Raw genomic sequence first — 57,671 nt, 5'->3', positions numbered from 1 at the left:
CTACTGTCACTCCCTTAGACCGTCGTCGACGGGAGCCCCGGCAGCGTGCACCGTGCGTACCGTCCGGGCATCCCGGGACACTGCCGTACGTGCGGCCCGGCCGTGCCGTTCCCCTCCCGGGACCCCCCGCTACCGCCGCGTGAGCGGAGACCGCTAAGGAGCCCCAGCGTTGAGCGTGGTCCTGTTCCGTCGTCCGGCCCGCCGCCGCGGACCCGACATGCCGAGCGGCGAGTTGACCCTGCAGGAGCCGCCGACTCTCATGGAGACCGTGCCGGACACGTCCGCAGTGTGGACGTACCTGCCGATGGCCATGATGTCGGTCTCCATGATGCTGATGTTTCTGCGCATGGGAGGGCAGGGATCCGGCATTTTCATGTACATTGCGCTCGGCATGATGGTGCTCGCCGCCGCCGCTATGATGATCGGCCAGGTCATGCGCAAGGCGGGAGACCGCAAGCAGCGGCTGCGCGGCGAACGCCGTGACTACCTGCGTTACCTCGCGCAGAGTCGGCGGACCGTGCAGCGCACCGTCGTCGAGCAGCAACTTGCCCTCGCCTGGCGCCACCCGGAGCCCACCGTGCTGCGCTCCATGGTGCGCACCACCCGTCTGTGGGAACGCCGTACCAAGGACGTCGACTTCGCCGAGCTGCGCATCGCTGTGGGTGACCAGCAGTTCGCCCTGCGGCTCAACCCTGTCTCTACCAAGCCGGTCGAGGACCTCGAACCGCTGTGCGCGCACGCCCTGCGCCGCTTCATCCGCGCCTACAGCACTGTGCCCGGCCAGCCCATCGCGCTCTACCTGCGCTCCTGGTCCCGGGTGCTGCTGCGTGGCGACCAGGACGCCGCCCGGGCCATGCTGCGCGCCGCGCTGAGCCAGCTCGCGGTCTTCCACCCGCCGGAAGAGGTGTGGATCGCGGTCTGCGCCGATGACGAGCACCGGGCCGAGTGGGAGTGGGTCAAGTGGCTCCCGCACAACCAGCACCCCCAGGAGACCGACGGCGCCGGACCGTTGCGTATGGTCGCCTCCGCCTTCACCGACCTGGAGAGCCAGCTCGGCAGCGAGTTCTCCGAGCGGTCCGCCTTCGACCCGGACGCGGTGCCCGGCCGCGACGAGCCGCTCGTCGTGGTCGTCGTGGACGGTGCCGCTGTTCCAGCCGGCCACCGCTTCGACGGCCCCGGCTTCCGCAACGCCGTCATCCTGGACCTTTCCGGCACCCTCACCTGGCGCCCCGGCCGCACCACCCTCCGCCTCGACGTCACCCCCGAGACCGTCGCCCTGGTGCGCACCGACCGCAGCCGCAAGGAGCAGACAACCGTTCTCGGCCGCCCCGACCAAGTCGGCCCGGTTGCCGCCGAGACGCTGGCCCGGCTGATCTCCCCCTACCGGATGAGCCTCACCGCCGACGCGGCCGAGCCGCTCTCCGCCGACATGGAGCTCACCACTCTGCTCGGCATCCCCGACCTGCACAGGCTCGACCCCGACACCTTGTGGCGGCGGCACAACGGTTCCGCACGGCTGCGGGTGCCGGTCGCCGTCGGTGCCGACGGACGCCCGGTCGAGTTGGACATCAAGGAGTCCGCGCAGGGCGGCATGGGGCCGCACGGCATGCTCATCGGAGCCACCGGCTCCGGCAAGTCCGAACTGCTGCGTACCCTCGTGCTTGGCCTCGCACTCACCAACTCCTCCGAGACGCTCAACTTCGTCCTCGTCGACTTCAAGGGTGGCGCCACCTTCCTCGGCCTGGACGAGCTCCCGCACACCAGCGCCGTCATCACCAACCTCGCCGACGAGGCCGCTCTGGTCGAGCGCATGCAGGACGCCCTTCACGGCGAACTGCTGCGCCGACAGGAACTGCTGCGCTCGGCAGGCAACTACACCTCCGCCCTGGAGTACGAGCGGGCCCGCGCCGGCGGTGCCGACCTCACTCCGCTGCCCAGTCTCTTCGTCGTCGTAGACGAATTCAGCGAGCTGCTCGCCGCGCACCGCGAGTTCATGGAGCTGTTTGTGATGATCGGCCGCCTCGGCCGGTCCCTGGGCGTGCACCTGCTGCTCGCCTCGCAGCGCCTGGACGAGGGCCGCATGCACCAGCTGGAGTCGCACCTGTCCTACCGGATCGGGCTGCGTACCTTCTCCGCTATGGAGTCCCGCGGCGTGCTCGGCGTCCCCGACGCCTACGAACTGCCCTCCCAACCGGGCAGCGGCTTTCTGAAGAGCGGCGTCGAGGCGCTGACCCGGTTTCGCGCCGCCTATGTCTCCGGTCCTTATCGCCGCCGCGGCGGTGCTGTCGCTCAGGCCCGTGTAGCCAGCCAGGTCGTGCCCTGGTCCGCCGAGTACGTGGTGCCTCGCGCACCCGCTCCGGCCGCCGTCGAACCGGAGCCGGAGGAGGCGGACGACAACTCCAGCCTGCTGTCGGTTGCTCTGGACCGACTGCGCGACGCCGGACCGCCCGCCCACCGTGTGTGGCTGCCGCCGCTGGACACCGCGTCCCCGCTCGATGTCCTGCTGCAGGGCCTGACCGTCGACCCGGAGCGCGGCCTGACCGCACCGCGTTGGAGCGGCACCGGCAAGCTGCGGATACCCGTCGGCCTCGTCGACAAGCCCTTCGAGCAACGCCGCGACCCGCTCGTCGTGGACCTCGGGGCGGCCGGTGGCCACGTCGCTGTCGCGGGCGGCTCGCAGAGCGGCAAGTCGACCGTGCTGCGCAGCCTCGTCATGGGCCTCGCGCTCACCCACACGCCTCGCGAAGTGCAGTTCTACTGCCTTGACTTCGGTGGAGGTACTCTCTCCCAGCTCACCGGCCTGCCGCATGTCGCCGGTGTTGCCGCCCGCCTGGACACGGAGCGGATCGGCCGCACTGTTGCCGAGGTCACCGCCGTGCTCACCCAGCGAGAGCAGTTCTTCCTGGAGCACGGCATCGATTCGATGGCCACCTATCGGCGCCGCCGCGCCGCTGGAGAGTTCCCCGACGAGCCGCACGGCGACATCTTCCTGGTGATCGACGGCTGGTCCACGGTCCGGCAGAACTTCGACCAGTTCATTCCGACGTTCAACCAGATCGCCACCGGCGGCCTCAACTACGGTATCCACCTGGTCGTCGCGACCTCGCGCTGGCTGGAGCTGACCGCCCCGGTCCGCGATCAGGCCGCCACCCGTCTGGAACTCCGGCTCGGCGACACGATGGACTCCGTGGTCGACATCCGCAAGGCCGCCGGCGTGCCGCGCACACCCGGCCGGGGGCTCACCGTCGAATCCAAGTTGCACTTCCTCTCCGCACTGCCCCGCGGCGACGGCTCCAGCGACCCGGAGACGCTGAGCGAGGGTGTCGGCGACCTGGTCGAGCGGATCGCCGCCGCCTGGAACGGGCCGCGCGCACCGCAGGTGCGGATGCTGCCGCACCGGCTGCCGGTGGCGGAGCTGCCCGCACCCGAGCTTGGCCAGGGACAGAGCCTCAGGCTGCCACTCGGCCGGGACGAGGAGACACTGGACACCGTCTGGCACGACTTCTCCCGGACCCCGCACCTCGTTGCGGTCGGTGACACCGAGAGCGGCAAGACCAACCTGCTGCGGGTGGTGGCCGATGCCATTGTCTCTCGCTACTCGCCGACCGAGGCCCGTATCCTCGTCGTCGACTACCGCCGTGACCTGGTGGAAGCGGTGCCCGAGGAATACCGGCTCGGGCACGCCGTCTCCATCGACGCCCTCAAGCAGCTCGTCGGTGGCTCAGCGAAGGCGCTGCTGACGCGGATGCCCGGCCAGGAGATCACACCTACGCGGATGCGCAGCGCCGACTGGTGGACCGGACCCCGGCTGTTCGTCCTCGTCGACGACTACGACATGGTCGGCGGCGGCACGGTGATGGACCACCCATTCTCACCGCTCTTCGACCACCTGGCCCTCGGCCACGAGCTGGGCCTGCACATCGTCGTGGTGCGCTCGGCCACGGGTGCCGGGCGAGGTCTGAACGACCAGTTGCTCCGGCGTCTGGACGAGGTCAACACCCCGGGCATCCTGATGTCGACGCCGCCGTCCGAGGGGTACGTCTTCGGAAACGTGAAGCCGCGAGTGCTGCCGCCGGGGCGCGCGCTGCACATTGTGCGGCGCAAGCCGGTACTGATCCAGACGGCGTTGGCAGCCGGGACGGAGGAAGCGTAGGTCTCGGCCGTCTCCGCCCAATGTGCCCGCACGGTGGAGCCGGGCATCGACACGACGGCCCCGCCCCCTGCGAGGGGCGGGGCCGGATGTCCTCAGGGCCGCCGGGAAGGGCGCCAGCCTGTGCGACGGCCCCTGGGGATGATCAGAGACAGCCAGACGACTGTGATGGTCACGGCCACGCCGGCCAGCGCCGGCCACATGGCGCGGCGCAGTGGCCCGGCGGCCTTGTCCTGCGGCATCTGTACCGGGCCGGCCGCTTCCGGCCCAGCTGGAGCCTCCGCAGCGGTCGAGGCGGAGGGGAGGACCGTGGTGACGGCGGCGTACGGGTCGACCCGCGGCACGGCGTCCGGGTAGGCCGAGGACCGCAGCAGATCCGCGGTCTGCGCGGCCGTCAGCTCCGGGTGCACGGACCGGACCAGCGCCGCCGCCCCAGCCACGAACCCGGCGGCCAGCGAGGCCCCCGAACCGATGTAGTGGCCCTCCTTCGAGGGACCGATCCCGACCACCCCGTCACCGGGCGCCGCGAGCTGAGCGCTCCCGGTGGTGTACGAGCCGGCCGGCCGCTTGCCTGCGACGTCCACGTCGAGGACGGACAGCACCCCGTCACTGGCGGCCGGGTAGTAGTTCCGGGCGGGGATCTCCTGGCCCACCCCGCCAGTCGGCGAGTCGGGCACGGCGGCGGCGATCAGCAAGACGTCCCTCTTCGCGGCCAGACGCACTGCGGATCTCAGTGCGGCTGAGTCGCCCGGGAACGCCGCCGACACTGTCACCACCTCGGCACCGGCTCCGACGGCGGCCTTGATGCCTGCGGCTACCTTCTCAGCCGTGACGGTGCCGCGCTGATCGGTGCCGCGCGCCGCGACGATCGCCGACTGCCGGGCGACACCCGCGAACTTCACGCCTCTGTTCAACTGGGCGGCGATCAGCCCGGCCACGAAAGTACCGTGCCCGACGCAGTCGCTGCCGGCCTCGCCGACCGCCACCACCCGGCCCTTCAACGCGGGCGCGGAGGCGGAAACGCCGGTGTCGACCACGCCGACCTTGATTCCGGAGCCGGAGGCGAACTGCCAGGCCCGCCCCAGCTGAAGGCTGACCTGCTCCCACGGCACTGCGGTGGCCGGCCGCCCCGAACCTCTGGTGCAGTCGTCGTTGGCCGTCAGCTTCGATTTGAGTACCGGCAGCTCCACTGTCGTGTTGCCGTCCGCCGCCGCGGCGTTCGCGGCACCGGCGCCGCTCAGGGCGGCCGCCAGCAGCACCGCCAGTGCACCGGCGGCGGGCCGACCTACGTTCCTTGCGTACATCGCTGTCATGCCCCCGCCCCACCGGACGCGGACACAGGGTCGGCGAGATCCTCCGGGAGCAGCAGCCGCAGATCGTCGAAACTGGGCGCGGCCACCCGGCTGAGCCGGCCCGCCTGCCGGGTCATCATCCGTTCCAGAACCTGGCGTGCGGTGCGCGCGTTGCCGAACGACCGGTCGCGCGGTAGCCCGTCGAAGTGATGCCGTAGCACCGAGCCGAGCCCGGTGCCGCATTCGTACCCGGCCTGCAGCGCGTGCTGGCGGACGATGGTGATCAGTTCGTCGGACGAGTAGTCGGCGAACTCGATCTTCCGCGAGAACCGTGAGTGGAGGCCGGGGTTGGAGGCCAGGAAGTTCTCCATCTCGCTGGTGTAGCCGGCGACGATCACGACCACCTGGTCGCGGTGGTCCTCCATCAGCTTCAGCAGTGTGTCCACGGCCTCCCGGCCGAAGTCGGCACCGGAGGCATCCCGCGGTGTGAGTGTGTATGCCTCGTCGATGAAGAGCACCCCGCCCAGCGCCCGCTCGAAGACCTCCTTGGTGAGCTGGGCGGTGTGGCCCACGTAGCGCCCTACCATGTCGGCGCGGGACACCTCGACGAGCTGCCCGCGCGGCAGCACGCCGAGCGAGGCAAGAAGTTCGCCGTAGAGCCGGGCCACTGTGGTCTTCCCGGTGCCGGGTGGCCCGGTGAAGACGAGGTGGTGGCTGAGGCGCGGCACCGGCAGCCCGGCGGCCTCCCGCTGCCTGGCCGTCGAGACCAGGTTGACCAGATCGGTGACGTCCCGTTTGACCGCGGAGAGCCCCACCAGGGCGTCCAGGCGGCTGAGCGCGTCGTCTCCGGCGTCGGCACCGTCCGGACGACCGGCCTCGGCGTCGCGGGCGGCCTGCTCGCTGATGTCCTGCGGCAGCAGCAGTGTGAGGTCATCCTCGGTGACCTGGGCCAGGGAGGCCAGCCGAACCGCTTGCCGGTCCACCATCTCCTCGAAGACCTGCCGTGCCGCACGGCCGTTGCCGAATCCGGCACCCTTCGGTATCCGGTCGAAGTGTGTCGCCAGCGCCTGGCGGGTGTCGTCGTTGAGCAGGTACTGGTGGCGCCGGCACATGCTTTCCATGATCTCCACCAGTTCGGGGACCGAGTAGTTCTCGAACTCCACGGTTCGCGAGAACCGCGAGGCCAGACCCGGGTTGGAACCGAGGAAGCTGCGCATCTCGCCGGAGTAGCCGGCGACCACGACCACCACGTCGTCGCGGTGGTCCTCCATCAGCTTCAGCAGGGTGTCCACTGCTTCCCGGCCGAAGTCGGCGCCCGAGCCGCGGGAGTCGGAGGCAAGGGTGTACGCCTCGTCGACGAAGAGCACGCCGCCCAGCGCCCGTTCGAAGGTCTCCGAGGTCTTTATGGCAGTACCGCCGATGACCTGGGCAACCAGATCGGCGCGGGAGACCTCGACCAGGTGCCCGGAGCGCAGCGCTCCGAGTTCGGCCAGGATCGTGCCGTAGAGGCGCGCGACCGTCGTTTTGCCGGTGCCGGGCGGACCCGCGAAGACGAGGTGCCGGCTCATCGGCGGCGCGGACATGCCGAGCTGGGCGCGGCGCCGGGCGAGCTGGGTGAGATTGACCAGCGTGCGGACCTGTTCCTTGACGTTGTCCAGGCCGATCAGGCTCTCCAGCGCGGCCATAGGACCGTCCGGACGTCCCGGACCGTCCGACTCGGGTACGGTGCCCGCCGGGTCGGTGCCCTCGTCCTCGCCGTAGCCCCAGGCATCCCGGGACTCGTTTCCGGTGCTGTTCAGGTTCTCCACCGCGAGCCGGCCTGCCGCCTTGGACTGGACGAGCCCGCCGCCCTTGTTCTCGCGCACAGTGCAGCCGAGCACCGAAACCGGCAAGTCGGTCTCCACCCGGATGCCGTCTCGGCCATTGCCCGCCGCCTCGCAGCCGTTGAGGCTGGCCCGGCCGCCGTCGCGGACCAGGAAGCCGTAGTCGGCGGCGGCGGCGGTCCGCACCCGAGTAGCAGTCAGTTCGCCGCCGTGGTCGACGATGACGCCGCAGCCGCCGGCCGATACCAGTTCTGCGTCGCGCAGCGCCGCCGTGCCATCGGCCCTGATCTCCAGACCGGCGCCGATGGGTCCCGTCACCTTCAGGCCCGCCAGATAGACGTTGCCGCCCGAGGCGACCATCACTCCGGCGCCGCCCGGCGATTCCACCGAGCAGTCCTCCAGCCGGCCGCGCCCGCCGTCGGTCACCGAGACGCCGGTGCCGCCCACACCGGTGATGCGGGCGCGCCGCACAAGCGGGTTTGCGCCGCCCTTGACCACCACACCGGTGCCCTTGACTTCCAGAATCTCCACGCGGTCCAGTTCGGCCGCGGAGTCCTCCTCCAGGAGTATTGCCTCGGCCTCGCTGTCCCGGATGGTCAGCGAGGTCAGAGTGGGCGAGGAGAATCCGCCCACGCGCAGCGCCGGCGCCTGAGCGCCGCTCAGCCAGCAGTCCTCGTACGTACCCCGCGAACGGTCGGTGACGACCAGGCCACTGCCCGTTGTGCGGGAGGTGCGGCAGCGGCGCAGCAGAGGGTCTGCGCCGTGCGAGACGACGATGCCTTGGCCGGTGGTGCCGCTGACTCGCACATCGTCCAGTTCCACTCGGGTGGTGCTGGTGAGGTGCGCGCCGATCGCGGTGTCGTGGATCAGAGTCCGCAGTACCCGGACCGCGCTGCGTTCCTCCAGCGCCAGCGCCGGCTTGTCGGTCGAGGAGAGGTCGCAGTCCTCGACGGTGACCTGGGCATCGCCGTTGGCGAGCAGACCGTTGCCGCGCGCGTCGCGCACGGTGCAGCCCCGTATCGTCGCTCTGCCGCGCTCGCCGATCACCACGCCGCTGGTGCCCAGGTGCTCGAAGGTGCACGACTCCAGCGAGCTCTCGGTGGCCGAGGTGACGACGACGCCCGCGCCGGTCCGGCTGGAGATCCGGCACTCGCGTATGGCCAGCGAGCCGGAGTTGCGGGCGAGGACGGTGGCCCAGGACGCGCCGGAGATGTCACAGCCCTGCATGGCGACCTGCCCGTGCGAGGCGTCCACGACGGGGACGTCCTCGTCCTCGCCCCGCACCACCAGATCCGTCAGCATCACGGCGTCGGCACGCAGCGAGATCGCGGTGCCGGTGCGTGGTGCCAGGCGGACGCTGCCGCGTGACTGCTCAGCGACTATGGTCACGCGAGTGGTGACGACGAGATTCTCCTCGTACGTCCCGGGGCGCAGGCTGAGCACCGCCCCTCCGCGTGCCCTGGCCAGGGCCTCTGCGATCGTCCGGGCGTCCCCGGTGCCCTCCGGACAGATCGTCAGTACCTGGCGCACTCCGCTGACCTCCTTGTATCGGCACCCGTGGGTGGTGGTTGGCCCCATCATGCCTTCCTGCCACCTGCGATCACACCCCGGTCCGACCGCCGAAACGGCTGGAGGAGGCGAGACCTGTGGTGCGGCAGGGAGTGCCGTACTCCGAAGGACGGGGCGTTCTCCAACGTCCATGCTCGGCAAGGGGTTTCCCGAGGCCCATTATTAACTTCAGGGATATGACGTGTCCCCTGCATGTGTGCGTGAATGAATACGTTCACAGAGACACATGACAAACCATGGGACGGATGGGGCAGATGACAGACCGGACCGAAACGGCCGTGACATCGACTGCGGGGGAGGCACCGGCGACTGCGAACCCTGCTGAATCCGGGCTGCCCCCGCAGCCGGCTCCGGCGAGGCCGGGGAACCGGTCGGCCGAGGCGGAGACCGGCGCCGGACCGGAGGGCGTATCCGGGACTGTCCTCACCCTTGCACGCGCGCAGGAGACGGGATCCGTCGGCACCCGGTCGGCTCCGGCACCGCGAGAGGGGGATGGACACTCGGTACCCGCAGCGGAAGAGGCGGCATCCGCTTCCGCTCCCGAGGCGGCTGCGGTGACAGGGGAAGCCGAAACACTGGCGGCCTCGGCTCACGGGGACCCAGGACCCGGCGCGGCTGTCCCGGCGCCGGTAGGGCGCCCGAGCCGCCCTCTGCTGGCGGGCGCCGCTCTGCTGGGTGCCACGCTGGTCGCCGTGCCGGTTCTCCTGGTGAGCCGACACGGCGAGCCAGAGCGGCACAACACCATCGTCACGGATCAGGCGGGGACGCTGCTCGGTGGCAGCGAGCCGTTGGAGGAGGGGGCTTCGGCGTATGCGTCGTCGAGCGCGTCGCCCTCGAAGCCGACGAAGCCGAAAGAGAAGCCGATACCGAGGGCGGCTGTGCAACAGCAGGCTCCGGTGGCGCCCCCGGCGACGTCCTCGCCGTCTCCGACGAAGAAGCCGGCGCCGAAGCCGTTGAAAGAGACGGAGAAAAGTCCGTCCCTGCCGGCGGACATCACGGTCACGGCCACCAGAGTGCTGCGGCCCGGCCAGGCCATTGAGGCCAACCGGACGAGGCTGCGGATGCAGCACGACGGCAACCTGGTTGTCTACGACGAGCACGGGAAGCCCCGATGGGCGACGATGACCTTCGGTCAGAACTACCAGGCTGTCTTCCAGGCAGACGGCAACCTGGTCGTCTACAACGGCGACGGCCGCGCGGTCTGGGCCAGCAAGACCCAGGGCCACAACGGCGCGATCCTGCGGCTTCAGAAGGATGGCAATGTGGTGATCTACTCAAGCGGGGCAGCGATCTGGGCGTCGAAGACGCAGCACTGAACGCGCGGTACGCATCAGACACACGCACGAGTCCGAGCGGAGCAGGCGGTGCCCTGGCACAAGGCTGAGGGCATCTGCTGGAAGGACCACATCCAGAAGCGGATCATGGAGCCAGCAGGTCACACAGTCTTTGGCGGGTATGCCGTCGCAGTCGCGGGTTGTGGGCGTTGAGTACGCCGGGCAACGGGCCCATGAGGCTTCGCGGGATCGCGCAGAGCATTGTCCGCGGGCGCGGTCAGCGCTTTGGGTATCAACAAGCCGGCCCGGCGGCCTCTGGCGGGCCGGGGCCTGCGTCCAGCATCCCCCGGTACGGCCCACGAACGGGCGGACGCTGTTACGCGCTGGTTGCCGCTCACCGCTGCGGATGCCGGGAGCGTGAGTGTGGGGGAATATCGGAGGGTGGAAGGAGCCGGCGAGGACACGACGTGGCCGATGTTCGATCTGGAGGACATCGACGGGTCGGTGGTCGGGGCGGGCATCGTCACCGATGGTGACTTTGTCCTCGTGGAGTGCAATCAGTACTTCCGCGAGGCCTTCGACGGTTGGTCGGTCGGCATGAGGCCGGGGGATGCGTTGCCCGGGAAGGTGCGTCGGCCGTTGCTGGGTCTGTTGTCCGACGCCGCTCGGCGTGGTGGTCCGCGTCAGGCTGTTCTGCCGCTCGACGGGCCGTCGCGTAAGGGAGGGGCCGGGTGGTACGGCACCGTGAGCTGCGCCAGGACCGTGCCGCGGCACGGTTCGGCCATGGCCGTGCTGGTCACGGCTTTCCATGGCCTGCCCGGCAGTTCTGACGGGTGCGGCGCGGACGAGGGCTGGCAGGCTGGTTCTCGCGCGCGGGACCGGGCGCTGGAGCGTTACGAGGCCCTGCTCTCGGGAATTCCCCAGGTGGTGTGGTCGATGTCCGCCGACGGCCGGGTGGACGTCTTGGTGGGACGCAGGGGCGATCTGGGCGACTTCCAGCAGCACGACGCGATGGCCGGGGGGGCCTTGACCCCGAATTCTGGACACGGGTTATGCGGCTTGTGCCAGCGTAGTTGGTGTGTGGCGGAGGGCGTTTTCGAAGGTGATCGGTGGTCGTTGTCCGAGGCGGGAGTGTCGGCGTCGGGTGTTGTAGCGGTGGAGCCATCGGAAGGCGTCGAGTCGGGCCTCGCGCTCGGTCGGCCAGCTCTTTCGTCCTTGCAGGGTCTCGCGTTTGAAGGTCGCGTTGAAGGACTCGGCGAGTGCGTTGTCCGCGCTGGACCCGACCGCGCTCATACTTCGCCGCACCCCTGCTGACCTGCAGGCTTCGGCGAAACTCCTGCTCGTGTACTGGGCTCCGTGGTCGGTGTGCATGATCGATCCGGCAAGGCTGCCGCGGGTGCGGATCGCCGCGGCCAGGGCGTCGGTGACGAGATCCGCGCGCATGTGGTCGGCGATCGCCCAGCCGACGAGACGGCGCGATGCGAGGTCGATGACGGTCGCCAGGTAGCAGAACTTCCCGCCGGCGACGGGCAGGTAGGTGATGTCACCGACGTACTTCGTGTTCGGCTTGTCCGCGGTGAAGTCGCGGCCGATCAGGTCCGGGGCCTTGGCCGCGGCCGGGTCAGAGACGGTGGTGCGGTGCCGGCGCCGCAACCGGATCCCTTGGATCCCGGACGCCCGCATGATCCTGGCGACGCGCTTGTGGTTGACCGCGACACCGTTCTCCTCGCGGAGCTCGGCGGTGATCCTCGGGGCTCCGTAGGTGCCGTCCGATTCCTGGTGCACCGCCCGTATCCGGGCTGCCAGGCGGGCGTCGGCCACCTGCCGGGCGGCCCGGTCAGCGGCTGTCCGTTGCCAGTAGTAGAAGCTCGAGCGGCTGACGCCGAGGATCCTGCAGAGCCGCTTCACGCCGTGACGGCGCTGGAGGTCGGCGACACACTGGAAGCGGTTCACCAGCGCGTCTCCCCGGCGAAATACTTCGCCGCCTTCCGCAGGATCTCCCGTTCCTCCTCCAACTCGCGGACCTTCTTTCGCAAGGCGGCGTTCTCCGCCTCCAGCGGTACCGGCGGCTGGGCCGGTTCTTGCGTCCGTCGTCCTCGGGGACGGCTCACCCCGGCTGCCCTCACCCAGTTCCGCAGGGTCTCCGGGTTGATCCCCAGATCGGCCGCGACCGACCTGATCGTCGCTTCCGGCCGCGACTCGTACAGCGCGACCGCGTCCGCCTTGAACTCCGGCGGGTAGTTCTTCATGACCACGAGATGTCCGTTCTCAGATCCTCAGGATCCAGTGTCTCGTGTGTCCAGGATCAGGGGTCAAGGCCCGGGCGTGGATGGAAGCGGTGCACCCCAAGGACCGGGCGCGGTTCGCAGAGCAGTGGCGGGCCACGGCTGAGGGACAGGCGATCCTCAACGCGGTGGTCAGAGTGAGGCAGGGGCGGCAGCCGAACGAGTACTCGCACGTCAACATTGTCGCCGTCCCGGTCATGCGTGACGGCCGGGTATCCGAGTGGATCGGGACCGCGGCGGACGCCGAAACGCAGTGGAGTGCGCGTATGCGCGAGCGTCTGCTGGCCCGCATGGTCGCGGTGCCGGCCGCACGGGATCTGCAGAGTGTCCTTGCGACAGCCGCCTCCGTAGTGGTGCCTGACGTGGTTGACGTCTTCGCCGTCTTCCAACTGTGGCAGGCAGGACATGTCGGCTTCGATCCCCGCAGTGGCGCGCCGATCTCGGTCGCGAGGGCGGGCATGTCGATCGCGGACGGCCTCCCGCTCCCTCCCGCTCTCGACGCCGGATTTCGTCTTGGACCGTTGGCCCTCAAGACGATCACCGACCAGCGGGTGCAGCGCATGGAGTTCGACTCAGGTCACCCGCCGGAGGACGAACTCTCGGACGAGGCATATGCGTGGATGCGCCGGGCCGGGGCTGCCGGGATAACCATGATGCCTGTGCGGACGGTGAGAGCGGTTTCCTGCCGGGCCGGCGGGCGCTGGCGAAGTGGACGCCGGGCCATACGTCGGGGCACCTGTGCTTCGTGCTGCCGGACGATGAGGTGGTGTTCACCGGCGACCATCTGCTGCCGCGGATCTCGCCGAACATTGGCAGCTATTCGCTGCGGCCCGACGACATCCTGGGCACGTACCTGGACTCGCTCCATGGCCTTGCCGACGCGCTGGGCGAGTCGTCCCATGCCGAGGTGCTGCCGGGACACGAGTAGCGGTTCCGGGGAGTGCGGGAGCGTGCTGAGCAGATCGTTATGCGCCACCGCGAGCGGCTCGCCGAGGTGCGGGCGTTCGTGACGGCTGCACCTCGGCTCCACCGTATGGGAGATCGCTGCCGGGATCTCCTGGTCGAGATCCTGGGCGGGCACCACAGGTGGGCGCGGACGGCCGGCGTTGTCGGAGACTCTGGCGCATCTCAGGTCCCTGGAAGGCCGCAGCGTGCTGACCGTAGCGCGCGGCACCCCCCTGCGCTGGTCCGCAGCCGCCTCAGACACCGGTGCTCTGGGTCACGGGATGCAGGGGCGGCCGGTCGCCGTTGAGGAGGGAGGGGCGTGGCTGTCGATGCGGGACCGCGCTTCACCCGCCCCGGCACAGGGGTCGTCGGTTGCAAGGAGACCTGCGTGGCCGGCGCTCGTCGTGGTCACATCGGGGTGTCGGCCGCGCCGCGACCGGCGGCCCGCCCGAAGATCACGCTCTTGCCGAGTGACGACCCGCTCATATAGGCGTTGCCGTGGAAGCCGCCGACGATCTCGCCCGCCGCGTACAGGCCGGGCACCGTTCCGCCGAGCACGTGGGCCACGCGCATCTCCACGTCCACCCGCAGTCCGCCGTAGGTGCTGGTCAGCCCGGCGGTGGTGGGGTACGCGTAATAGGGGGCCTGGTTGATCAGGGGCAGCTCGCCGTAGCCGCTGGAGAGATGGGTGCGCCCGAAGTCCGTGTCGCCGGTGGACCGGACGGCGTCGTTGTAACCGTCGACGGTCGCGGCCAGGGCGACGGGGTCCAGGCCTGCCGCGACGGCCAGTTTCCTGATCGAGTCGGCTTGCAGGAGGTACCCCTGCTCCAGCGCCCCCCGGTAGTTGTTGACCAGCTTGCCGGGAATCGTCTGCTCCATGACCTGTTCGTCGAAGATCTGGACGCCGAGACCGCCGGGCTGCTGAAGACAGACCCCGCCGATGAGCTTGTAGGAGATCGATTCGTCGACGAACCGCTCAGCCCTGCTGTTGACCACGATGCCGCCCCGGTACAGCGCGTTCAGGAGGGTCGGATTCGGAGGCATACCCGGTACGTCGGCTGTGACGCCGAAGGTGGCTTTGATGGTGCCTACGTCGGCCAGGTCCGCACCGACGGACATGGCCAGGTACATCCCGTCGCCGGTGTTGTGCTCACCGCCCATGCGCCGGGCGTTGCTCAGCTGCGGGGCGAATGTGGAGATGGCCCGTCTGCTCCGGGCGAAGCCACCAGTGGCGAGGACGACCGCCCGGGCGGGGCGCTCGGTCGCGGTGCCGTCGCTGTCACGCGTGACCACGCCGACGATCCGGCCGTTTTCCTGTGTAAGCGCCTCGGTCGTGGTGGCGAGCAGTTCGGTGACGGAATGGTGGGCCGTTGCCGCGGCCCTGATGAGCGCGTGGGAGCGGCCGATGTCGACACCGTGCGAGCGCGGTACGGACTGGTTACCGCTCAGGCTCACTCCGTCGAAATCGACTCCGCAGCGTTTGAGCCAGTGATAGGCCGCAAGCTGGCGCCGGACATACAGGTCGACGAGCTGAGGGTCCGACTGCTCGCCCCCGCCCCTCAACAGATCCCGGCGCAGCAGGTCATCGCTGTCCTCGATGCCGTTTGCGGCCTGGAGGTCGGTGCCGGCGAAGGCGAACGAGCCGCCGCTGCGCAGGGTGCTGCCACCCGGTTCGGCGGCTTTATCGATGAGGAGTACGCGCGCTCCCCGCTCCGCCGCTTCGATCGCGGCGCTGTAGCCGGCCAGTCCTCCGCCGAGGACGACCACTGGTGCATCGCTACTCTTTGCCATTCTCGTCCTTGAAGAATCTCGGTCGGCCATGACGGCGTTTCCGGCGCGTCCCCGGCCGGTGGGCCCGCGTCCGGAGAAGCGTCCCGGCTGATCGGGAGTCCGGACGACCTGGTTGACAACCTCGCTCGCAGCCTTGAGGATAATGGTCAAATCATTTGGCGTCAACGATGAAACAGTCCGGGGAACGGGATGTCTCGGGACGTCGAAGTGAATTGAGGAGCCGACATGACAGAGACCTCGACCCAAATCCAGGATGAGGACACCGTGCGCGGGGAGTTGGTCGCGGCCCTGCGGGAGGCGGGGATCGCGATCCACCAGCCCACGGACCCCCCGCTTTTTACCCGCACTCCCGAACCGGCCATGGTGCCGATGCACTGGCGCTGGGACGACCTGGAGGAGTTCTTGAAGAGGCTGGGTGAGGTCGTCGCCCTGAGTCCGGGTAGCGCTCGACGCACCCTCCGGCTGGCCAACCCTGGGCTCCAGTACGGCACCACACCCACCTTCTGGGCCTCGATCCAGTACATCCTCCCCGGTGAGGTGGCCACCGCGCACCGGCATACCGCGTCCGCGTTCCGGTTCGTCATGCAGGGGACCGGGTGCAGCACCACGGTTGAGGGCGAGAACTACGAGATGAACGAGGGCGACCTCGTGCTCACGCCGAACTGGTCCTGGCATGACCATGTGCACGAGGGTCCCGAGCCGATGATCTGGCTCGACGTGCTCGACGTGTCGCTGATGCGTTCGCTGGAGAACGTGTTCTTCGACCCGTACGAGACCGACACCCAGCCCGTCGGCCCCGAGCCCGAGAAGTCCTGGAGGGAGTACGGGTCAGGCCTGCTGCGTCCGGTCGGACCGGCACCGCGCAGGACGACGAACCCGCTCCTGGTCTACGCGAACGAGCAGACCCTGGGGGCACTGGAGCGGGCCAAGGGACTCGTCGCCGACCCGGCCGACGACGTCATCCTCGAATACCAGGACCCCACCTCGGGCGGTCCGGTGCTGCCTGCGATGTCGATGAAGGCCCAGATCCTGCGTGCGGGCTTCGATGGTGTGGCGCACCGGCACAGCGGCAGCAAGGTCTACTGGGTGGTCGAGGGCGCCGGCACGATGTACGTGGACGGTCGGCGGTTCGACTGGGGCAAGGGTGACTTCCTGGCCGTGCCACCGTGGGCCACGGTCCGCCACAGTAATCCCCACGGCTCGGACGCGCGGCTGTTCCGGGTCGACGACAGCGCCGTGCTGCGCGCGCTGAACGTCTACCACGAAGAGGTAGTCGGCGACGGCGCGACAGCGAAGGCAGAACGATGAGACTCGCCGTCTTCGACGACCACCGGCTCGGCGTCGTCGAGGGGGACGAGATCCGGGACATCACCGGGCTCGTTCCGGCAGCGTTCGACCAGTGGCCACAGCAGCGGATGAACTGGCTGATCCGGAACTGGGCCGAGATCGGCCCGCGCCTCGGCGACGTGGACGGGCCGCGCGTACCCCTGGCCTCGGTCACCCTGCGCGCCGCCAACCCGGCGCCCCCGCAGCTCTTCGCGATCCCGGCCAACTACCGGGCGCACATCGGCGAGATCGGCGACCGCTCGGTGACTACCGGCGGCCGTACGGCTCGGGAGGCCGGCTTCTTCCTGAAGGCGGCGGGATCGCTGAGCGGAGCCGGTGAACCGATCACCCTGCCCGCAGGATCGACACGCCGGTTCGACCACGAGTGCGAGCTTGGGGTGGTCATAGGCCGAGGGGGTCGCAACATTCCGCGCGAGCGGGCCTTCGAGCATGTATTCGGCTATGCCTGCCTGATCGACATGACGATGCGGATCGAACGGGGGAAGTTCGAGGAGGACCGGTCACTGCGCAAGTCGTTCCGCACCTTCACCCCGTTCGGCCCGTTCGTGGTGACCGCCGATGAGATTCCCGATCTGGACACGCTGGCCTCGCGGCTGCTCGTCAACGGCGAGAAGCGGCAGGGCGCGAGCCTGAAGGACATGATCGTGTCCGTGGGTGAGGCGATCGAGCTGATCAGCTCGGTGGTGGACATCCAGCCCGGAGACGTCATCGCCAGCGGCACGCCGAAGGGTGTCGCTCCGGTTGTGCCCGGAGACGAGGTGACCATCGAGATCGACAGCATCGGAGAGATGACGCTGCTGGTCGCCGAGGCCGACCCCGCCCCGCGGCCGTTCTGAGCGGGGGTGGACCGATGACCTCGATCAAGGCCGTGTTCGTCCGGGGCGGGACGAGCAAGGGGCTGGTCTTCCACGAGAGGGACCTACCGCTGGAACAGGCGGAGTGGGACCCGGTCTTCCTACGGGCGATGGGCAGCCCCGACCCCTATGGCCGGCAGCTCGACGGCATGGGCGGCGGCGTCTCCTCGTTGTCGAAGGTCTGCGTCGTGCGCCCGTCGCCGCGCCGGGACGCCGACGTCGACTACACCTTCGCGCAGATCCAGATCGGCCATGCCGCCGTCAACTACTCGGGCAACTGCGGGAACATGGCTTCGGCCGTCGGCCCGTTCGCTGTTGACGAAGGTCTGGTTGAGGCCCCTTCGGACGGCACTGCGGTGGTCCGGATGCACAACCTGAACACGGGCAAGACGATCCGTTCCGCATTCGCCGTCCGGGCCGGGCGAAGTGTGCGGGAGGGGAGCTACCGGCTCCAGGGGGTGGCCGGCACCGGCAGCCCGGTCCGTCTGGACTTCCTGGATCCGGGTGGCACTGTCAACGGACGACTGCTGCCCGTGGGTGAGGCGATGACCCGCATCACGGTTGGCGGTGTTTCCATGCATGTGAGCATGGTTGACAGCGCCAATCCGGTGGTGTTCGTCCGCGCCGCGGAACTGGGCCTGCGGGCCGTGGAAACGCCCGACGAGCTGGATGCCGGTGCCGAGGTACTGCTGCGTCTGGAGGAGGTGAGGCGCACCGCGTCGGTGCTGATGGGCATCGCGGCCGACGCCGTGGCCGCCGCGAAGAACCCGACGACACCCTTCGTCGCTGTGGTGGGCCCCCCGGCAGCGTTCCGGACGCTGGGAGGGGACAGGACAGAGGAAGAGGATGTCGATCTGTCCGTACGGTTTCTGTCCAACGGGCAGCCGCACCGCGCGCTCCCGCTCACCGGAGCCCTGTGCACGGCCGTCGCGGCCCAAGTCCCCGGGTCGGTCGTCCACGAGAGTGCGCGCCACGCGGGGGGCGACGAGATTCGCCTGGGATCACCCTCCGGCCCGATCGAGGTCGCGGCCTCGGTATCCGGGTCGCTCAACACCGCCGAGGGAATGAGGGCCGACTACGCGACGGCTTTCAGGACGACGCGGCGGCTGTTTTCCGGGTACGTGGAACTCTGACGGCTCGTCCGGGAGCCGAGCCGGCGGAGTGCACGTCTCGACGGACGAGTCGAGACCCGTCGTGGACGACGGACCCGGCGGTGGCATCGTTCCCGGGCAGCCGCGCAAGGAGCTGTAGGCCCAAAGGCGTCGCCCCTCTTCCGCAAACTTAAAACGATGGAAGCATTCGAGTTCAGGAGAGCGTAATCATGGGCAGTTCCAGCAGAGACGCGATGCGGCGACTGATCGCATCGCCCACGGTGACGGCGGTGCCGGGCGCGGCCAACGCCCTGACAGCGCGGCTCGCGGTGGAGGTCGGGTTCGAGGCGGTCTACGTGACGGGCGCGGGTGTCGCGAACACGTTCCTGGGCGCGCCCGACATCGGCTTGGTGACGCTGACCGAGCTGACCGCGCACGTAGGAGCGATCCGGGAGGCCGTCGATGTCCCGCTGATCGTCGACGCCGACACCGGCTTCGGCAACGCGGTGGGCGTCCGCCGGACGGTGCGGGAGCTGGAGCGGGCCGGTGCCGACGCGATCCAGCTGGAGGACCAGCGCTCGCCCAAGCGATGCGGCCACTTCGCCGGGAAGGAGCTCGTAGGGGCCGACGAGATGGTCCAGAAGGTGCGGGCCGCTGTCGAGGCCAGGGAGGACGAGCGGCTCGCGATCATCGCCCGTACCGATGCGCGGGCGAACGAAGGGTTCGCCGCCGCGCTGGACCGTGCGACCGCGTACCGAGAGGCCGGGGCGGACGTCATCTTCGTCGAGGCGCCGCAGACGGTCGAGGAGCTCCGGGCCATCCCCGAGAAGCTGGGCGGGGCCCAGGTGGTGAACCTGGTCGAGGGTGGCCGGACGCCGCTGTTGCCCCTCGACGAGTTGAATGGCTTCACCATCGCCCTGTTCGCCAACGCGGCACTCCAGGGTGCGATCAAGGGCACACTGGCCGCGTTGGAGGAGTTGCACCGCACTGGTTCGCTCGTGGCGGCCTCCCGGCACCTCACCGGCTGGGCGGAGCGTCAGCGCCTGGTGGGCAAGTCCTTCTTCGACTCCCTTGAAGAGCGCTACGCGGTCCGCCCCCCGCACGTCTCATGACAGCGCTGGTATCTGGCCGGGCGGGTCCGGCCAGATACCAGCGGCTCACCTCGCCCCTACCCCGCCCTGCGCCCTGCGGCTCTGCTCTGCGGCGAGCAGCGTGTGCTCCAGCTGTGTCAGGTGCTGGGTGATCTCTTCGACGGCGTGCTCGGCGTCCCGCTCCCGGATGTAGTTCAGAATGTTCCGCCGGATGCGGCCGATGTCCGGATTCGGCGGAGCGGCGGCCCGGTTGAGGCGGGCGTGGACGATCTGCGCGAGCGAATCGGTGAGCGCGACCAGCACCTCGTTATGGGTCGCCGCCGCGAGCAGACGGTAGAACTCGGTGAGGTGTGAGGTTCGCTCGGCGCCGGGTTCGGCGACAAGGTTCTCGACCACCACGATGTCGTCCTCCAGCCGCTGCAGATCATCCTTCGTCGCCCGCTCGCAAGCCAGCCGCAGGACATCCGAACTCAGCAGGATGCGCGCCTCCAGGAGGCTCTCGGAGGAGAAGGCGCCAAGCGACGCGAGGTCGCTGAGCGCGCGCGTGACGGTTCGCGGGTCACCCTCACGGACAAAGATGCCGCCGAGCACGCCCAAGCGGACCTCGACGAGTCCGTTTGATTCGAGGCCCCGGATGGCCTCTCGCACGCCGTGTCGGCTCACCTTGAAGGCCTCGGCCATCTCCCTCTCCGTCGGAAGCTGGTCGCCCGGCTTGAAGCGGCCCGAATGGATCGCGTCGCGGACCTGCTCGACGATGTACTCGTATCCGCGCTTGGCGCGTACTGGTGTGAAGGCCGCGCTCTGGGCCTTCGTGCGCCGGTTACCGGTTCCGGCGGTCGGCTGCGTCGCGGCGGGGAGAGATTCATCCATGCGAACCACACTAGCCCGTTCGTGAAATGTATTGACCATTTAGACGAACCCCCTCAGCAAGTGCGGTTGGCCATCTTCGGCAACCTCCCGCGCGAGACTCCGCACCGCCACCTGCCGGTCATGCACCGCTCACCGCCTCACGCCCCGTGTCCGCCACCTCGCCGGGCGTCGCCGTCGCCGGCCCCGTGCGTTCGGCGGGAATCGCGGCCCCCTTCTGCGGGCGGAACCCAAAAGCTTTCCCCGAAGCATTGACTGGCAAATGATTTGACCTTTACTGTGCGGTCAACGCGGTGTTGCCAATGTGTATCGCGCCAGGCCGCTCCTGTGGCCGATGTGTGAATGGAACCGAACGAAAGGGCTGTACGCATGGTCGAGCGAGTGCCGGTGCTGATAGTCGGAGCCGGGCCGGTCGGGCTGGCCCTTGCCGGAGACCTCGGCTGGCGGGGGGTGCGCTCCGTCCTTGTCGAGCGTCGGGACGGGTCGGTCTTCCAGCCGAAGATGGACATGGTCGGCATCCGCAGCATGGAGTTCTGCCGCCGCTGGGGCATCGTCGACGAGGTCGAATCGGCCGGCTACAACCGCGGCTACGTCCAGGACAACGCCTGGGTGGCCGACCTGAACAGCTTCGAGTTCGGCCGGGAGGAGTTCCCGGCTCCCCGCGATGAAAAGTGCCCGCCGCAGAGCCCGCAACACCGTGAGCGGTGCCCGCAGAACTTCTTCGACCCGGTGCTGACCGGTTTCGCCGGACGCTCCGGACTCTCGGACATCCGCTACCGCACCGAACTCATCTCCTTCACCGACCACGGCGACGGCGTCACCGCGACTCTGCGTTCGGTCGAGGACGGTCGCACCTACGAGGTCGAAGCCGACTACCTGGTCGGCGCGGACGGAGGGGCCAGCACGGTGCGCACCGCCCTCGGCATCGAGATGGCCGGAGAGGGCACACTCACCTACACCACCAACGCCATTTTCCGCTGCGACAACCTGGAGCGGTTGCACGACAAGAAGCCCGCCTACCGCTACATCTTCATCGGGCCCGAAGGAACCTGGGCCACGCTCGTCGCCATCAACGGCCGCGACCAGTGGCGTTTCTCGCTCATCGGTGACGGTGAGCACCGTGAGGCGACCGAGGAGGAGCTGCGGCAGGCGATCGTCCGCGCGGTCGGACACGACTTCGACTTCGAGATCCTCTCCATCCTTCCGTGGGTGAGACAGCAGCTGGTCGCGGAGTCCTACCGGCGAGGGCGGGTCTTCATCGCCGGTGACGCCGCCCACCTGACCTCGCCGACCGGCGGGTTCGGAATGAACACCGGGCTGCTCGACATCGTCAACCTGTCCTGGAAGCTGGTCGCCTGCCTGCAGGGGTGGGGTGGCGATGTACTGCTGGACAGTTACGAGATCGAGCAGCGACCGGTCGCCGAGCGAAACGTGGGCGAGGCGAGCGACAACCTGCGCCGGATGCTGAACCCGCGGCTCTCCCGGCCGGACCCCGTGATCTTCGACCCTTCCGACATGAGCAAGGCGGCGGTCGACGCGCGGAACCAGTTCGGGGACGAGTACACGGCGATGATGAGCCGTGAATGGCACTCCATCGGCATCCATCTGGGCTACCTCTACGAGGGATCGCCCGTGGTGGTACCCGATGGCACGCCCGCCCCGGAACTTGAGGTCTCCCGCTACGTCCAGACCGCCCGGCCCGGCTCCAGGGCCCCGCACATCTGGCTCGACAAGGCACAGACCCAATCGGTCCTCGACGAGTTCGGCCTCGGCTTCGTACTGCTGCGGTTCGACGACCGCGCCGTGACCGGTCCGCTGGAGAGCGCGGCAGTCGCCATGTCCGTACCGCTTCGACGGGTAGACATCAACAACCCCGAAGCCGCCGAACTCTACGAACGCGCACTGGTCCTGGTCCGCCCGGACGGCCAGGTCGCCTGGCGCGGCGACGCAATCGAGGGCGCGGTAGACACCCTTACCCAGGTGGCCGGGCGAACTGCCCCGGCCTCGGCGACCTCGCCGGTCTGCGCATGAGCTTCAAAGGCCCGAGCGGCACCGCCCGGCTTTCCGGTGAGTGCCCCACCACCCGTCACAGAGATCACTGGAGATACAGATGACGATTCTGAGCTCGCCGACAGGGGGTCTGGACCCCGGCAGACGGCGGATGATCCGCCGAGCGACCACGGCCGGCGGCCTGGGCACGCTCATCGAGTACTTCGACTTCGGGATCTACGCCTTCGTGGCGGTCTACATCGCCCCGCAGTTCTTCCCAGGCGACGACCCTCTAGTGGGCCTGCTGCTCACCTTCGGAGTCTTCGCCTCGTCGTATCTGGTCCGACCGCTCGGCGGCTGGTTCTTCGGACGGCTCGGCGACCGTGCGGGCCGACGGCGTGCTCTGGTCCTCACCGTCGTCACCATGGGCGCGGCCAGTGCGCTGATCGGCTTCCTCCCGAGTTACGCGACCCTGGGCGCCACCGCGAGCGTGCTCCTTCTGCTGGCTCGCATGGTCCAGGGGTTCTGCGCGGGCGGGGAATCCGCCGGTGCCGCCGCCTACATCGCCGAGACCGCACCCGACGGCCGCCGCGGCTTTTACGCCTCGGCCATGGCCATGGGCTCGGTCGGCGGCTTCTCCGCCGCCGCAGCCGTGTGCGGGCTGGCTTCCTCGCTCGTGTCACCCGACCAGATGGCCTCCTGGGGATGGCGCATTCCCTTCCTGGCTGTCGTGCCGCTGACGCTGCTCTGCCTCGCCTACCGGCTCAAGATCGAGGAGACACCCGAGTTCAAGGCGATTCCGAAGTCCGAGATCGTGCGCAGCCCAATGCGGGAAGTGATCACCAGACACCCCGTCAAGGTGGTGCAGGTCTTCCTGCTCACCGTCGCCATGACCGGCACCGGTAACGTCGCGGTCTCCTACTTCGGCACTTACCTGATCAAGAACCGCGGGCTGGGATCCGAGCCCGTCTACTGGATGATCGCCATCGCGATCGCCTTGGCCGTGCTCACGTACCCCATGGTCGGGCTGCTCAGTGACAAGCTGGGACGCAAGCGCGTCATCATCACCGGATACGCCGGTTTCGTGGTCCTGGCCTACCCGGTCCTCCTCATCCTCGACAAGGCGACGAACATCGTGGCACTGGGTGCGGCTTTCACGGTCTTCATGCTCGTCCACGCCTGGACGATCGTTCCGGGATACGTGTTCTACGCTGAGATGATGCCGCGCAACGTTCGGTACACGGGTACTGCGCTCGGGTCCAACCTGGCCTTCATCGTGACCGGCTTCGCCCCTCTCGTGATTACTCGGCTGATCGACTCCACCCACACGATCACGTCCCTGACCTGGTGGTTCCTGGGGATCATGGTGGTCGGTCTCGCCACGATCACGTTCGTCAGGGAGACCGCTCTCAAACCCCTCCAGGCAGAGAGCGACCGGGAGGGGTCCCAGCTCCGCCCCGCCGGCGACTCTCTGCCCGGGTGACCAAGGAGGACGATCATGGAGACATCCAGGCTCACCGTCATCACCGGCGCCGCGCAGGGGCTCGGTGCCGCCATCGCGAAAGGACTCGCGGCCCCGGACAGAACGCTCGTCCTGCTCGACCGCTCCCCTGCGGTCAAGGATGTCGCGGACGCCCTTGGCGCGGAGTGCCGTCAGGCCGTGGGACACGAGGTCGACCTCGGCGACGGAGTGGCCGTCACCGCGTTGACCGGGTTCCTGACCGAGGAGTACGGACGCTGCGACATCCTCGTCAACAACGCGGCACTCAGCCCGAAGGCACCGGACGGCACCCGGCTCGACCTGGCGGACATCCCCGTGGAGCAGTGGGAGCAGGTGCTCGCGGTCAACCTCACTGCGGCGTTCCGGCTCTGCGCGTGGGCACTTCCGCTGATGAAGAACCAGGGCTGGGGGCGCATCGTCAACATGTCGTCACGGGCCGGCCGGATGTATGTTCCGCAGGCCGGAGCCCACTACGCCGCCACCAAGGCCGCGCTGATCGGCTTCACCCGGACCGTCGCGGGTGAAGGCGGACCGTACGGGGTCACCGCCAACTGTGTCGCCCCCGGCAGGATCGAGACACCGCTGACCAACGGCAACCCGTCCGGCGCGGCGATGGGGGCTGCCTTCGTGAGCCAGACCCCAGCGGCCCGGATGGGACGCCCGGACGAGGTGTCGGCCGCAGTCGAGTACCTGGTTTCGGAGCGTGCCGGATTCGTCACCGGGGCGGTGATCGACGTCAACGGTGGTGTCCTCGGCTGACGCCGGGACGAGTAAGAGCTCGATCTTCGAGAAGACCGCTGCGGGAAAGCCGCCGGCAGCAGCGTTGCACCATGCTGATGGCGCCGGCCGAGGGAGAGAACCATGGGATTTACCGACAGCAGAGAGTTCAGGACCGATGTCGTCGTGGTGGGCAGTGGGGCATCCGGGAGCGGTGCGGCCCTGGCCGCGCTGGCGGAGGACGCCACGGTGACACTTCTGGAGAAGCGGCCGGTCGGCGGAGGTTCGGCGGCTTTGTCCGCGGGTGGCTTCTGGACATTCGAGGACCGAACGAAGTTCGACGAGCTGGCCCGGCTCGGCAATCGGGAGATGCAGTACAAGCTGCATGCTCACCACCATGTCGCGGCTGACTTCATCCGCTCGCTGGGCGTGACCATCGCGGACCGGCCGATCCGGTCCGGCAACAGGTTCGGGGTCGGGTACAAACTGGACATCACCGGGCTGCTGGCATACGCGCAGAAGGCCGTCGTCGAGGCCGGCGGGCAGGTTTTGCTGGAGACCGCCGCGGTCGGCCTCGTCCAGGAGCGCGACCGTGTCGCAGGCGTCCTCGCCAGGTCGGCGGACGGGACACTGACCACGATCCGGGCGAAGTCGGTCGTCCTCGCCTCCGGCGGGTTCCAGGGAAACCGGGAGATGCTGGCCCGCTATATGGGGCAGAACGCCGACCATCTGCTGGTCCGCTCGAACCCGGGCAGTGTGGGCGACGGCTTTCGCCTGGCGCAGTCCGCGGGCGGGGCGGGAACAAAGGGAATGTCCACCTTTTACGGCCATCTCATCGCCCACCCGGTCACATCGTTCGAGCCGGAGGAGTTCCGTCCTCTCACCCAGTACCACTCGGCGGCGTCGGTCCTGGTCGGGATGGACGGCGGGCGGCTCGCCGACGAGCGGGTCGGTGACTCGGTCCTGTCCCAGGTCGTGCTGCGCGCACCTGGTGCCCGCGGTGTGCTGATCTTCGATGACCACGTCCGCCGCAACGAGGGCACCGACGAGCCGTTCCCGGGTGTCGGCAGGGTGGACCGCTTCGAGCGCGCGCGGAGCGCCGGCGCACGGACGGCCACGGCGGACACGCTCGACGCGATCATCGACCAGGTGGCGGAGTGGGGTGTGGCCCGCGACGCGTTGCGGCTGACGATGCAGACGTACGCCGAAGCGGTGAGTTCCTCGTCGGCGCAGGCCCTCGGGGTGCCCGTCGCACCGGACGCGCGGGCACCGCAGACAGCGCCCTTCTACGCGGTGGAGGTCCAGCCGGCCATCACCTTCACCTTCGGCGGCGTGCGCGTTTCGCTCGACGGCGAGGTTCTCGACCCCGACGGGCGGCCGGTTCCCGGTCTCTTCGCCGGGGGAGCGGACGTGGGCGGTATTTCGCACTGGGCCTACGCCGGGGGTCTGGCCCCGTGTTTCATCACCGGCATGTGGGCGGGGAAGGCCGCGGCACATGCGCACGCCATCGCAGAGAGGGCATGAGCGGCAAGGCGGGCTGAGACCGCTTCGGCGGCCCGGCCCCGATCCTGTCCCCAAAGGCCCCCGAACAGAGGAGGAACCATGGAGTACCTGAAAAACATTGAGGTTGTCTTCGCCAGGACCAACGAGGACGGTGTCGAGGAGTTCGCGGACCCCGGCAGCCCGGCCGAGCGCTTCGACCCGGGTGCCCTGGAATCGCTGTGGCTGTGGGCCGCCCCGACCGACTCCTCGCTGCCTGCCAACCTCGGTCGGGCGCCGGATGTCATGCGTTTCCCCGGGCCGGGCGGCAGTCAGTTCGGAATCGTGTGCCTGCCGCCGCACTCGGCCGGCAAGCGTCGGTTCGACAGGTCGCACACCGAAGACCCCAACATGCGCGCCGGAAACCACACCGAACCGTCGATGCATGCGACGGACACCCTCGACTACGACGTGATCCTCTCCGGCAAGGTGGACCTGGAACTGGGCAGCGGGGAGGTCCGCACGCTCGGACCGGGCACCTGTGTGATCTTGGGGGGTGTCGCGCATGCCTGGAAGAACCACTACGACGAACCCTGCATTCTGGCGGCGGCCATGATCGGCACCGGGCGCACCGAGTGAGGAAGGCTCGACCTGAGGGATAGGGACTCGGCGGCAGATCGAGCCATCCACCACATCGAGGTGACGGCGGACCGCATGGTCCCGAGTGAACGGAGAAATTCATGCCGGACCAGAAAGTCGCATTGATCACCGGGGCCGCGAGCGGAATCGGACTGGCCGTCGCAACCCTCCTCGCAGAGGAGTCCACCGTCGTGCTGCTCGACCGGAGCGAGGCCGTTTGGGCGGTGGCGGAGCGGATCGAGGCCGAGGGCCACCGGGTACTCCCGCTCGTGGCGGACCTGGGGAACCACCAGCAGATCGACACCGCGGTCGGGCGCATGCATGAACTGGTGGGACCCTGCGACATCTTGGTGAACAACGCCGGGATCCACCCCAAACGGAACGGGATCGTCCCGGGTTTCGAGGATCTGTCCTTGGAGGAGTGGGACAGGGTGATGCGCATCAACCTGTCCGCACCTTTCCTGCTCTGCCAAAGAGCTGTCGCGCCGATGAGAGAGAAGGGCTGGGGCCGGATCATCAACGTGGCCTCGCGCGCCGGCCGTACCTACTCGGACCGGGCAGGCACGCACTACTCGGCTTCGAAGGCCGGGCTCATCGGTATGACCCGCAAGATCGCGGGCGACTACGCCCGGTACGGGATCACCGCCAACTGCGTGGCGCCTGGGCAGATCGAGACGCCGCTCGCCCGCACGTCCGACCCTCAAGTTCTCCAGAACGCCGCCATGACGACGCCGGCCCGTCGGCTGGGTACAGCGGCCGAGGTCGCCTCGGCGATCCGCTACCTGGCCTCGGACCAGGCGGGTTTCGTGAACGGCGCGGTGGTCGACGTGAACGGCGGCGGATTCATCGGGAGTTGAGTCAAACGGCCGTTCGGCTCACCACCGGCCGTACCCTCGCGACTCCGCGGACGCGCGACTTGGCCCGTCCGGTCATCGATCTCGAACGGCACTGCCCAGTAGGCGGCCGTGCCGTTCGAAGAGTTCCGTTGCAAGGAGGAAACGATCAACAGTGCTGTGCAGAGGCCGCCCGTCCTCTGGTGAGACAGTGCACCTGCGCGCCAGGCCGCGCACCGGTCTGACGCGGTCACGGAATCAGCCGCCTGCCCGCCCTCCACCGACCATTTCCTGGAGTCGTCATGCGTATCGGATTCACCCTGCCCCAGATGGGCCCGGTGGCCCGCCAGGCCCACGAGGCCGGTCGCTTCGCGAAGGAGGCCGAGGCGCTGGGCGCGGACAGCCTCTGGGTCGGCGACCGGCTCCTGGCCCCGGTCGAGCCCACCGTCGGATACGGAGGCGGTGACAGCGTCCCGGACACCTTCCGGACCGTCCTCGACCCGTTCGCCCTGATGGCCGTGGCCGCCACCACCACGGAACGGGCCGAAATCGGGGCCAACATCCTCCAGGCCCCCTGGTACGCGCCCGCCCTGCTCGCCCGCTCGCTGACGACCATCGACCTCATCAGCGGGGGGCGTCTGCTGCCCGGCTTCGGCACCGGCTGGTCCCCCGAGGAGTACCAGGCGGCGGGCGTGCCGATGAAGGAGCGCGGCGCCCGGCTGGACGAGGCCCTGGACGCGCTGGAGGCCTGGTGGACCACCGATCCGGTCGAGTTCGAGGGCGCGTACACGCGGATCCCGGCCACCTATGTGGGCCTCAAGCCCGTCCGGCGTCCGCGTCCCCCCATCTATCTGGCGGGCTTCGCTCCGGCCGCGATGCGCCGTGTCGCCCGCAGGGCCGACGGCTGGCTCCCTGTCGTCCAGCCGGGCTCCGGTCCCTTCACCCCGGATGCCGTCAACGTTCCCATGGCGGAGGTCCGGCGGCTGGCGGCCGAGGCAGGCCGGGACCCGTCCGGACTCGGCATGGTCCTGCGGGTGTACCCGACCACGGAGGCGACCCTCGACGAGGTCGTGGGAGCGATCACGGGCGCCGGACGGGAGACCGATGTCGATCACTGCTTCGTGGAACTGATGAATATCGCACACGACGTCGACCACGCTCTTGAACTGGTCCGGACCGTGTTGGACAGGGCCAGGTGACCTCTCGCTCGACCGAAGCCGCCACCCCCGGGGGCCGACCGGTTCAGGAGGTGGGGGGCAGGCGGCGGGAGAGGCGCACCATGGCCCGGTAGAGCGCTGTGGGGGCGGGAGCGGGAGGCAGTGGCCCGGCTTCCGCCCCGGGGACCGCGAAAGCACGGAGCAACTGGCCGACGAGACGGCGCCAGGCGTCGGGGGCGGCGTCGCCGCCGGCGGCCACAACGCCAGCGTTGGCCATCAAAAGGATGACGAGGTCCTCGGGGGTGAAGTCCATCCGAAGACGTCCCGTGGCCTGGGCCCGCTCGATCAGCAGAAGGAAGCCGTTGTACGCCTCGGCGCGGCGGGCTTCCAGCGCTTTGGCGGCAGGGAAGGTCATGGTCAGGACATCGGCGAAGCCTCGGTCGGCGGCCTGCATGGCGCAGACGGCTTCGATGTACCGGGCGAAGCCGCGCCAGGGTTCGGGGTCGGCCAAGGCGTCGGTGACGGCGATGGCGTAGGCGTCCATACGGTCGGCGAAGACCGCGCTGATGAGTTCTTCGCGGGTCGCGAAGCGGCGGGACAGGGTGGCTTTGCCGACGCCGGCTTCGCGGGCCACGGCAGCCATGGACACGCCGAGACCTTCGGCGGCGTAGAGGCGGCGGGCGGCGGCCAGGATGCTCTCGCGGTTGCGTTCGGCGTCGGCACGCAGGCCCGTCCCGGGCGGGTGGCCCGGGGCGTCGGCGGAAACTGCGGAGGCGGTCATGGTCCCCACCCTACCGAAATGGAACAGCCTGCCCACTTGTGTTGCTACGCTGGACATCATGGAAACGGGAAGGCCGTTCCACTTCTGCGAGGATGATGATCATGCGTGCTGTGACTGTCGATTCCGTTCCGTCCGCTCCCGCCGTGAGGGAGGTCGACATCCCGCGCCCGGAGGCCGGTGAGCTGCTGGTGAAGGTGGCGGCCTCCTCGGTGAACGGCTTCGACGCCGCCACTGCCGCCGGATATATGCGGGGGATGATGGAGCACCGCTTCCCGCTCGTGGTCGGCAAGGACTTCGCCGGCACCGTCGAGGCCCTCGGCGAGGGCGTGGAAGGCTTCGCGGTCGGTGACACGGTCTTCGGCGTCGTGATGAAACCCTTCCTGGGCACGGGTTCTCTGGCCCAGTACGTCACGGTGACCGCCGGATACGGCGTCGCACCGATCCCGGAGGGGCTGAGCGTTCAGGACGCCGGAGCACTGGGGCTGGCCGGTACGGCGGCAGTGGACAGCGTGAACGCGGTGAACCCGGGCAAGGACGAGACGCTGCTGATCTCCGGCGCCACTGGAGGGGTGGGCGCGCTGGCCGTGCAGATCGCCGCCGCCCGCGGCGCCAAGGTGATCGCCACCGCCCGTCCCGGCGCGGAAGCCGACTTCGTCACCGGCCTCACCGGTGCCGACGTGCACCTGGTCGACTTCACCGGCGACCTGGAAGCCCAGGTCCGCGCGATCGTCCCGCACGGAGTGGACGCGGTGGTGCACTTGGCCGGCGACGGCGCCCAGCTCGCGGGCCTGCTGCGGCCGGGCGGACGCATCGCCTCCACCCTCGGCTTCGGCCCCGACGCCGTCGAGGGACAAAATGCCACCGCGCGCTCGGTGATGGCTGACGCCACTGTGCAGACCCTCACCGCCCTGGCGGCCGACGCCACCTCCGGCGCACTGCGTGTACCGGTGACCGCCACCTACCCGCTGGAGCAGGCCCCAGACGCGTTCGCCGCGTTCGGTGCGGGCGCGCTCGGCAAGCTCGCCATCACTTGCTCCTGAACGGAACCGTCCTACCCGCACCCCGCACGGAAGAGGTCTGATCGTGCCCACTCTCGCCATCGTCGGCGCCGGTCCCGGTATGGGCCTGGCCATCGCCCGTACCTTCGGCAGCCGCGGCTTCGACGTCGCCTTGATCGCCCGTACCAAGAGGAAGCTCGATGCGCTGACCGACCAGCTGCGACAGGAGGGCGTCGTGGCCGCCGCCTTCCCCGCCGACGTGCTGGACCGGCCGTCCCTCACCGCTGCTCTGGAAGCGGCCCAGGCCCGCTTCGGCACGCTCGACGTGCTGGAGTACTCTCCGGCACCGCACTCGCCGGTACCCGGCTTCACCACGGTCCCCCCGAGCGAAGTCACGGTCGAGAACGTCCAGCCACAGATCGAATACACCTTCTACGGGGCCGTCGCCGCAGCACGCGCGGTGCTGCCCGCCATGCGAGAGGCCGGGGCGGGGACGCTGATCTTCACCACCGGTGGCGGTTCCGTCCACCCCATCCCCATGCTCGGCAACGTCAACGCCGCCGCCGGCGCGCTGCGTAACTGGACCCTCAACCTCCACAACGAGCTGACGGGCAGCGGTGTGTACGCCGTACACGTCGCGATCAACACGTGGATCGGCGAAGGCGGACCCGAAGGCATTCCCGCCGCCACTCCGGAACAGATCGCGCCGCTGTACTGGGACCTGTATGAACGCCGCGACCGGAGCGAGCTTGTCTTCAACGGCTGACCCCACAGCACCTTGTGGGCCCGGCGCGTTCGGTCCGCGCACCCCTCCTGACCGGTTACGACCTGAAGAATTCCCGCTTCCGCTTTCGAAGTCACAGCTCACCGGAGCAAGAGCCTCGTTTGCTACCTGTCCTGCAGCCCTCGACCTGTCCCTGTGCCGGGCTTTCGATCCTCGTCATCGCCCGCGCGGGCGATGACGGTGCGGGCTCTCGCCGTGTTGGCGCGTGCTTCTCGCGCTGGTGTGCCCGCGCTGTCACGTTCCCCTCACCCAGCTCGCGGCCGTCTCGGGCATACCGCTGGCACCACCCATGACTACATCGCCTCATCCCCGGCTTGCTCACCGACCCGGGCCTGCCCGAGTGGTTGACACCGCCGGTGAGGTTCTGCGGGTCTCGCCTCGCTGCCGGCCCACCCACAGCGCGGAACGGTTCTGCGGGCGCCGGTGCGTCCCGATTTTCGCCGACCGCGTCTGCGCGGGCGCCGGCCCGGAGACCAGACCGGGCTCAAACAGCGGCCGGGAATGCGTACTCACCTACCACGCGCCCCACCGTCAACCGGAGCCCGGCCTTGCCGGGAGCGTCGGTCGAAAGGCGCACCGTCGAGTTCCCGCCATAGTTTCCGTGGATCCGCATTGGCCTCCAACCATTGGACCATCTGCGCTCCTCCTGGGGTGGCAACGCTGGATATGCGCATGAAATCGAGTCTCCGCTATCGCCGGTATGTCTTCTGGCTCCACGCGAGTTGCGCAATTCGCAGCGAAAGGGGAAATCGAGGAGCGGGCCGGGGCCCGCTCCTCGTCGGGGTCAGACCCTGACCGTCGGGTGGTGGATGTCGAACCACGCGCCCAGGTCGAGTGTGCGCTCCAGCAGCATCCGCTGCCGCTGGTCCAGGTCGGCGGCGGGCCGGGTGGTGGCCTCGGTGAGGCGCTCGCGGTTGACCAGGTCCGTCGCGGCGTGGCCGGCGCGGAGCAGTTCGGCGCCCTGGGACTGGATGGCCTCGACATAGGCGGGGTCGAATGTGCCCGGGTATCCGCTCTTCTTGCGGTTGGCGACCGACTCGGGCAGGACATCCCGGGTCGCGGCACGCAGCAGGCTCTTCTCACGGCCGTCGAAGGTCTTCAGGGACCAGGGGGCGTTGAAGACGTACTGAACGAGGCGGTGGTCGCAGAACGGGACGCGGACCTCCAGGCCGACGGCCATGCTCATCCGGTCCTTGCGGTCCAGGAGGGTCTGCACCATGCGGGTCAGATGGAGGTGGCTGACCACCCGCATGCGCTGGTCCAGGCCCGTCTCCCCGTCCAGGGCGGGGGTCTGCGCGACGGCCGTCCGGTAGCTGTCGGAGATGAAGTCCCCGAGGGCCAGCGCGGGCTTGAGGTCCTCACTGATCTGGCCGCCCGATTCGATGAGCGAGTGCCGCCCGCCAGCCAGGGGAAGGTCTCGGCGTACCGCCGCTCGTCGTGGAACCACGGATAGCCGCCGAACACCTCGTCGGCCGACTCGCCGGACAGCGCCACGGTGGAGTGGCGGCGGACCGCGGCGAACAGCAGATAGAGGGAGTTGTCGCGGTCGCCGATGCCGGCCGGCAGATCACGGGCGCCCACGGCCGCGCGGCGGACCTCGGGGGCGGACAGCGCGGCCCCGTCCAGGATGATGTCCTGGTGGTCGCAGCCCACGTGTTCGGCGACGGCGTGGACGTAGGGCGTGTCCTGGGTGGGCGAGACGTCGATGGCCTGGAAGTGCTTGTCCTGGTCGGGGAAGTCGACGGCGAAGCTGCGCACCGTCTCGCCCTGGGGCGCCAGGTGGATCTGTGCCAGGGAGGTGAGCGCGGAGGAGTCCAGGCCGCCGGAGAGCAGCGTGCAGCGGGGCACGTCGGCGACGAGCTGGCGGCGCACGATGTCATCCAGTAACGCGCGGACGTGCGCGACCGTCTCGTCCTTGCTGTCGGTGTGCGGCTCGGAACGCAGCCGCCAGTAGATGTGGTGGCGCATCCCGCCCCGGTCCAGGACGATGATCTCCCCGGGCCGCACCTCGCGCATGCCCTCCCAGACCGCGGCGCCGGGCGTCTTGGCGCCGGCGAAGAGCTCGCGCAGGCCGTCGAGTCCGACGACGGGGGCGACGGTGGGATTGGCCAGGATCGCCTTGGGCTCGGAGCCGAAGACGACGCCGTCCTCGGTCTCGTAGTAGTAGAACGGCTTGATGCCCATCCGGTCGCGGATCATCACCAGGCGCTCGGTGCGGGTGTCCCAGATGGCGAAGGCGTACATCCCGTTGAGGTGCTCCACGAGCTTCTCGCCCCACACGAGGTAGCCGCGCAGCACCACCTCGGTGTCGGAGTCGGTGTCGAACCGCTGCCCGGCACGGCGCAGTTCCGAGCGCAGCTCGGTGAAGTTGTACGCCTCGCCGGAGTAGACCATGCAGACCGCCCCGTCGGGAGTCTCCACGGTCATCGGCTGCGCGCCGCCCGGCAGGTCGATCACGGCGAGCCGCCGGTGCCCCAGGGCGACGTGCGGCGCCACCCACGCGCCCGCGGCGTCGGGGCCGCGGCACGCCATGGTCCGTGTCATGGCGTCGATGTCTTCTTGATGTTCCGTCAGGTCACGCCGGTAGGAGACCCAGCCGGTGATTCCACACATGAGAACCCCAGTCCACTCGAAGAGAGTTGCCTCGGGTGACTGTTGCCCTATACACGCAGTTAGTCCACATGGAATCGGGGATCACCCGTGTGGCATTTCTGACAGGTAAATTTATGTTAATTGCAGGTTTCGTGCGGTCTGGAAAGCTTTGCGCCAATAGCGCAATCCTGTCGAATCGATTCCGGCCTGGCACTGCCAGGTACGCGTATTTGGTCATGTGCCAGGAGGCGCAGCGGCGAACGCTCGGACCCCGAAGGTGGTCGGGGCGCAGCTTCCGGCCGGCGTTGCCGCTGCCGAGTGTGTTGATGCCCCAGCGTTTTGGTCACCGCGGGGCACACATCGGCCAAAGCCCACCGAGGGGCCTGCCGAGAACAACGATCACCCACGCATCCGACCGGTCGTGTCGCAGGCGCTCGCCACAGGAAAGGCTCGGTTGTTCTACGATCCCGTGTCCGGCAGCCGGCCATCGGCTCGCCGCGACAGTGGCGGCTCGGGGCTCAGCATGTCGAGGAGCAGCGCGCCCAGTACGTCGTCTCGTACGTCGGGCAGATGATCGAAGGCACCGGACGTGCGTGCCAGGACGACGCCGATGAAGGCGCTGGCGATGATCTCGGCACGCAGTTCCGGCTGGTCCACGCCTTCTGCCGACAGTCGACGGCGCAGCGGCTCGATCACGCGGCGGTGAAGCTCCTCGCGGGTGGCCGTCTGACCCGCAGGATCGTCGTGCGGGCGGACGGCGACCTGGTAGATGGGATTGGGGCCCCGCCGCCGGGTCAGGTCGAGGATCACCGCCAGCCTGCCGGGGTCGAGCAGGTCGACGATCTCGTTAGGGCCGTCACCCATACGCAGCGTGGCGACATAGAGCTGGGCCTTGCCGCCGAAGTAGCGGGCGATCATGGTCGGGTCCACACCGGCACGGCTGCCGATGGCCCGCGCGGTGGTGCGGTCGTACCCGTGCTCGGCGAACAGCTCACTCGCGGCCTTCAGTAGCCGGTCACGGCTGCCTGCGGCGTCACGCCGCGGCCGGCCGGCCGCGGTTGGCTGAGCACCGGCCGGTGTCGTCGCACTCATTCCGCGACCGTTTCGTCGCGTTGCCCCGACAACGGGCCCGGTGCCGCAGGACGGTGTGCACTCTCCGTCACTGGATGTATGCGTCCCTGGGGCAGGTTCCCCGACAGGATCCGCCCGCCTCGGCGACGCAACGGCACGATCAGGGCCACTGCGGCGGTCACGAGCCAGACCACGCAACTGAGCAGTCCCACTGCGGTATAGCCGTTGGAGGAGGGGTAGGCCGCGCCCGCACCGGTGTGCCCCTCCAGCACGGCCGCGCTCATCGCGCTGCCGACCGCGTAGCCGATGTAGCGCAGTACCTGGTTGAAGCTCATCGCGCTGCCGGTCTCGTGCGAGGGCACCGCACGGACGAGGAAGCCGGGAATCACCGCGAAGATGACGCCGACACCGAGGCCCGCGACGAACATGACAGCCATGATCTGGGCCATGTTCCCGCGCCACGAGGTGAACATCGCCATTGAGGCGAGCAGGATCAGACAGCTCATCGGGAGCACCGCCCGCGGTGAGGTCCAGCGCACCAGAGTCGGGGTGAGCCGGTTCGCCAGGAAGCTGCCGATGGAGAACGGGGTAAGGGCCAGACCGGCCACGACCACTGTCTGGCCCAGCCCGTAGCCTGTCGCGGCGGGCGTCTGTACCAACCTGGTCACGGTGGACAACAGCATGTACATGCCGACACCGGCCAGGACCGCCGCCACGCTCGCGGTCATCACCGACCTGTCACGCACCAGCCTCAGCGCAACCAGTGGGTGAGGCGTGCGCAGTTCCCAGAACACCCAGACGGCGAGCAGCAGGACGGAGGCGCCGATCATGCCGTCCACGCGCCACGAGCCCCATCCCCACGCCTCGCCCTCGCTGATCGCCACCAGCAGTCCCGCAGTGCCCAGGGCCAACAGCACCGCTCCGAGGATGTCCAGGGGGACACGGGCCCGGTGCCGTGCCGCGGGCACGGCCCACGCGGCGGCGGCCAGTCCCAGCGCACTGACCACGACACCCAGCCAGTAGGCCCCACGCACGCCTCCCCACTGGGCCACCAGGCCGGTGAGAGGGTAGCCCAGTCCCACACCCGTCACCGCGGTGATGGAGAGCATGGCGATCACCGGTGCGGAGCGGGCGGCGGGCAGCGCGTCCCGGGCCACGGCGATGGTCAGCGGAGTCAGGCCGAGCCCAATGCCCTGCAACGCACGGCCCACCAGCAGCGTCGCGAAGCCCAGCGGAAGTGCGGCCAGCACGCAGCCGATCACGACCAGCGCCAGAGTGCCGACGACCACCCGCCTGCGGTGCGGCCCGTCGCCGAGCCGCCCCATCACAGGGGTGGCCACCGCCGCTACCAACTGCGTGATCGTCAGCGACCACTGCGCATCGGCGACCGACACATGGCTCATAGCCGCGATGGAGGGGATCAGTGGGGCCCCGAGGCTGCCGATCACGGCCGTGACCAGGCAGACGAACGCCAAGCAGGGCACCAGGGCCCGCGACCGTACCGACTCCATCTCGCTCCTCACACGTCCCGCCCCGAAGGCCGTCCGCTGTGTCCACATCCGATGTCTACATGTGATGTCTACGCCTGATGATAGACCTGGTCGATCCGGGAACGGCAGGCCGGGTACCGCACGCTGTGGGGACACCACCGGCCGGGCGGACGCTGCCGCGCAGGGGCGGGCCCCAGCGCGGCAGCCGCCCCGGCACCGTCGTACCCGGTGCATGTCGGTGTGACCGCGGCATGCTCGGCCTGCCTCCGCACAACCGAACCGACGGTCCTTGAAGCACGATGCCGCCGGGCGGGAGGACACCTGGCCTCCCGCCCGGCGGCAGTTGCGTCGCGGCAGACACGTCACCGGGCCTCGCGCCCGACGCATGAAGGGCGGCTGATCGGGGTCAGCGGGTGACCATGAGCTTGCGGACGCCGTAGTTGGTTCCGGTGAAGTCCATGGGGACCTCCTCCAGCGGGGTGGCGAGCCGCAGATTCGGGAAGCGTTGGAAAAGCTTCGGCAGGACCGTCCTGAGCTCGGCGCGTGCGACGTTCTGCCCCAGGCAGGCATGGACTCCGTAGCCGAATCCCATGTGCCGGACCATCTTGCGGTCGAGGTCCAGGCTGTCCGGGTCCTGGAAGACACGGGGATCCCTGTTTGCCGCGTTCATCGCGACAACCACCAGCTCGCCCTTCTTGATCTGCGCGCCACTGATCTCCAGGTCCTCCTTGGCCACACGTCCGAGCCCGAACTGGACGATCGTCAGGTAGCGCATCAGCTCCTCGACTGCACCGCCGATCTTCTCCGGGCGTTCTGTCAGTTCCCTGCGCTGCTCGTCATGGGTGAGCAGGGTGAGCGCGGAAAGTCCCATCATGGCGGAGGTGGTGTCGTGACCGGCGAAGAGGAGCAGCACCCCGAGTCCGATGAGCTGCCGTTCCGTGAGGATCGACGCCTCGCCGTCGGTCCTGGCGATGAGTTCGGCGAGAATGCCGTCGGTGGCTCCGGTGCGTCGCTTCTCCGCGACGAGGCGGGTGATGTAGTCGATCAGCCAGTGAGCCCCCTTGTCCCGCTCCTCGCGCGCCTTGGCCATGTCCATCATGTCCACGGTGGCCTCGTGGAAGCTGTCGCGGTCCGCGTACGGGACTCCGAGCAGCTCGCAGATGACCAGGCAGGGGATGGGCAGAGCCAGGGCCTGGACGAAGTCGAAGGTCTCGGGCCCGGCGGCGATGGCGTCCAGGTGCTCATCGACGATCTTGTCGATGTAGGGCTGGAGTTTGTTCTGCACCGCCTTCGGGGTGAACCGGGCGGTGAGCAGCCGGCGGTAGGCCCCGTGGTCGGGCTCGTCCATCATGACGAACCCGGGGTCGAACGGCGAGTCGTCGCCAGCCTCCGCGGCCTCCCCCTCGGGGGTGTCGTGGCGCGGACGCTTCGCGCTCAGCCGCGGGTCGTTGAAGACCTGGCTGCCCTCTTCGAAGCGGGTGGCCAGCCAGCCGGTGGTGCCATTGGGGAACCGCACCCTGATCAGGGGCTGTTCCGCTTGCAGCCGACGGTAATCGGCGGGCGGGTCGAGAGGTTTGAGGGGGTCGCGGGTGACCGGCTGGCTGATCAAAGTCTCGGTCATTTCTGCTCCTCAGCGGTGGCGGAACGGGCGGTGTGCGCCTCGATGGCGGCGGTGATGCCGGTGTGGGTGGCGGTGGCCTTGCACCAGCCGGTGTAGACGGCCAGATGCAGTACGGCCTCCTGCAACTGTTCGGGCGTCAGCTCACCGTTGACGAGACCGCCGTTGGCAATGATCTGGATCAGCTCCGGGCGGCCGACCGTGGCGGCGACCCCGAGGGTGAGAAGTCTGCGGTCCCGTACGGACAGGGCCTCGCGGCCCCAGACCTGGGCGAAGAGGTAGTCGACGGTCTGATCCGTGAAGAGGGCGTCGCTCCCCTCCGCGGCCGCGCCGAAGCCCGGACCGTAGACACGGTCCATCATTTCCAGGCCGAACGCGTGCGGGTCGTCCGCCGCCGCCCTCTTCCTCTCCTCCGTGTCCTTCCCGGTGGAGACCTCCTCTATCTGGAGGGTCTGCGAAGCCTTCGCGCGCACCACATCCACGAGTGGGGCGTCGACGTCGAGTGCGGCGGCCAGTTGCTGAGCGGCGTCCAGGTCCTTGGTCATCAGCGGCTGGATCAGGCGGCCCACGGCCTCGGGCAGTTCGCCGTCGGGTCCGTGCATGCGCAGAAGTTGCAGCAGCATACGGCCCTCGGGGTCTGCGGACTCGATCACCTCGGCGAGTCGTGCCGGGTCGACATCCGCGGCACGGACCAGCGCCGCAGCCTCCGCGACAGTCCGCCAGCCGCCGTAGGTGACGACGTTCCTGGCGATCTTCGTGGCCATACCGGCGCCGACCGGCCCGCAGTGCACCACCTTCCTGGACCAGTCCTCCAGCACGGGCAGTGCTCCGGCGACGGCGTCCCGGTCGCCGCCGAGAATGGCCACCATGCCGTTCTCCGCCGCCTTGTCGCCCGGCGTCACACCGCAGTCCAGGAAGGGCACGCCCCGCCCGGCGCACAGGCCGCTCAGTTCCCGTACGACGGGCAGGGCCACCGTGGACAGCAGGACGACCGTCAGGCCGGGGTGTGCGGCGGACAGCAGCCCGTTCGCCCCGGCGATCACCTCGCGTGCCTGTTCGGCGTTGAGGACCGCGACCATCACGACATCGCTCGCCGCGGCCACCTCGGCCGGTGAACCCAGCGGAGCGGGCACGCCCGGCAACTTCTCCGAGGCGTCGGACCGGATGTCGTGAACTGCTGGAACCCGGCCGCTGCGGACCAGACTGACGGCCACACCACCACCGATCATGCCCAGGCCGACCACGCCGGCCCGAAGAGCTTGGTTCTCCTTCATGCGACGCTCCCCAAGGTGAGGGCGGCCCCTTCGGCCACCTGTGGGCGGTATCCCCGCAGGGAACGCACCATGTTGACGCCGACCGCTGCGCACACGCGGCCTGCCCTGCCATAGAGCGCGATCAGCCTGCGCTCGTCCGTACTGCCCTCGACGACATGTACCTCATCCGCCTCCCGGGTACGGCCGTAGACCTGGATCTTCAGGTCGTACTGGTCGCTCCATACATAGGGGACGGATTCGAATGTGGTGGCCCGATCCGGGCCGAGAAGGATGCTGCGAGCCACGGCCAACCCCTGCTCGCCCGCGTTCGTGCGGTGCTCGATCCGTGCGGGCTGCCCGGTCAGAGGGTGGGGCCAGGCCGCGACATCGCCTGCCGCCCAGACCCCCGGGGCGGCCTGGAGCATGGCGTCGCACACCACACCGTCGGTGACAGTGAGTCCGCTGCCGACGAGCCACTCGGTGTTCGGCCGAGCGCCGATGCCCACGAGAACGGACTGCGCGTCGATGACACTGCCGTCGACGAGTTGTACGCCGGTGGCCCGGCCGGACTCCGTGCGCAGTCGCTCCACCCGTGAACCGGTTATGACGTTCACACCGTTCTCGGCGTGCACCGCGCGAAGCATGGCGCCCAGTTCGTCACCGAGAGCGTCCCCCATGGGCTGCGCGGTGTCGGTGACCAGGGTGACCTCACAGCCCAGCCGACGGGCGACCGCGGCGGCCTCGGCGCCTACGAAACCACCCCCCACGACCACCAGGTGCGGTAGGGCGGCCAGGTCCGCCCGCAGGGCGACTGCGTCCTCCAGCGTGCGCAGCACGTGCACGTTCGCCAGCCCCTCGGCGCCGGGCAGACGCCTGGCGCGGGTGCCGGTGGCCACCACGAGAGCGTCGTAGCGCACAGGAGAACCGTCGTCGAGGGTGACCTCGTGGGCATGCGTGTCGAGGCTGACAGCACGTGAGCCGAGACGCAGGTCGAGGCCGAGTTCCGCGACGGCCTCGGGTGTGCGCAGCGACAGCCGGTCGGTCTCCCACTCTCCGGACAGCAGCTGTTTCGACAACGGCGGCCGGTCGTAGGGCAGATGCGTCTCCTCACCCACCAGAACGAGCCGATCGGCGTATCCCTGGCGTCGCAGGCTCTCCGCGGCGGTCAGTCCGGCGGCGGAGGCGCCCACGACGACGACGGTGCGCGGCAAGATGTTGCTCATTCGTTCACCTGGATCACGGCGGCAGGACAGACCGCCGCTGCCTGCCGGACATTGTCCGCCTGGTCGGCGGGCGGGTCGGCGTCCAGAAGGACCACGATGCCGTCGTCGTCCCTCTGGTCGAAGACATCGGGTGCGGCGAGGACACATTGGCCGGCACCGCAGCATTTGTCGAAGTCGATGGAAATCTGCATGGAAATCTTCCTCCGTCGAGCCCTTCGGGGCGACGTGGCCAAGCACCCGGATGTAGTTGCCCTAGGCACCTAACTAAGTTCAGTCGCGACTGTACTCCCGAATGAAAGGAGGAACAAGCAATAAGCGCTAAAGGGAAGTTGGAGTGGATTATCTGTGCGCGAACGGTGAATCAGGTGTGGCTCGTGCCGCTGCGGGGCCGAGGGGTGAATCTGTGTTATGCGTCCGGACCGGAGGGGTCGGCAGGGGCGAGTATCTCGCGGATATGGCGGGACGCCGCCGTTTCGGCCGCACCCTCGTGACCTGGGCGTGAGCCGGGTGCGCTGGTGACGAGTGAGTCGATGAGCCCGTCGGCCAGGAGCAGTACGAGCGCCTCGGACGACTCGCCCCGGTAGAAACTGTGATGAAGCGAGACCGTGCCGTGCAGTCCGGCCCACAGAGTCTGGGCGGCTTGCTCGACGGGCTGGGTGACGATGTATCCGGAATTCTGGCACTGGCGGATCCCGGCCCGGAGACTGGCCGAAACGTGCCGAGCTGGATGATGGCTGATTTTCGATGGTGCGACCGTCGGCTGTCGCACCTCGAACATGAGTTGATAATGGCCCGCATTGTTGAGCGCGAACAAGCAATAGGCCCGCGCCTGCGCCTGTAGGCGGGCGCGCGGCTCCGGCGCATCGTCGGTAGCGGCCGTCATCTGCGCGACGAGTTCCTCGTATCTGTCGGCGAGGGCCGCCCACACCAGTTCGCTCTTGTCCGCGAAGTGGAGGTAGATACTCGGAGCGGAGATCCCCACCTCCTTGGCGACCGCACGCATGGTCAACTTGTCCGGGCTGCCCCACTCGACAAGCAGGCGCTGGACTGCGGTCACGATCTCCCGGCGCCGCTGAAGGCCATGGGCCTGCTCCCGGTCATCACCCTCCGACGGTGTCGCCATCAGTACCCTCTCGTCGGGCTACAGGTCTACCAGCCGCTCCCGGTAGAGGCGCGCCAAGGCCGGGCGCCGTGCCTCGGGGCAGAAGCGCGGCCTGGTCCGGCCACGCAGTAATGGTGATTTTCAGCCGCAGTTTATCCGGGAGTCATGGCTGCTGTCGCGGATCATCCGACCTGCCGCAGCGGGCTCGGCCATGGCCGAAATCCCTCCCCGCGTAGCCGTGCGAACGCTCCGCGAATAGCACGGTCCGACGTCAGGACAACGCAGCGAGCGGAGCGACCGAGCGTGGGACTGCGGGTTCGTTCTGGTCAGGACTCCGGGGGGCTGAGCCCGCCGTTCCGGAAGCGGGGCCCAAGAGTGGCTGGTCCGAGGCATGAAGCCCGAGCGATGGTCGGGCGGTGAACTGCGTACAGAGCCACAGGAGGTGGACCTGCGCGTGAACACGGGCCGACCCATCGCCCGGCGGGGTCATGGCCGCGACCCCTATGGGAGGGGGCCTTCGCCCGCGGCGCCCCCGGTCGGCGTGGCCGCAGCCGCGTGGGCGGGCGGCAGGGCATCCAGCAGCCGGCGCACCGATGCGACGGGTTCGTGCTGCTGGTGCCCCGGTACCACGGACCTCGTCATCGGGGCGGACCGAGAGCCGGTGGTCCGCGCCGTGTGGGCGAGACCGCGCAGTACCCGCGCCCGCGTCGCCGAAGGGACGCCACGGCCGCGCTCAGCGGAGACCGACAGCTCCCGCAGCCGCGTGGCGAGCACCCGGTGCTGGTTGATCTCGGATCGTACGCGCGCTCGCGAAGGCCGGGTCCAGGACGGGCGCATCGCCAGGGCGGCGGCCAGCCGCCGAGTGCTGTCGTCCACTGCGCGGGCTTTCGCGTGCAGTTCCGTGGAACCGCTGCCCCGCGATTTGTTCGTCGTGGCGAGTTCGTCGAGGAGCTCACCGATGGCGTGGAACGCCCCGGCGCGCTCCAGCGCGACAGTGTTATGTGCTCGGACGGGGAGTATCAGTGCGGTCACAGCGATGGTGATCACCGTCCCGAGCAGGGTCTCCGTGAGACGCACAGGGACGAGGGAAGGTTCGTACTGGTGCATCAGGTCATAGAGCTGGAACAGGCTGACGGTGATGAAGAAGGCGAGATAGGCGTACGAAAGGGACGTCAGGTAGTGCCCCAGCAGACAGCTCACCAACACGACGCAGATCACCGGCGCGGGGCCGCCGTGCAGGAGAGCGGCCAGGGGTATGGCGGCCAGGCAGCCGAGCAGTGTGCCGACCGCCCGCTGGACGCCCTTGACCAGGATCTGCGACCGGGTGGTCGGCCCCAGCAGAATGATGAACACGGTGATGATCGACCAGAAGTACTGCTCCGGCGATACCAGGTATCCCAGAACGATCGCCAGCCCCACAGCCAGCGCGGCCTGTATCGCATAGCGCGTCGGCAGGCCTAGCGTCCTCGCCCCCTCGGCTTGTGGGCCGTCAGGCATGGCCACCGCCATCGTGCCTGCCACGCCGGGCAGGGCGCCCGCGGCGCCTACGACGACGACCGGCGCAAAATCCCCGGCATCCGGGCACTCGCCGTCCTGAGCCGTCCCCATGACGTGCCAGTTCCGGCCGGAGTCGGCGAAGGCGACGACCGCTCCGGCCAGGCGCCGTACATCCTCGGCAGCCTCCTCCGTCGGCCGGTCGAAGGCCCCGGCCTCTTGCGCACTGGGGACATCCGGCTCGCCGCCGCTCGCGACCGGCGGCGCCTGCACGTCTGGCGGCCGAGCCATCGCCAGGAGCGCTTCCTCGCGGGCGGCGGCATGGTCACCGCGGGTGAGCGGACGCAGCATTCCGACAGCCCGCGCACGAGCCCATTCCCTCCCGGAACCACCTGATGGCAGGGAAGCGTCCGCTTCCTCGGACAGGGCTAGCACCGAGCCCACCATCACGTCGATCGAGTGCTGGCTCTCCAGGAGCTCGCGCCGGATGGACGCGGCATGCGCCGCGCCCGAGGCCGCGGTCGGGTGGGCGAGCCAGCCCTCGACGGTCAGGGCTGTGCCGCTCAGGCGCGCGTAGTGTCGCCGAAGCCCGGCACGCCGACGCTCGCCGGGAGCCTCCAACACGCCGACCGCGCAGCGCAGAGCCGCTTCGGCCTGTGCGTGCCAGCCACGCACGGCGTGCCCGAGTGAGGCTCGTGGCCGGTGTCGGAATACCGTCAGAGAGAGCAGGCCTGTGCACGCCCCCGCGATGAGCTCGGCCCAGAGCAGGTATGGCAGATCCGCCGGGACCGGACGAAAGACCGTGGCCATGTAGTAGCCGGCCCAGCCCAGAAGTCCCAGAATCGCGTAGGGAGCACCAAATCTTCTGATGACCACGGCCACGAAGGTCACCAGGACACACACCACCATCTGTCCTGCGAATCCGCTGCACTCGCGGACGAGCACGGCCGTGACCAGTCCGGTGGCCGCAGCGACCGGCTGCCACAGCGCGAAGCGCACCCGCTCCCGCACCGTGGGCTGGAGAACGGCTGCGGAGCCCTGCATGGCGGCCACCCCGCCAATCAGCATGGCAGTCATCGCGCCACGCCCTGCGAAGAACAGCGGTGCCAAGAAGTACTCGGCGACCAGCGCACCCCCGAGGCTCACGGTGGCCGCCCACGCGGCGCGCCACCGGGCGAGTCCCGGATCAATCCCTGCGGACTTCGCCGCAATCCGGACCCACCATTCGGCTACCACCTGTTCGCTCCCTCGTGCCGGCTCGGCGCTTCGCCTCAGTGTCCCTCACACCTTCCACAGTAGATGCATGCAGAATACATGCATGAGGTGATGTGATGTTCAAGCGAGAGCCGTCCGCCGAGATCGAGTACCAGTCCACCGCCCCGGTCCGGAACTGGAGCTGTCGCCGCGGCGGGGCGAGTTCCACATTGAGGCTTCCCCTTGATCGTGGCCACCCGGAGTCTGGGACCTTGAGGTTCCAGAGGAAGTAGCACTAGGTGGGAAGCAAGTACACGAAGCCGGTACACCGAGGAATTCAAGCGGTACGCGATCGCGCTCGTCGACTCCTCTGGCAAGACGGTCACCGCGGTCGCCCGGGAACTCGGCATCAGCTCGGAGTCCTTGCGCGGCTGGTACCGCCAGGGCGAGGACGCCCCAGGCGAGCTGACCAGCACCGAGCGTGACGAACTGCGCCGGCTGCGCAAGGAGAGCCGCGAGCAGCAGCAGACGATCGAGATCCTGAAAAAAGCGACGGCCTTCCTCGTGAAGGACAACGACCGGTGAGCGAGTTGCACCGGTTGATCCACGCGGAGAAGGCGAACTATCCGGTCATGATGCTGTGCCGGGTGCTGCACGTGGCCCGCTCCTCCTACTACGCCTGGCGTGAGGGCGAGGCTGCCCGCCAGGCCCGCCGGGCAGCCGACGACGCGCTCGCGCACAAGATCACCCTGCTGCACGTCGCTTCCCGCAAGACCTATGGCCTCCCGCGTATCCACGCCGAACTGCGCCGCCTGGGGCGGCGAGTGAACCGCAAGCGCGTCGCCCGCGTCATGGGTGAGCGTGACATCCGCGGCGTCACCCGCCGCAACCAGCGCACACTGACCCGGCCGGACGCGAAGGCGAAGCCGGCCCCGGACCTGATCGGCTGCCACTTCCATGCCGAGCGTCCTGGGACCAAGCTGGTCGGCGACATCACCTACCTGCCCACCGCCGAGGGCTGGCACTACCTCGCCTGCTGGCTGGACCTGGCCACCCCCGACGGACCGCACCCCCCGCTGAGCTACTCAGTGGCCGACCTTGGCCTCCGCGTCATCCGCCATCGACCTCGACCAGCGGCAGCCCCGCCTGGACTGCTCGGCCCACAGCGTGGCGCGAGAGGCGGGCGCGGCGAAACTCGGCCGTCATCGTCAAGCCGATTCGATCCGTGGGTGTGGTGGTGCCTGGAGCCGGATTCGAACAGGCACACCCCCGGGGGCAGCGAGCTTTAGGGTGCCCCTTCTGTGGCGCTCGCGGAACTGGGTACATGTCACCGGGGGCGTTGGTGAGGGGCTTGAGCGGGGTATGGGTGAGGACCAGCATGTGGTGGAAGCAGGCGGAGCGAAGGGGGCGGCGCCCATGGCCTGGTCCACGCCGTGTGGTCTCTGCGCGGCCGCGGTGGCGGGCAGGCTCTGGTGGTGGCCTCCGAGGACCTCTCCACCCGCTGCCGCGCATGCAGTGGGCGGATAGCTGGCCCAACCAGGCGGCGCCCCGAGAAGCGGACCAGGGAACTCGTCGTCACTGTCACGTGGCATGGCCACGGTGTCCTTCGGCAGGGCGTCATGCAGCGACGGCGCCGGTGCGGTTCGCGAACCCTCGGAGGCCGGGGAGGGGGCTGCCGAAAGCTGTTGGAGGGTGGGGAACGGTGGTTTCGGCGTCAGGCCAGTTCTATAGGGGCGTCCGAGAGGGCGCGGACCTGCTCCGGGTGCACTCCGGGGGCGCACTCGACGAGGCGGAGGCCGCGGGGGGTGACATCGATGACCGCGAGGTCGGTGATGATGCGGTCCACGACGCGTTCTCCGGTGAGGGGGAGGGTGTTCTCGCGGAGAATCTTCGGGCTGCCGTCCTTGGCGACGTGTTCCATGAGGACGATGACGCGGCGCGCGCCGTGAACGAGGTCCATGGCACCGCCCATGCCTTTGACGAGTCTGCCGGGGACGACCCAGTTGCTCAGGTCGCCGCGCGCGCTCACCTGCATGGCGCCGAGGACCGCCGCATCGATTCTGCCCGACCGGATCATGCCGAAGCTGGTGGCGGAGTCGAAGAAGCTCGCGCCCGCCGTCGTGGTGACTGTCTCCTTTCCGGCGTTGATGAGGTCGGGGTCTTCCTCTCCTTCGACCGGGTACGGGCCGAGGCCGAGAATGCCGTTCTCGGACTGGAGCACGAGGTGAACACTTTCGGGGACGTGCTGGGGGACGAGAGTCGGCAGTCCGATGCCCAGGTTCACATAGTCGCCGTCCCGGAGCTCGGCGGCTGCCCGGCTTGCCATCTCCTCACGGGTGCGCGCCATCAGAGGGCTCCTTCGCCGTGCGTGGTAGTGGCGTGGCGCGGCTGCGTCGTTCGCCGCTCCACGCCCTTGTCGACGGCCTGTTCGGCGGTGAGGGGGAGAACCCGGTCGACGTATATCCCCGGCAGGTGGACCTCGTCGGGGTCGATCTCGCCCGGTTCCACGAGGTGTTCGACCTCGGCAGCGGTCCACCGGGCGGCCATGGCACAGAGCGGGTTGAAGTTGCGGGCGGCCTTGCGGAAGACGAGGTTGCCGTGCCGGTCGCCCTTCCAGGCCCGTACGAGCGCGACATCGGGGCGCAGGGCCTCCTCGCGGACGAAGAGGTGCTCCTCGCCGTCCCAGACGAAGGTCTCGGTGGTTTTGGGGGCGGAGGCGACGGCGACGGCCCCGTCGGAGGTGTATCTGACGGGCAGTCCGCCGAGGGCCACCTGGGTGCCGACACCGGTGCGGGTGTAGAAGGCGGGGATGCCGGCCCCGCCTGCGCGCAGGCGCTCGGCGAGGGTGCCCTGTGGCGTGAGTTCGATCTCGACCTCGCCTGTGAGGTACTGGCGCGTCAGCTCCTTGTTCTCCCCGACGTAGGAGGCGATGAGGCGGCGGATGCGGTGGTTTTCCAGAAGCAGGGAGTTGCCGACGCCGGGAATGCCGCAGTTGTTGGAGACGACGGTGAGGTCCCCGCAACCGTGCCGGGCGAGGGCGCGCAGGAGCTGGGCGGGGATGCCGCAGACCCCGAAGCCGCCCGAGGCGAGCATCATGCCGTCCGAGGCCCGTGCGACGGCCTCGTCGGCGCTGGTGATGACCTTGTCCATGATGTCTCCCTCACCTCAGCCGGGCGCGCCGGTCGAGTACGTCCTCCGGCGTCGCCGTCGGGGGAATGGCCGTCAGCAGGACATCGGCCGCGGGCGGCTCGGTGTCCTTCGTCCAGTACGCCGTGGGTACGACGGCGATCTCCGGTTCGCCGGCGGGGACGTCCACCGCGTCTCCGTCGCGCAGGGCGATGGCCCACTCGAAGTGGCTGACCACGTTGGTGAGGGACGTGTAGGCGCCGAGGGTCTCCGTGACCGTGGTGGCGGGGTCGTCGCCGGCGGCCGTGGCGTCGAGCAGGACCAGCGCGACGGGAAGGGAGCCCAGCTTGCCGAGCCACTCGGCTATGTACATGGAGGCGCTGTCGGCGTGGTCCTCGTCCACGTCCGTGAGCGGGGTGCCGGCCAGCGCGTGTGCCCGGCCGAGCCAGCGTGCGGGGGACGGTACGGCGAGGACGGCCGGACGCCGGGTGGCGTCGGAGAGGGTGCGGACCGCGGTGCGGACGAGGTCCGCACCGGACTTGTCGCCGAGCAGGGAACGCAGGGCGTAGCCGGTGCGCGACCGTTCCCTCATCGCGGCGACGGCGGCGGGTTCGGTGGCGAGGCGGGCGCGGAGCAGGGCCTCGACATCCACCCATACGGCGTCGGGGTCGAGGAGGGAGTGGACCTGGCCGGCATGACCGGTGAGCGCGGCCAGGTCGCCCCAGGGGATCGGTGCCCCCTGGCGGAGCACGGCTGTGGCGTAGGCGTCGGGATCGACGAGCAGCGGCCGGGCGGCGCCGCTCGGTGGGGCCGAGGCGAGGGACCGGAGAGAGGAAGGCATACGTGCTCCTGGACAGTTCGGTGGAGGGTTACGGGGCGGGGCCGGCGGCCCCGCCCCGTGTGCCGCGCGGCTCAGGCGAGGCGCTTCACGTTCTCCCCGTGCCGGGCTTCCAGCTCGTGGACCCGTGCCTCAAGCGCGGCGATCTTGACCTCGCGGCGGTCGGGGACCATGACGATCGGGAGTTCCTTCAGCGGGCCCGCCACCCGCTGGGGGCCGTCGTTGGTGAAAACGGTGGCGGTGATGTCGTCGGTGTCCGAGCCCCACGAGCCGTAGTAGAGGAGGTCCTCGGGTGGCTCGGGCCTGACGAACTCGGCGCAGAATTCGGCGTAGGGCCTGCCCCGTTCGATCCGTGCCGCGCGTGCGGCGTCGCGCGCGGCACGTGTTCCCTCTGCATCGAGACGGAAGGTCCGCGGGTCATAACGCACTCCGAAGATTTCTTCGGCCGCCTTCTGGCCGATGCGGCCCAGCTCGACGTCCTTGACGACCGACTCGGGAAGCCGTTCCAGCGGGTCGCCGTATCCGCCGCCGGCCCCCTGGCTGATCATGTACAGCTCGCCGTCCTTGGCGATGTCGAACTGGAGACCCATGTGGTGGGTGGAGTAGCGGCCGTCCTCGAAGGGCCGCTCGTTCATGACCTTCTCCATGGAGAGATCGAACTTCGACGGGTCACGCCTGATGTGCTCGTAGACGTTGGTGCCCTTGACCATGGCCAGTGGATGTGTACCGCAGCCGTAGCCGCCGTACATGCCGTAGACGGAGGAGAACTTGGCCCCGGAGGTCACCGTCATGAAGCCCCACTGCGGAGTGCCCTCGGCGGCCACGATCATCTCGTAGCCCATGCCGCCGGTGAACTTGCCGTAACCCATGTTGTCGCGTACCAGGCGCTTGGACACGAGTTGCATGAAGGGGACCTCCTCCTCCATGACTTCCTGCTCGGCGGTGTCGGCCATCGCGCAGAACAGCGGGGAGATCGCGTCCTCGCCGTCCCGGAAGGGCTTGGCGCCGCCCGGCATGCCGTTGAGGTCGGCGCAGAGGTTGCCGACCATGTCGCCGTGCTGGGTGACCCCGCCCCACAGGAAGGTGTTGATCTGGTTGAACCAGTTCGCCACGGTGTTGCTGTACTTCTTCGGTGTGGAGAAGGCCATGCGGCTGTAGAGCGCCTGCATCGCGGAGAAGCCGCGGAACGACGCCTGGAGGGACTGCCCCATGGGGGCGTCGTATGAGGCGTCGGCCCAGGTTCCCTCGTCCGAGATGATCTCGATGCAGCTCATCGCCGAGGTACAGCGCGGGAGATCGGGCCACCAGAAGGCGAGGATCGCCTGCATCATCATCGACTTCACCGAGCAGAGCGGGCTGTTCATGGCGCGGTTGAGGATCTCCGGGCCGGTACCACGCAGATCGACGGTCATCTTCTCGCCCTTGACCGTGATCTCGCAGGCAAACTTGATGAGGATGTTCTCCTTCAGGGTCGAGTCCATGAACTGGTCGAACCGGTACGTGCCGTCGGGGAGTTCCCCGATGCGACGACGCACCTCGGTGTCCACGTCCTCGACCGTGGTGCGCAGCGCCGCGACGAACGAGTCCACGCCCACCTCGTCGATGAGCCTGTCGACGCGGTCCATGATCTTGCGGACGGCGGTGATCTTCACCTTGAGGTCGGCGAGCTGGAGTTTCGGGTCGCGCACCGAGTGCTGGAGGAAGGTGAGCAGGTCCCGGCGGAGCCGGCCGCGCTCCACGATCTTGAACGGGCTCATGCGCAGCCCGTCGTCGAAGGCCGTCTCCGAGCCGGACGGCATACCGCCCGGCTCGCAGGCGCCGTTCTCGCCCTCGTGGATGGTGGCCGCGACCCAGGCGATGATTTCTCCGTTGCGGATGACCGGCATGATCATCGACTGGTCGGTGTTGTGGATGTTGCCGAACCGGGCGTCGTTGTGGATGAACCCGTCGCCCTCGTGGATGCCCACCGTCGGCTCGTCCTTCCAGTACTTCATGATGTACCGGATCGGGTGGTGCAGGATCGCGCTGAACGCGATGACCCCGTGGCAGGACAGGTAGGAGACATCGCCCGCCGCGGTGTAGATCGCGGTTGTCAGGTCGCCCCATTTCGCGCCCGGCGCGGCGCCCTGTGCCTCACACATCTCATAGCCCTCGTCGAGGGCTCCGGCGATGCGCTTGCGGATGCGTTCGACCTGGAGCCGGTCGACGCCCGCAGAGATCGCCCGCTCCTCGTGCGCAGAGCGGGGCGTGATGCTGTGGTCACGCATGATCTCCGGGTCGGGGCCCAGAAAGAGCGTCGTTTCGTCCATGAAGGCGTCGACCCACTCCTGCTCCTGGGGGGTCAGGGGCGCTGTCGGCCTGTCGTCAATGCTGGTCATCTCAGGGGGCTCCTTCAGTCTCACGTGTCCGGTCGGCGGTCTTGGGGGTCAGTCCTGGAGGAACCACACCGCGCCCTGGCGTGTGGGTTCGAGCCGCCAGCCGGGTTCGACGAGGTACGTCGTGTTCTCGGTGGTGACGATCGCCGGGCCGGGTACGACGTGCTCGTGGGTGAGCGCGCTCTGGTCGTAGACCGGGGTGTCGGTCAGCCCGCCGTGGCCGATGAACGCGGCCCGGCGCGTCCCGGCCGCGGCCGGGACGGTGCGCTTCCCACCGGTCTCCAGGGAGTCGAAGCCCACGACATCGCCGTCCACGTAGGAGGCGACCCGGATGGTGTTGCACCGGATTCCGGCCTCCGGGGCGGCACTCGACGCGCCGAAGCGGTGACTGTAGACGTCACCGAAGGTCTTGATCATGGCGAGCGCGTCGCCCACCCCGGTCATGCGGCTGATCTCCTCCATCGCCACCGCCTGGGTGAGGAGCTGGTTGCCGTAACGCATGTCCACCTCAAGGCGGTGCTTCACGTCCTCGGCGGCGAAGCCCTGTCGGACGAGGTCCTCCCTTCCCCGCGCCTCCAGCTCCTCGACCACGGAGTTGAACTCCGCGTAGTCGTCGTAGAGACGGCGCGTCGTCGGGTTGTACAGGGTGACGTGCACGCCGCGTTCGTGGAAGTGGAGCTGCTTCATGTTCCCCGCCCCGCACGCCGAGAACACCGAGGAGAACGGCGGAGCCAGCACCCGCTTGATGCCCGCGTGCCGGGCGACTCCGCATGCGTGGAGCGGACCGTTGCCGCCGTACGCCAGCATCGTGAAGTCCTCCGGCAGATAGCCGCGGACCCGCAGTTCCTTGCCGATGCCGATCGCCATCTGTTCGTCCACGCCGTCCTTGATGGCCCGAGCCACGTCGGAGACCTCCATGTCGAGGACATCGCAGAGCGTCTCCTCGACAGCGAACCGCGAGCGCTTCGGGTTCAGCTTGATGTACCCGTTGGCGTAGTTGTCCGGGTCGAGATAGCCCAGGAGCAGGTCGGCGTCCGTGACGGTCGGCCGCAGCCCGCCCCGGTCGTAACAGGCCGGTCCCGGGTTGGACCCCGCCGACTCCGGGCCGATCTTGATGGAGTCGTGGATGCGGTCGTAGCTGGCGATCGACCCCCCGCCGGCGCCGAGGGTGTCCAGGTGGACCATGGGCACCGAGACGAGCCAGCGGTCGATGGTGGGAAGGAAGTCGTAGTGCTTGACGCCGCCCTCCGGCACCAGGCCGATATCGAAGGACGTGCCGCCCATGTCGGTGGAGATGACGTGCCCGAGCCCGGTCTCTCCAGACAGGTGCTCGGCCGCACCGACCCCGGCGATCGGGCCCGAGTGGATGGTCTGAAGGGAATCGGTCGAGTTCATCTGCGCCATGCCGCCGGAGTTGTGGATGACCAGCATCGGCCTGTCGTAGCCGGAGTCGCGCAGGTTGTTGGACAGCTGCGAGAGCGCGTGGAACATGATCTCGTGCAGAAAGGCGTCGATGATCGTCGAAGTCGCCCGGACGTACTCGCCCTTGCGGCCCGATACCTGGTGGCCCAGGAGGACGGGGATGGCCCCCAGCTCGTGGGCGGGGAACTCCTCCAGCAGGATTTCCTGGATCGCCAGCTCGTGGACCGGGTTCTCGGTCGCGTTGACCAGGGAGATGACGAGCGCCTCCGCACCGGCGTCGACGAGTTCCCGCACGACGGTGCGCACGTCCTCCGCGTCGAGAGGGGCGACGATCCGGCCCGCCGAGTTGATGCGCTCCCTGACCGAGCGGATCATGTGTCGCGGCACGATCGGCTCCGGGCGTTCGGCCGCAGGCAGGTTCTGCTGCATCGAGTAGTCGAGGCCTTCGCCGTATCCCCGTCCCCGGGACAGCGGGATGGTGTCCTCGAAGCCGTGGGTGACGATCGCGGCGACCTTGGGGCCCTTGCGTTCGATGAGTGCGTTGGTGCCGAGGGTCGTGGCGTACCGGACCGAGTCGACCTCCTTGAGGACGGTGCTCCGGTCGAGGCCGGCCCGCTCGCAGGCCAAATCGAGGGCCTCGTTGAAGCCGAGGGCGAGATTGTGATGTGTGGTGAGGGCCTTCGCCTCGATGTACGTCTCGTCCCAGACGAAGAAGCAGTCGGTGAACGTGCCTCCGATGTCGACTGAAATGCGTTTCAAGATTGCTCCCGGGGATTCTCGTGGCGCGCGCGGGGTCGGACGGGTCGCGGTGCTGTACCGACGGGCATCAGCGGATGTGGCCGATGGCCCGGAGCGCCGCAGTGTGCTTCTGGGCGTCCTCGCCGGGGCCGTAGTTGTGGACCTCCTCCGCGTCCACACCCAGTTGCTCCCACTGCGCCCGCAGCGCGGCGACATCGATGAGCATGTCGACCGTCGGGGGGTGGCCGGGCGGGAGGTACTCGGCCTCGATCTGGGTCCCACAGCCGGGGCAGTAGTACTCCAGAATCCGGCAGTAGGCGGGATCGGGGGAGAAGGTGAACTCGTACTGCTCGGGGTCGATGACCGGCTGGTGGATCTCGCGGGGGTCCCGGTTGTGGACGAGGGTGCCCTCCTTGTAGTTGCCGTGTGCGCTGCCCATGTCCTGGGCGCAGACCCGGCAGACCCACCGCTCCGTGTCGAGGTCGATGACGAGGTACTCGGTCATGGGGACTCGCATGGGAGCCCTCCTTCGCTGAGGCGGGGGCGGATTCAGAGGGAGTCGCGGAGCAGCAGGTCGCCGGCCGAGGTCACCTGGAACGTCCAGCCGGCCAGGACCCGCGCGGTGAAGAAGGGGCCCTCGACGATGGCCGGCCCCTCGGCTGTGTCCCCGGGTTCGAGTTCGGCCAGAACGTGTACGGGCACCTCGTCGACCCGGTCGGCCGCCGACCGTACCGGACGGGTGCCCGATGCCCTGGCCGGCCGTGCTGCGGGTTCCTCCCGCGGAGGCAGCTCGGGGTGCGGCAGCGCTGCGGTGACCGTGAGGCGCAGCGATACGCGGCGGCCGGGGTGGTCGGCCCGCTCACCGCGCTCGTAGGGCGCGCGTGACACGGGTGTGCCGTCCTCGGCGTCGACGCTGAGCTCCCAGGACGACCGGCAGCCGGCGAGGGTGTAGCCCTCCTGGAACATGTCTCGTTCGGCCCGTACGAGGAGTTCCTCGTAGGTGGTGAGCGTCGCGCTTGTCGTCGGTTCCGGGACACCGACCTCGTAGGTCTTGGACACGTCGGAGAAGGAGATACCGAAGGCGGAGAACACCGCCGCCGTGCGCGGGACGAGTACCTGCCGGATGCCGGCGGGGCGGGCCGCACCTGTCGCGCTCATCGGACCGGCCCCGCCGAACGCGGCCAGCGTCGTGTCGTCCCGCACCAGGTGAGCGAAGGACGCGGAGAGTGCCTCGAAGTAGGCCTGTTCCATACGGATGAGAGCCTCTTCGAGACCGATCCCGAGCGGTTCGGCGATCGTCTCGGTGACGACCGCGCGCGCACGTTCCGCGTCGAGCCGGAAGGTTCCGTCGAGGTAGGTGTCCGGGTCCAGGACACCGAGCAACAGGTTGACGTCGGTGATGGTCGCGCGGCGGCCGCCGAAGCCGAAGCACGCAGGTCCCGGGGCCGCCCCGACGGAGGCCGGACCGACGGTGATCCGCCCGTCCTCGACGGCGATGACGGAGGAGCCGCCGACACCCCTGGAGTGGATGCCGCTCATCGGGTACGAGATCGGTACGCCCTCGATAGAGCCCCGCTCGGCGGCGGTGATCCGCTCACCGTCGACGACTCCCACGTCGGTCGTGGTCCCACCGATGTCGATCATGAGGGTGTGGCCGAGTCCGTAGGCGCGTGCCAGGGCCGCCGTACCCTCCAGCCCGCCGCGCGGGCCGGAGGAGTAGCTCTTGAGCGCGACGGACTTGGCGACGCGGGAGGAGGCACCGTCGTTTCGGTAGACGAGCAGCGGATTGAGGACCTTGTAGGACTTCAGGCGGCGCTCCGCCCCGTAGAGGAACCGCTCCATCGTCGGGTGCAGGAAGGAGTTGATGACGCACGACCAGGCCCTTCGGGCATTGTCGCGGTCACCGGCGAGGTCCCAGCTGTAGATGACCGGAATGGAGCCGAGCAGATGGCGGGGGAACTTGCGGAGCAGGATCTTGCGCAGCGTTCGCTCCTGGTCCGGGTCACCGCCCGCGACGACCACCCGGGCGGCCCCGAGCGTCGCCAGCCGGTTGATCTGCTGGACGACCTCGAACTCGACCGCCGTATCGGTGGTGTTCATGTCGACGGTCAGGACGCGGTCGCCGACGAGATCCGCGAAGAGGACCTCCCGCGCGGGCGTGCTTCGCATCGCCCCCGCCAGTTCCGGCAGCGGCGTCAGGATGCCGATCATGGGACCGCGCCTCTCGACGAGCGCGTTCGTCCCCTGGGTGGTGGAGTACCGGATGTGCTGGGTGTCATGCAGCAGCCGCTCGGTGTCGGGCGTGCCGTACAAGGCCGCTGACGCCTTCTCCACACCGGCGAAGAGACATTCGGAGAGGTCGTGGGGCGTGGTGAGGGTCTTGGTGAAGGTGAAGCCGGCGCCGTCCCATACGCAGATGTCGGTGAGGGTTCCACCGTTGTCGATGTTGATGAGCGTGTCCATACCACTCCTTGGGGTGCAACGGGTCCGCGGGGACGCGGCCGTTTCCCGGAGTTGAACACCAGATGTCCGAACGGCCCGTCGTCCTCGACGGTGAGTCCACCGTGGCGGTGTCTCACGGACCGGGGGCGTCCCAAGTTGGGACACGCACGCCCGTTGGTTCGGGCCCTGGCCCCGGGCATCATGAGCGAAACCGGCGCGTGAGGGCTCACCCGTCAGGGGCCGCGACGAGGAGGCTGTATGCAGTACAGGGACAGCAGGCAGTTGCGCATGGCCGCCGCCCGGGCCGATTTCCTGGAGTTCGGGCAGCGGGGGGCCGCGGGTGTTCCGGATGTCCTCGCCGCGTCGTGGCTGCGCAGTCAGCGGGCGGGAGTCGACATCACCCACCCGCCCACGGACTTCAGTGACGACATCGACACCCGCTCGCGGCTGGTCCGTTGCGCCGAGCCGGTTCTCGAACAACTCGGCAATGACACCGTGGACCTGCCGCTCGTCATCGCGCTCACTGACAGCCAGGCTCGCCTGGTACAGCGCCAGGACGCCTCATCCGCCGTCGGACGGCTGCTGGACCGGGTCGACTTCGCCCCGGGCTACAACTACGCAGAGGGAAAGAAGGGGACCAACGGTGTCGGGACGGTGCTGGAGGCGGGGCGGGCTGTGTCCGTCGTCGGGCCGGAACACTTCACCGAGGAACTGCAGGCGTTCGCGTGTACCGGCGCGCCGGTCATTGATCCTCTGACTGGGCGCATCGAGGGCATTCTCGACATCTCCACCCTGGTGGACGCGTGGAACCCGCTCGTGAACACGCTGGTCAAGTCCGCGGCCAAGGACATCGGGCGCAATCTCCTCCTTGATCGCAACCAGGCCCAACAGGCGCTGTTCGACACGTATATGAGGACCGACGCGCGCTCGGCCCGGCGTGCTGTCTTCGCCATCGCGGAAACGGTGTTCATGGCCAACGCCGCCGCGCAGGCCATGTTCGACCCGATCGAGCAACTGGCCGTCCGGGAGCACGCGGTCTTCCTCATGACCCGCCGCGACCGGGTGGACGAGATCATGACGCTCCAGTCGGGCCGCAGCGTCCGCATCCGGGGTACACGCATCGTCTCCGGCCCCGGCACGGCGGGCCTCGTCGTCATCGCCGAGGTGCCGGCGGAACAGGCCAGCAACGACCCGGCACCCGTACGCACGACGGGGTTCGACGAGCGTCTGCTGCCTCCGGCCGGCACGGTGAGCGCCGCGAGCGAGAGGCTCATCAGCGACCTGTGCCGCCCCCACGTGCCGCTCTCCTCCGGTGCGTCCCCGGCCTGGGTGCGTGCTGTCGGGGAGCTGCGCGAGGCCCTCGCGGCGCACGCGCCGACCATTGTCCTCGGCGAGACGGGTGTCGGGAAGTTCACGCTGGTGGCCGAACTGTTCCACGCCGATCACCCCGGCGGCCGCGATGTCTCCGTCGACGCCGCCCAATTGCACGCCAGCGTGGAGGGCGACTTCGACGTACTGCTGAGCAGGGCCCGGGAGCGGACACTGTGCATCGTCCGCAACATCGACCAGGCGAGTACGGAGGGCGTCGAGCGGATCGACGCGTTGTTCGCCTCACTCGGCGACACGACCGCACCCGTCACCTTCGCCGCCACGGTCTCGGACTCCAGTCTCGACTCCGACCTGCCCTTTCACTCGCTCCTTGGCCACTTCGAGGTGGCCGTGACCGTGCCCCCGCTCCGTTGTCGCACCGAGGACCTCTCCTTCGTCGTCAGCCGCGTCCTGGAGGAGATCGCCCCGGGCCGACGGGTACGGCTGTCGCCCGGGGCCCTGCGTACCGTCGCGCAGTACACCTGGCCACGCAACATCTCGCAGCTCCGCGAGGCACTGGCCCACGCGCTGCGCGCCCGACCGGTGGGGGAGATCCAGAGCCAGGACCTGCCGAACTACTGCCTCACCCGTTCCCGCAAGTCCCTCACCCGCATCGAGGTCGCCGAGCGCGACGCCATCATCGCGGCGCTCCAGGACAAGGACGGCAACAGGGTCGCCGCGGCCGCCCACCTCGGCATGTCCCGCTCAAGTCTGTACCGTAAAATCCGGACATACGGGATCACTGTCTAAGAGATCGGGATGTGGTGTTTCACCGGCCTTGTCGTCGCTAGATGCCGAGACATTGGTATCGCCGCTCGGCAGGAGACCGCGGCCCGCTGGGTCGTGGCGTGAGCTGCTCCCGCTGGCGCGACGAGGGCAAGAACCAGGACATTCACGATCTGCTGCGCTGGCAGCTGAGGGAGAAATCAGAAGTGATTGGCTGACCCGAGCCCGGCGCTCCTGGGCGCGCGGAGCATCCATGTGGCCGTCGGCGTACTGGCCACGACTATGAACCGGGATGCCGCGAAGAGGATGCGGGGCAGGAATGGGCCACTGGCCGTGGACGTG

39 protein-coding genes and 2 pseudogenes are annotated in these 57,671 nt (G+C 69.0%); 19 read left to right on the top strand and 22 right to left on the bottom strand.

Features of this window, described 5'->3' with window-relative positions:
* The first annotated feature begins 217 nt into the window (after positions 1-217).
* A complete protein-coding gene (gene eccCa / locus RLT58_RS05655) occupies positions 218-4,153 on the top strand; it encodes a type VII secretion protein EccCa (protein WP_311314423.1) in 3,936 nt (1,311 codons plus the stop codon).
* Positions 4,154-4,245: 92 nt separating this feature from the next.
* Here the strand turns inward: eccCa and RLT58_RS05650 are convergent, their stop codons facing one another.
* Both RLT58_RS05650 and RLT58_RS05645 read right to left on the bottom strand, forming a co-directional pair.
* Positions 4,246-5,463, bottom strand: a complete 1,218-nt coding sequence (locus tag RLT58_RS05650; protein ID WP_311309278.1) for a S8 family serine peptidase — start codon at positions 5,461-5,463, stop codon at positions 4,246-4,248.
* Positions 5,460-8,795, bottom strand: a complete 3,336-nt coding sequence (locus RLT58_RS05645) for a right-handed parallel beta-helix repeat-containing protein (RefSeq protein ID WP_311309277.1) — start codon at positions 8,793-8,795, stop codon at positions 5,460-5,462. The genes RLT58_RS05650 and RLT58_RS05645 overlap by 4 nt, the downstream gene beginning before the upstream one ends.
* Before the next feature lie 731 nt (positions 8,796-9,526).
* Here RLT58_RS05645 and RLT58_RS05640 point away from each other — a divergent pair.
* Positions 9,527-10,150: a hypothetical protein gene (locus RLT58_RS05640; protein WP_311309276.1), complete on the top strand. Its 624-nt coding sequence runs from the start codon at positions 9,527-9,529 to the stop codon at positions 10,148-10,150.
* Positions 10,151-11,158: 1,008 nt separating this feature from the next.
* On the opposite strand, the gene RLT58_RS05635 is transcribed toward RLT58_RS05640, so the two are convergent.
* Positions 11,159-12,363 (bottom strand): IS3 family transposase gene (locus RLT58_RS05635; protein ID WP_311309275.1). Its coding sequence is split into 2 segments (ribosomal slippage): positions 11,159-12,072 and positions 12,072-12,363, totalling 1,206 coding nucleotides; the frame shifts between segments, so codons are not numbered across the junction.
* Positions 12,364-13,009: 646 nt separating this feature from the next.
* Here RLT58_RS05635 and RLT58_RS05630 point away from each other — a divergent pair.
* Complete coding sequence (locus RLT58_RS05630) at positions 13,010-13,321, top strand: MBL fold metallo-hydrolase (protein ID WP_311309274.1); 312 nt, start codon at positions 13,010-13,012, stop codon at positions 13,319-13,321.
* Positions 13,322-13,746: 425 nt separating this feature from the next.
* Here RLT58_RS05630 and RLT58_RS05625 read toward each other — a convergent pair whose 3' ends face one another.
* Positions 13,747-15,129 carry an FAD-dependent oxidoreductase gene (locus RLT58_RS05625; RefSeq protein WP_311309273.1) on the bottom strand — a complete coding sequence of 461 codons (1,383 nt, stop codon included), beginning with the start codon at positions 15,127-15,129 and terminating at the stop codon, positions 13,747-13,749.
* Positions 15,130-15,354: 225 nt separating this feature from the next.
* Here RLT58_RS05625 and RLT58_RS05620 point away from each other — a divergent pair, with 225 nt between their 5' ends.
* The 4 genes from RLT58_RS05620 to RLT58_RS05605 all read left to right on the top strand — a co-directional run bounded on the left by RLT58_RS05620 (position 15,355) and on the right by RLT58_RS05605 (position 19,533).
* On the top strand, positions 15,355-16,437 hold the full coding sequence (locus tag RLT58_RS05620) for a cupin domain-containing protein (protein ID WP_311309272.1): 1,083 nt from the start codon (positions 15,355-15,357) through the stop codon (positions 16,435-16,437).
* Entirely contained in the window at positions 16,434-17,312 is an 879-nt protein-coding gene (locus RLT58_RS05615) for a fumarylacetoacetate hydrolase family protein (protein WP_311309271.1), read from the top strand. The genes RLT58_RS05620 and RLT58_RS05615 overlap by 4 nt, the downstream gene beginning before the upstream one ends.
* A 14-nt stretch (positions 17,313-17,326) precedes the next feature.
* Positions 17,327-18,463: a PrpF domain-containing protein gene (locus tag RLT58_RS05610; RefSeq protein WP_311309270.1), complete on the top strand. Its 1,137-nt coding sequence runs from the start codon at positions 17,327-17,329 to the stop codon at positions 18,461-18,463.
* 188 nt (positions 18,464-18,651) lie between these two features.
* A complete protein-coding gene (locus RLT58_RS05605) occupies positions 18,652-19,533 on the top strand; it encodes an isocitrate lyase/PEP mutase family protein (RefSeq protein ID WP_311309269.1) in 882 nt (293 codons plus the stop codon).
* Between the two features lie 45 nt (positions 19,534-19,578).
* Here RLT58_RS05605 and RLT58_RS05600 read toward each other — a convergent pair whose 3' ends face one another.
* Positions 19,579-20,382, bottom strand: a complete 804-nt coding sequence (locus RLT58_RS05600) for a FadR/GntR family transcriptional regulator (RefSeq protein ID WP_311309268.1) — start codon at positions 20,380-20,382, stop codon at positions 19,579-19,581.
* A 366-nt stretch (positions 20,383-20,748) separates the two neighbouring features.
* Between RLT58_RS05600 and RLT58_RS05595 the strand changes: the two genes are divergently transcribed.
* From RLT58_RS05595 to RLT58_RS05565, 7 genes are all read left to right on the top strand, one after another.
* Positions 20,749-22,410: an FAD-dependent monooxygenase gene (locus RLT58_RS05595; RefSeq protein ID WP_311309267.1), complete on the top strand. Its 1,662-nt coding sequence runs from the start codon at positions 20,749-20,751 to the stop codon at positions 22,408-22,410.
* A gap of 79 nt (positions 22,411-22,489) precedes the next feature.
* Positions 22,490-23,851, top strand: coding sequence for an MFS transporter (locus RLT58_RS05590; protein ID WP_311309266.1), 1,362 nt, complete (start codon positions 22,490-22,492; stop codon positions 23,849-23,851).
* Between the two features lie 15 nt (positions 23,852-23,866).
* Positions 23,867-24,628, top strand: coding sequence for an SDR family NAD(P)-dependent oxidoreductase (locus tag RLT58_RS05585; protein WP_311309265.1), 762 nt, complete (start codon positions 23,867-23,869; stop codon positions 24,626-24,628).
* Between the two features lie 102 nt (positions 24,629-24,730).
* Complete coding sequence (locus tag RLT58_RS05580) at positions 24,731-26,110, top strand: FAD-dependent oxidoreductase (RefSeq protein ID WP_311309264.1); 1,380 nt, start codon at positions 24,731-24,733, stop codon at positions 26,108-26,110.
* A gap of 78 nt (positions 26,111-26,188) precedes the next feature.
* On the top strand, positions 26,189-26,704 hold the full coding sequence (locus tag RLT58_RS05575; RefSeq protein WP_311302290.1) for a cupin domain-containing protein: 516 nt from the start codon (positions 26,189-26,191) through the stop codon (positions 26,702-26,704).
* A 101-nt stretch (positions 26,705-26,805) separates the two neighbouring features.
* A complete protein-coding gene (locus RLT58_RS05570) occupies positions 26,806-27,561 on the top strand; it encodes an SDR family oxidoreductase (protein ID WP_311302289.1) in 756 nt (251 codons plus the stop codon).
* 278 nt (positions 27,562-27,839) lie between these two features.
* Entirely contained in the window at positions 27,840-28,736 is an 897-nt protein-coding gene (locus RLT58_RS05565; protein ID WP_311302288.1) for a TIGR03619 family F420-dependent LLM class oxidoreductase, read from the top strand.
* Between the two features lie 43 nt (positions 28,737-28,779).
* Here RLT58_RS05565 and RLT58_RS05560 read toward each other — a convergent pair whose 3' ends face one another.
* Positions 28,780-29,475, bottom strand: coding sequence for a TetR/AcrR family transcriptional regulator (locus tag RLT58_RS05560; RefSeq protein ID WP_311309263.1), 696 nt, complete (start codon positions 29,473-29,475; stop codon positions 28,780-28,782).
* A 101-nt stretch (positions 29,476-29,576) separates the two neighbouring features.
* Here RLT58_RS05560 and RLT58_RS05555 point away from each other — a divergent pair, with 101 nt between their 5' ends.
* Complete coding sequence (locus RLT58_RS05555; protein WP_311309262.1) at positions 29,577-30,515, top strand: NADP-dependent oxidoreductase; 939 nt, start codon at positions 29,577-29,579, stop codon at positions 30,513-30,515.
* 43 nt (positions 30,516-30,558) lie between these two features.
* Positions 30,559-31,239, top strand: a complete 681-nt coding sequence (locus RLT58_RS05550) for an SDR family NAD(P)-dependent oxidoreductase (RefSeq protein WP_311309261.1) — start codon at positions 30,559-30,561, stop codon at positions 31,237-31,239.
* Between the two features lie 802 nt (positions 31,240-32,041).
* Here RLT58_RS05550 and asnB read toward each other — a convergent pair.
* The 9 genes and pseudogenes from asnB to RLT58_RS05505 form a co-directional block, all read right to left on the bottom strand.
* A pseudogene (gene asnB, locus RLT58_RS05545) lies at positions 32,042-33,870 on the bottom strand (asparagine synthase (glutamine-hydrolyzing)).
* Positions 33,871-34,308: 438 nt separating this feature from the next.
* Positions 34,309-34,941: a TetR/AcrR family transcriptional regulator gene (locus tag RLT58_RS05540; protein WP_311302283.1), complete on the bottom strand. Its 633-nt coding sequence runs from the start codon at positions 34,939-34,941 to the stop codon at positions 34,309-34,311.
* A complete protein-coding gene (locus RLT58_RS05535; protein WP_311302282.1) occupies positions 34,938-36,431 on the bottom strand; it encodes an MFS transporter in 1,494 nt (497 codons plus the stop codon). Before RLT58_RS05535 ends, RLT58_RS05540 begins: the two co-directional genes overlap by 4 nt.
* 385 nt (positions 36,432-36,816) lie before the next feature.
* On the bottom strand, positions 36,817-38,031 hold the full coding sequence (locus tag RLT58_RS05530) for a cytochrome P450 (RefSeq protein WP_311302281.1): 1,215 nt from the start codon (positions 38,029-38,031) through the stop codon (positions 36,817-36,819).
* Positions 38,028-39,257, bottom strand: coding sequence for an NAD(P)-binding domain-containing protein (locus tag RLT58_RS05525; protein ID WP_399126839.1), 1,230 nt, complete (start codon positions 39,255-39,257; stop codon positions 38,028-38,030). The genes RLT58_RS05530 and RLT58_RS05525 overlap by 4 nt, the downstream gene beginning before the upstream one ends.
* 41 nt (positions 39,258-39,298) lie before the next feature.
* Positions 39,299-40,504, bottom strand: a complete 1,206-nt coding sequence (locus RLT58_RS05520) for an NAD(P)/FAD-dependent oxidoreductase (RefSeq protein ID WP_311309260.1) — start codon at positions 40,502-40,504, stop codon at positions 39,299-39,301.
* A complete protein-coding gene (locus tag RLT58_RS05515) occupies positions 40,501-40,695 on the bottom strand; it encodes a ferredoxin (protein ID WP_311302278.1) in 195 nt (64 codons plus the stop codon). The genes RLT58_RS05520 and RLT58_RS05515 overlap by 4 nt, the downstream gene beginning before the upstream one ends.
* A gap of 215 nt (positions 40,696-40,910) precedes the next feature.
* Positions 40,911-41,561, bottom strand: coding sequence for a TetR/AcrR family transcriptional regulator (locus tag RLT58_RS05510; RefSeq protein ID WP_311309259.1), 651 nt, complete (start codon positions 41,559-41,561; stop codon positions 40,911-40,913).
* A gap of 546 nt (positions 41,562-42,107) precedes the next feature.
* Positions 42,108-44,336 (bottom strand): FUSC family protein, encoded by a 2,229-nt coding sequence (locus tag RLT58_RS05505; protein ID WP_311309258.1) that lies wholly within the window; start codon positions 44,334-44,336, stop codon positions 42,108-42,110.
* A gap of 282 nt (positions 44,337-44,618) precedes the next feature.
* On the opposite strand from RLT58_RS05505, the pseudogene RLT58_RS05500 reads away from it, so the two are divergent.
* Together RLT58_RS05500 and RLT58_RS05495 are read left to right on the top strand one after the other, a co-directional pair.
* Positions 44,619-44,879 (top strand): annotated as a pseudogene (locus RLT58_RS05500) (transposase); the annotation flags it as partial.
* A complete protein-coding gene (locus RLT58_RS05495) occupies positions 44,876-45,583 on the top strand; it encodes an IS3 family transposase (protein ID WP_311309257.1) in 708 nt (235 codons plus the stop codon). The pseudogene RLT58_RS05500 and the gene RLT58_RS05495, both read left to right, overlap by 4 nt.
* Before the next feature lie 425 nt (positions 45,584-46,008).
* Here the strand turns inward: RLT58_RS05495 and RLT58_RS05490 are convergent, their stop codons facing one another.
* The 7 genes from RLT58_RS05490 to RLT58_RS05460 form a co-directional block, all read right to left on the bottom strand.
* Positions 46,009-46,641, bottom strand: a complete 633-nt coding sequence (locus tag RLT58_RS05490) for a 3-oxoacid CoA-transferase subunit B (RefSeq protein WP_311309256.1) — start codon at positions 46,639-46,641, stop codon at positions 46,009-46,011.
* A complete protein-coding gene (locus tag RLT58_RS05485; RefSeq protein ID WP_311309255.1) occupies positions 46,641-47,444 on the bottom strand; it encodes a CoA transferase subunit A in 804 nt (267 codons plus the stop codon). The genes RLT58_RS05490 and RLT58_RS05485 overlap by 1 nt, the downstream gene beginning before the upstream one ends.
* A 10-nt stretch (positions 47,445-47,454) precedes the next feature.
* Positions 47,455-48,261 carry a hypothetical protein gene (locus RLT58_RS05480; protein WP_311309254.1) on the bottom strand — a complete coding sequence of 269 codons (807 nt, stop codon included), beginning with the start codon at positions 48,259-48,261 and terminating at the stop codon, positions 47,455-47,457.
* Positions 48,262-48,332: 71 nt separating this feature from the next.
* On the bottom strand, positions 48,333-50,636 hold the full coding sequence (locus RLT58_RS05475) for a hydantoinase B/oxoprolinase family protein (RefSeq protein ID WP_311309253.1): 2,304 nt from the start codon (positions 50,634-50,636) through the stop codon (positions 48,333-48,335).
* A 48-nt stretch (positions 50,637-50,684) separates the two neighbouring features.
* Entirely contained in the window at positions 50,685-52,814 is a 2,130-nt protein-coding gene (locus RLT58_RS05470) for a hydantoinase/oxoprolinase family protein (RefSeq protein ID WP_311309252.1), read from the bottom strand.
* Positions 52,815-52,881: 67 nt separating this feature from the next.
* Positions 52,882-53,310 carry an acetone carboxylase subunit gamma gene (locus tag RLT58_RS05465; RefSeq protein WP_311301643.1) on the bottom strand — a complete coding sequence of 143 codons (429 nt, stop codon included), beginning with the start codon at positions 53,308-53,310 and terminating at the stop codon, positions 52,882-52,884.
* Between the two features lie 32 nt (positions 53,311-53,342).
* Positions 53,343-55,256 (bottom strand): hydantoinase/oxoprolinase family protein, encoded by a 1,914-nt coding sequence (locus RLT58_RS05460; protein WP_311309251.1) that lies wholly within the window; start codon positions 55,254-55,256, stop codon positions 53,343-53,345.
* A gap of 237 nt (positions 55,257-55,493) precedes the next feature.
* On the opposite strand from RLT58_RS05460, the gene RLT58_RS05455 reads away from it, so the two are divergent.
* Positions 55,494-57,353 (top strand): sigma-54-dependent Fis family transcriptional regulator, encoded by a 1,860-nt coding sequence (locus tag RLT58_RS05455; RefSeq protein ID WP_311309250.1) that lies wholly within the window; start codon positions 55,494-55,496, stop codon positions 57,351-57,353.
* Positions 57,354-57,671: the final 318 nt, after the last annotated feature.

Source organism: Streptomyces sp. ITFR-16 (assembly GCF_031844705.1).
Classification (GTDB): Bacteria; Actinomycetota; Actinomycetes; order Streptomycetales; family Streptomycetaceae; genus Streptomyces.
Note: the sequence above shows the minus strand (reverse complement) of the source record. Positions and strands in the feature narration are given on the sequence as shown.

What these genes read in the sequence shown, in the direction of transcription:
- eccCa (WP_311314423.1), top strand. Translation starts at nt 218, where the DNA reads ATGCCGAGCGGCGAGTTGACCCTGCAGGAGCCGCCGACTCTCATGGAG.
- RLT58_RS05650 (WP_311309278.1), bottom strand. Translation starts at nt 5,463, where the DNA reads ATGACAGCGATGTACGCAAGGAACGTAGGTCGGCCCGCCGCCGGTGCA.
- RLT58_RS05625 (WP_311309273.1), bottom strand. Translation starts at nt 15,129, where the DNA reads ATGGCAAAGAGTAGCGATGCACCAGTGGTCGTCCTCGGCGGAGGACTG.
- RLT58_RS05620 (WP_311309272.1), top strand. Translation starts at nt 15,355, where the DNA reads ATGACAGAGACCTCGACCCAAATCCAGGATGAGGACACCGTGCGCGGG.
- RLT58_RS05615 (WP_311309271.1), top strand. Translation starts at nt 16,434, where the DNA reads ATGAGACTCGCCGTCTTCGACGACCACCGGCTCGGCGTCGTCGAGGGG.
- RLT58_RS05610 (WP_311309270.1), top strand. Translation starts at nt 17,327, where the DNA reads ATGACCTCGATCAAGGCCGTGTTCGTCCGGGGCGGGACGAGCAAGGGG.
- RLT58_RS05605 (WP_311309269.1), top strand. Translation starts at nt 18,652, where the DNA reads ATGGGCAGTTCCAGCAGAGACGCGATGCGGCGACTGATCGCATCGCCC.
- RLT58_RS05600 (WP_311309268.1), bottom strand. Translation starts at nt 20,382, where the DNA reads ATGGATGAATCTCTCCCCGCCGCGACGCAGCCGACCGCCGGAACCGGT.
- RLT58_RS05595 (WP_311309267.1), top strand. Translation starts at nt 20,749, where the DNA reads ATGGTCGAGCGAGTGCCGGTGCTGATAGTCGGAGCCGGGCCGGTCGGG.
- RLT58_RS05590 (WP_311309266.1), top strand. Translation starts at nt 22,490, where the DNA reads ATGACGATTCTGAGCTCGCCGACAGGGGGTCTGGACCCCGGCAGACGG.
- RLT58_RS05585 (WP_311309265.1), top strand. Translation starts at nt 23,867, where the DNA reads ATGGAGACATCCAGGCTCACCGTCATCACCGGCGCCGCGCAGGGGCTC.
- RLT58_RS05580 (WP_311309264.1), top strand. Translation starts at nt 24,731, where the DNA reads ATGGGATTTACCGACAGCAGAGAGTTCAGGACCGATGTCGTCGTGGTG.
- RLT58_RS05575 (WP_311302290.1), top strand. Translation starts at nt 26,189, where the DNA reads ATGGAGTACCTGAAAAACATTGAGGTTGTCTTCGCCAGGACCAACGAG.
- RLT58_RS05570 (WP_311302289.1), top strand. Translation starts at nt 26,806, where the DNA reads ATGCCGGACCAGAAAGTCGCATTGATCACCGGGGCCGCGAGCGGAATC.
- RLT58_RS05565 (WP_311302288.1), top strand. Translation starts at nt 27,840, where the DNA reads ATGCGTATCGGATTCACCCTGCCCCAGATGGGCCCGGTGGCCCGCCAG.
- RLT58_RS05560 (WP_311309263.1), bottom strand. Translation starts at nt 29,475, where the DNA reads ATGACCGCCTCCGCAGTTTCCGCCGACGCCCCGGGCCACCCGCCCGGG.
- RLT58_RS05555 (WP_311309262.1), top strand. Translation starts at nt 29,577, where the DNA reads ATGCGTGCTGTGACTGTCGATTCCGTTCCGTCCGCTCCCGCCGTGAGG.
- RLT58_RS05540 (WP_311302283.1), bottom strand. Translation starts at nt 34,941, where the DNA reads ATGAGTGCGACGACACCGGCCGGTGCTCAGCCAACCGCGGCCGGCCGG.
- RLT58_RS05535 (WP_311302282.1), bottom strand. Translation starts at nt 36,431, where the DNA reads ATGGAGTCGGTACGGTCGCGGGCCCTGGTGCCCTGCTTGGCGTTCGTC.
- RLT58_RS05530 (WP_311302281.1), bottom strand. Translation starts at nt 38,031, where the DNA reads ATGACCGAGACTTTGATCAGCCAGCCGGTCACCCGCGACCCCCTCAAA.
- RLT58_RS05525 (WP_399126839.1), bottom strand. Translation starts at nt 39,257, where the DNA reads ATGATCGGTGGTGGTGTGGCCGTCAGTCTGGTCCGCAGCGGCCGGGTT.
- RLT58_RS05520 (WP_311309260.1), bottom strand. Translation starts at nt 40,504, where the DNA reads ATGAGCAACATCTTGCCGCGCACCGTCGTCGTCGTGGGCGCCTCCGCC.
- RLT58_RS05515 (WP_311302278.1), bottom strand. Translation starts at nt 40,695, where the DNA reads ATGCAGATTTCCATCGACTTCGACAAATGCTGCGGTGCCGGCCAATGT.
- RLT58_RS05490 (WP_311309256.1), bottom strand. Translation starts at nt 46,641, where the DNA reads ATGGCGCGCACCCGTGAGGAGATGGCAAGCCGGGCAGCCGCCGAGCTC.
- RLT58_RS05485 (WP_311309255.1), bottom strand. Translation starts at nt 47,444, where the DNA reads ATGGACAAGGTCATCACCAGCGCCGACGAGGCCGTCGCACGGGCCTCG.
- RLT58_RS05480 (WP_311309254.1), bottom strand. Translation starts at nt 48,261, where the DNA reads ATGCCTTCCTCTCTCCGGTCCCTCGCCTCGGCCCCACCGAGCGGCGCC.
- RLT58_RS05475 (WP_311309253.1), bottom strand. Translation starts at nt 50,636, where the DNA reads ATGACCAGCATTGACGACAGGCCGACAGCGCCCCTGACCCCCCAGGAG.
- RLT58_RS05465 (WP_311301643.1), bottom strand. Translation starts at nt 53,310, where the DNA reads ATGCGAGTCCCCATGACCGAGTACCTCGTCATCGACCTCGACACGGAG.
- RLT58_RS05460 (WP_311309251.1), bottom strand. Translation starts at nt 55,256, where the DNA reads ATGGACACGCTCATCAACATCGACAACGGTGGAACCCTCACCGACATC.
- RLT58_RS05455 (WP_311309250.1), top strand. Translation starts at nt 55,494, where the DNA reads ATGCAGTACAGGGACAGCAGGCAGTTGCGCATGGCCGCCGCCCGGGCC.